The organism is Acidobacteriota bacterium (assembly GCA_026393675.1).
GTDB lineage: Bacteria > Acidobacteriota > Vicinamibacteria > Vicinamibacterales > JAKQTR01 > JBAXOX01.
The window spans coordinates 1-57,671 of the sequence record JAPKZQ010000005.1; the positions used below are offsets into that span (position 1 = coordinate 1).

Genomic DNA, 57,671 nt, shown 5'->3' on the forward strand with positions numbered 1-57,671 from the left:
CATACAGGTCCCGCTTCTGCTGGAGGTCTCACGACCTCACGCAGGGGACCGCGCTACCCTACTGCTCAGCGGTTCATAGGGGTGGGCTCCTTTCATCCCACGAGGAACACGCCGCTTCACGGCGCACCAAAACGCGCCTTACCGGGAAGTGTCGCCGCGGCGGGGAAAGGGGTCGGACCTGTTTTCGTTGCCGGTCCCGCGAAAATAGGTCCGACCCTTTTTCCCCCCTGTCTTGGCCCTCACGGCTCGTTTTGCAGACTAACGCCCTTCGACTTCGCTCAGGACTTCGCTGTCGGCTTGGTTCGAGGGGCCGCTCCGGAAACCGTCCTCCTGCAGAGATCACCGCGCCCCACTGTAACGTGCGGGCGTGTCAGTCGACCGTCTACTGACTACCGACTATTGACTTCTTGTATCGTCATTCCGGCGAACGCCGGAATCCAGGTTGGGCGCAATCAATCGCGTCTCTACAAGACGGACGGGTTCGGGGGCCTGCCTCTACGACGGACATGTTCGGGTGTAGGGGCAACCCCCTGTGGTTGCCCCGATGTCTGGGCGGGCACAGGGGCCCGCCCCTACTTCTGCGCAGCGCCGAGCACGAAGTTCTCGATCCTCAGCGGCCGCGTCACCGTCCCGAGCACCTTGGTGTCCATGCGGACCAGTTCCGCGTTCTTCAACCATTCGTCGTCCATCCCGGCCGCGCCAGCGGGAATGTCACGTGCGCTGAAGAACAGTTGATGGACTTGCGTCGTGGCGTGCGACATGCCGAAGTACATCGCGTATGCGGCGGATCGGAAACCGCTCAGGGTCCCGAACAGCGCAACCCGGCTCGTTGCGTTTCGCAGAATGAAATCCTGTCGATCGTTGGTATATCGGTACCCGCTGAAATCCTCCAGGTATGTCTGGCGCATGACCACCGTGATGCCTGACGGCGTTCGGCTTACCGATTCAATTGAAGCGACTCCCCGTTGCGAAATCGATATCCTGCTGCCAGCTTTGAGGGGTGCGGCGGCCCCGGCACTGTACCGGTAGGCCAGCATCGTCACGGTCGCGTTAACCCTCGCCGATTGACCGCGGTACCGCTGGAATTGCGCATCCGGAATCTCGAGAACCGCCAGACGATACGGCGTCCATTTGAACGTTGACGGAACGACAAGTTCCGGGTTGCCAAGCGCCTGACGGATGCTCTTATAGGGCTGATCGTCAGCTGTGAGTGGCCTCCGCGCGCTGGAGGGCGGCGACTGGGCCCCAGGCCATCGTCGGGCCCACGTGGCGACCGAATGGTCCTGGAATTCAAGGTCCGACCGAACCTCCACTGGCCTGAACCACATCGCCTCTGGCTCGCCCGACGTAACGACTTCGAACGACACCTGACGCACAAGCGTCATCTTGCCAATCCCGACGACGGCAGCGACGATGAATTGCACCATGTCTCTTGTGACGATGGCCAGCCCCAGTGCCATCAAGGCGATCACCGCCTGCTCGTAACTCGCATTCGAACCGCCGATGCTGGCAGCTCCGAGCTCCAGGCCAAGCAGATACAGCACCACGGTCGCCACAACGCCCGGCAGCACAACAAGCCACAGCAAAGCCGATATCAGCTTGCTGGCGAGAAGCGCGAGCCTGGAGATGGGCCGGGTTCGCCAGAACGTCGTCGTGCCAACGGTCGGATCGGCGTGAACGAGCATCGCGACGATCACGACGGTGGCGACCCAGCGGACCGCGGCCAGGCCGAACGTGACACTTAGACGACCAATCTCGGGAAGGCCGATGTTATCGATGGGACCCAGGTAGAAGATCGTGCCATCGACGAGGAGGAGTACTCCCCACACCGCGAGCGGCACGCGCAGCGCGAGCGCATCAAACCACGCGAGGTGGAGGACTCGCCTCATAGCACACCGCCTGGACGGGATTCGGGGTTAGGGATCAGGGGTTGGGGATTAGGGGTTCGGAAAGGCCGTGTGGCGTGTGATTTCCTGGGATCGCCGGGCTCCAGCCCGGCCCGCGTCGTAGCCACGCTGGAGCGTGGCGATCCCAGGGGATTTGTCTGGCGGCTTCGGCGTGGCAGGCGGGACTTGGGGTTTCGGTTCGGGATTCGGGTTCGGATTCGGAATCCGGCGTTCGGCGCTCCCGCCGAGGATGAAATTGTCAATCGTCAACGGGCGCGTCAGCACCCCGAGCGGCCTGGGCTCGACGAGCACGAGTTCGGCGCCGTCCAGCCACGCCGCGTCCACACTGAAGCGCTGCGCGAATTCGGATGGAACCTGCACCTTCAGCACACCGTGCGTCGTCGTCACCCCAGTGGGCGCAATGCCGGTTGTGGCAGTGAATCCCTTGACGTCGCTCCATGCGACCAGCACGACTGTGTGCCATGCGCGGAGTGTGAGGTACTGATAGGCGGCCGCCGCCAGGCCGCCGGTAATCACGGCGACGGCATAAACGGTCGGTTGGCCGCCCCGCAGGGTGTCGCCAACCGATGGCCATGCCAGCGTCAGCACGGGCAGGAGCAGGAGGTTGAACACCGACACCAGCGTCACGCCTGCAATCCCGGCCACGACGACCTGGCCGATGTTGGCGGTGACGAGGGCCGCCATGACACCCATGGCCAGGATCACGGCCTGCTCGAGGCCGATCAACCCGCCACCCGCGAGGGCATCAAGCGGGCTCATGCCAAGCCAGAACAGCACGGCCGCCATGACGACGACTGGGGCCACAACGAGCCAGAGGACCGCCGAGAGCAGTTTGGCCGTGAACCGCAGGCCGCGCGGGATCGGACACGTCATCCAGAACGCCGTGGTGCCGACCAGCGAATCCGACTGCACCAGCAGCGCCGCCACCACGGTGGTCCAGCCGAAACGCACAAGCTCGATCCCAAAGTCGTAACTGACGCGGGTGGAGGACCTGCCGAAACCCTCGGGGCCGGCGACGAAGAGCGCCGCCTGCGCCAGCAGCACCAGTCCCCACACGGCCAGCAACTCGCGCTGGGCCCGGAGGTCGGCCCCCATCACGTTGCGGATGAGCCTCCACGCGTTTACACGCGCTTCTCCGGCTGGCGAAACGACCGGGCCAGCGTGATGAAGATCTGTCGAAGCGACATCGGGGATGCGGTGATATCCAGCGCGGCGGGCAGCACGGCGCGTACTTTGGGCCCGATGTCAGCATCGGCGAATGCGCTCTCGACGAACCGGATGGTGCGGCCGGCGGTGGGACAGATGCTGGGTTTCGATGGCATACTGCATGGCGACTCCGACTTACCGGGCCGGCCGGTTCAGGCGATTCCAGTGCTCGATGACCGCGTCCACCACGTCCTGCACGTCGAGCCCCAGATGGCGGGCGTCCACGGCGAGCCGCTCGACGTCCTCGCGAAGAAGCAAACGCCGCTCCTCCGAAGACGAGGCGCCGCGCTCGGCGACAAACGTGCCGATGCCGGGCCGGACATCGAGCATGGTGTCGCCGACCAGCGTGGCCACCACCTTGTGCGCGGTGTTCGGGTTGATACGCAGTTCCCTGCTGAGGGTGCGAACCGACGGGAACTCGTCGCCAGGTTTCAAGCGGCCCGACACGATGGCCCGCTTGACGGCAAAGACGACCTGTTCGTGAACCGAGAGGCCGGGACGCAGGGTGACAGTGAACGGCAACACGATGGTGTACTAGATACACTAGTACAGCTAGGACAGTCAAGGGGATTCAGGATTAGGGCTTGGGGATTCGGCGTCCCGGATTCGGGGTTCGGAAAGGTAACGCGGCGATTCGCGGAGCGGCCCCTCGAACCAAGCCGACAGCGTCAGTTCGGCAAAACGTGCCGATAGGGCCAGGACGGGTTGCGCGAATAGCGCGATCGTCAGGACGGCGACGCGCCCCGGTAAGGCATGTTTTGCCGGCTTGCGTGAGCGGGGACGCGAAGCGAAACGCCACGTCACCGCTCACCGGCCCGCGTGATACACCACCGCCGGCGTTCAGTCTCGGGAGCTGTTGAGAGGATCGTATGAACCACAAAGTGCGCACGCTGGTTGGAATCATTGTTGTTGGACTGGTGTTTGCGGCTGCGGCCCTGGCCCAGACCGGGCCGACGGTCGACCAATTGATCAATCTCAAGCGCGCAGGCTCGCCCACCATCTCGCCGGATGGCACACTCGTGGCCTACACCGTGCGCGAGCCCGACTGGGACGCCAACACGTACAAGACCGAAATCTGGCTCGTCGACGTCGCAACTGCGAAGGCGCGTCAGTTGACCAACAGCAAGAAGTCCAGCGGCGCGCCAGAGTGGTCGCCTGATGGGAAGAAACTCGCATTCACGTCCGATCGGTCCGACAAACAGCAGATCTGGCTCATCAGCCCGGAGGCCGGCGAGGCCGAGGCGCTGACGTCCGAAGAGGACGGCGTGGGTGGCAGCTTCGCCTGGTCGCCCGACGGCAAGCAGATCGCCTACACGAAAGCTGATCCGAAGTCTGATGCCCTCAAGGACCGCGACAAGAAGTACGGCGAGTTCGAGATCGTGGACCTCGATCAACGCCTGTCGCATCTCTGGGTGATTGACCTCGACACGAAGAAGACGCGGCGCCTCACCCAGGGCGCCTTCACCGTCGGCAGCTTTTCCTGGTCGCCCGACGGCAAGGACATCGCCTTCGATCACACCATCAATCCAGACCCGTCAAGCGGCGGCACCGCGGACATCTCGATTGTGACCGTGGCCGACGCGAAGATCCGGCCGCTCGTGACGCAGGCGGGCCCGGACAATCGGCCGGTCTGGTCGCCCGATGGCAAGCAGATCGCGTTCGCGACCTCGATGGCCAACCCGTTCAACTACTTCACGAACAGTCACGTCGCCGTGATACCGGCCGCGGGCGGCGCCATTCAGGATCTGACGAAGGCCTTTGACGAGAGCATCGGCCCGAGCGCATGGAAGAAGGACGGGATCTACTTCACGGCGTCCCAGCACACCTGGGCCTACCTCTATCGCCTCGATCCGGCCACGCAGAAGACCACGAAGCTCACGCCTGGCACGGAGTGGATCGTTTCGAGCGTTACCTTCACGCCAGACCTCGTGACGGTCTCTTTCATGGGTTCCGGGCCGAAGCAATTCCCGGAAGTCTTCGTGGCGCCGCTCGCGACGATGGCGCCGAAGAAACTGACGGACATGGCGGCGCAGGTCGCGTCATGGCCGCAGCCCACGCATGAGGTCATCACATGGAAGAGCCAGGATGGCGCCGTCATCGAAGGCGTGCTCCACAAACCAGCCAACGTCCAGGCCGGCAAGCGCTATCCCCTGCTGGTGGTCATACATGGCGGCCCAACCGGCACCTCGCGCCCGGTGCCATTTGGTTCGACGACGACGTATCCGATTGATATCTGGCTGAACAAGGGCGCGATCGTGCTGGAGCCGAACTACCGCGGCAGCGCGGGGTACGGCGAAGCGTTCCGGTCGCTGAATGTGCGCAACCTCGGGATTGGCGACGCATGGGACGTCATCTCCGGCATCGACTATCTCGTGGCGGCGGGCCTGGCCGACAACGACAAGGTCGGCACGATGGGCTGGAGCCAGGGCGGCTACATCTCGGCGTTTCTGACGACGCACGACAGCGGACGGTTCAAGGCGGTATCGGTGGGCGCGGGGATCTCGGATTGGATGACGTACTACGTCAACACCGACATCCACCCGTTCACGCGGCAGTACCTCAAGGCCACGCCCTGGGACGATCCGAAGATCTACGCGGACACGTCGCCCATCACGTACATCAAGAAAGCCAAGGCGCCGACGCTCATTCAACACGGCGAACTCGACAAGCGCGTGCCGATTCCCAACGCCTACGAGCTCTACCGGGGTCTTCTCGACCAGGGCGTTCCGGCGAAGCTCATCGTCTACAAGGGTTTCGGCCACGGGCTGACAAAACCCAAGGCGCACCGCGCCGCCATGGAGCACAACATCGAGTGGTTCGGCCGGTACATCTGGGGCGAGAAGAAGGACGCGGCACCAGGCGCCACTCCCGCCGCCGCGCAGAAAGCGGCGAAGGTCCAGGACTTTCCGGGCGTCACCAACTTCGCACCCGTCGACGACACCTTCGCGTGCGGCGGAGCCATGAAGCCCGAAGCGGCCGACGAGCTGAAGAAGCGCGGTTACAAGGCCGTCGTCAACTTCCGGCCGATAGACGAGGAGGGTGCCAACGTCGCGCAGGAGAAGGACGCCGTCGAGAAGGCCGGCCTGAAGTTCATCCACGTGCCCTTCCGGCGAACGGATGCGAACATCCAACCGGCTGTCGAGGCGTTTCTGGCGGCCGTGAAAGATCCGGCGAACCGGCCGATGCTGTTTCACTGCTCGGGTGGAGTCCGGGCCTCCGCGATGTGGTTCTTCAAGCGCGTGCTCGCCGACGGCTGGACCATCGAGAAAGCGCTGCCTGAGGCCGAATCGATCGGCCTCACGTCGGCAGCCGTCAAGCAGTGGGCAGTGGACTACGTCAAAGCCGCGCTGGCAAAATGAGACTGACTTACTGGGGACTATCGGGCCCTCGCCTCCGTTGTCGGCGACTAGGCTAGACACTTGGGGGCCAGGCCCCTTTTCTCACTCCATTCTCATTTTCGTCCGTCAAACGAAAGCGACTGCACGAGCGTGTCGAGTTCGCTCTGCAGCGCTTTCCGTTTGGCCTCGCGATCAGCGATTTCGCGTTTGATCAGATCGAGCCGTGTTTCCTGCTCGTCCAACTGCCGCGTATACCGCGTGACCAGGTTCTTCTCTTCCGCGCTGCCCTTGAGCGCCTTCAGGTTCTCGCGCAGCCGCTCCTGATCTTTGAAGATTTGGCCTGTCTCGCTGTTGCGTGCATTGATCTCGGAGGCCACTGCCGCGATCTCGCCCTTCTTGGCCATCACGGCCCGTAACGCCTGCTCCGCCTCAGACGTGAGCGTGCGCTGGCTGACAAACTGGGTGAGTTGATCGTCGGTGACGGCCGACACCTGATAGGTCAATTCCACTGGGCGCACTTCTTCGACCGCGAGCGTCGCCGTGGATTTCGCCGCGAGCGGCACCCGGAACCGATAGACGCTGGGTGCGGTTTCGTCCGGCTTCGTCGTGCTGACCAGCTTCCAACCGGCCCGGTTCGGATGTTCGATCACGAGCATCCGGGCTTTCGCGTCCTGGTTGCGCACGGTGTAGGTGCGCTTGTCGCGGTACTCGCGCTGGAAGATCATGACGCCCTTCGCAATGCGTACGCTGCTGACGCGCTCGGGCCCGGCAGGATCCTGTTTCCAGTCGACGAGCAGGGCGAGGTCGGCTGCGTATGACAACAGACGCTTCTCGCCCGGCTTGACGGCATCCATCAACCCCTCGCCGGTGAAGGTGGCGTCCTCAAGGACCGAGAAGCTCCCCCCGTCCAGCGTGTAGGGCGTCGAGTTCGTCACCCACAGGGCACTGCGAGGCCGCTGCGACGTGGATGCGTTCCACACCGACACGCGTTCGGCCTCGACCTGCGCCGATACGATCGGGACCAGCGCCGACTGGTTCTTGCGGATTGTCACGGGTTCCTTGAGTCGGTATTCGAACAGATCGCCCAGTTCACGACCCTGCACGCCGCTTCCAACGATTTCGGCATTCGCGTAGAACGTGTCCACCACGACCGACTCGGCCACTCCACCGACGACCCCACCCACGACGCCACCCACGACCCCACCACCGCCGCCGCCCGCGCCCCCGCCTGCACCGCGCATCGCACGGGACACCGGCATTGGCGATGACGGCGCCATCATCGGAGCCGCGTCGGTCTTCGCGTCTGGTGACAGCGCTGCATCGTGCGTCTGTGGCGTCAACTGCGCGGCCGACGGCAGCGGGATCACTGGTCTCCGCCCGTAGAACGGCTGCGACAACGGCTGGATGAACGACTGCGGCGAGCCCGCAACCAGCGAGAGTTCGACGTTGGTCCAATCCTCGCCAATCGTGTTGTCGACAATCGCCCAGCCTTGGAGCAGCGGCTTGTCGCCGGCCTTCGAGGGGAGCACGAGGCGATACGTGCTCTTCCAGATCGGCACCTCGCTGATGTAGCTCACGTACAGTTGCCGCTCACCCACGCCAGAGGTCGCAATCGACATCCTCCGCAGGTCTTTCTGCCGCGTGGACGACACGATGTCGAGGTACCGGCGGATATCGCCCCGCAGGTCGCCCTCGAGCACCCGCACCGAGAGTCGCGATGTGACGTCAAAGCTCTTGATCTCTCCGGTGTCGGTCACAATCGCCAATTCGCGCGCGTCGACCTGCTTGTCGCCCTCGCCACGTGTTCGCTGCTCGACCGCCAGGATGCGGCCCGTCACCGAGCCAGCAGCACCCAGCACTTCGACTTTCGCCCCGCGCAGCGCGGAGAGCACCGCGAGAAGCGTAGTCTCCTCACCGAGCGGGAGCGACAACGCACCCAGTTTCCGGTTGGCCGGGTCATTGGTGTTGAAGCTGACGCCGGTGACTCTCCCGTTGCCAAGATCGACAGTCGTGAGCGACATGAGGACGTCGTTCAACTGACCGCTCGTGAAATCGATGGTCACCTGCTCGGTGCCGCGCACGCGGCCGAGGTGTTCGAAAAACCCGACACCGTTCTTGTAAAGCACCACGCGTTTGATGGGCAGCCTTGCCGACGCGCTGTCGAGCATGCCCGTCAGCACGGGCCCGCCGACCAGCGGCGCCGCAGCCGGGGGCGGACTCTTCGGCGGGGCGGTCTGGGCCTGCTGCGCCAGGCCGGGGATCTGGGTCAGAAGGGCAACGACACACGTGACGGGCAGCAACAATCGCATGAATCCCTCCAAGCGTATTAGACACCGCTGAGGAAAAGGGGTCGGACCTAATCTCAATCACTCCGTGCTCGTCATGCCACGTGGCAGATCTTGAAAATGGGTCCGACCCCATTTTCTGCTAGAACTCGACCCGCAGACCTCCAACGTATGTCCGGCCCCACTGGTAGGTCGGCTTCGGACCGCGGAGCGTCCGGCTCCACTGATAGACGAGCAGGTTGTCGCGGTTGTAGAGGTTGTCGACCTCGAAGTAGAGGATCGTCGATGCCCGTCCGCGCGCGAAGGTCTTGTCGACGCGAACATCCAGACGATGGTACGGCGGGTACTCGACGGCATTGATCTGCGTGAGATCAAAAACGGCTCTACCCACCTTGATCGAGGCCTTCGGATCAAACGGCGTGTACGGATGGCCGCTCACGTAGCGCCACCTCAGGCTGGCAGCCCAGTTACCCGGATACGTGTAAATCAGCTCCAGCCGGGCCTGATTGCGAAGCTCGTGCTGGGCTCGCCGCCAGACGTTGTCGAGCCCCATCTGGGACACGCGCCAGTACGAGTAGTTGGCGACAGCCTGGAGGTGGCTGCCGAGGCTCGCCGACACCACGGTATCGACGCCTCGCGCATGGACCCTGCCGCCGCTCGTCAACTGTCCGACAAATGGCGATTCGAAATCCGCAGCCGCGTCAACCAGCACATGTCCGGGCGCCAGACTGTCAATCGGGTAGTTGCGGTATTGCTTGTCGAATCCCTCGATACCGAGATGAATCCCCTGACGCACTTCGAGATCAACGCCCCCGCCACCCTGGATCGATCCGATGGGCACGAGCGACACGTTTTGCGGAGCGCTCGCCATCCAGATATAGGGCACGGCCTGCCGATACACGCCCCAGTAGCCGACAAGCCTCGCCCGGCTGCCGAGCAGGTAGTCGGCCTTGACGCGGGGGCTTCCCGTCGTGATCATCGACGCGCCCCACCTGTCGATGCGCACACCTGCCGACACCCGGCCCCGACCGACGAGCGGCAGCGTCGACTCGACGTACCCGGCGACATCGGCGAACGAATGCCGGCTCTTCGCCGAAATGTTCTCCTTGGCTGGTGAATAGGGCGTCCAGACCCCGTACGCGAGCAGCTCATAGTCAAACGTGAAGGCCTTGACGGCCACGCCCGCCAGCACGTCGCCAAACCACGTGTGTCGCCGCCGAAGGTCGGCTCTGAACCTGATGTCGACATCACGCCCGCGATCGAGTCCATCGACCACGGTCCCATTCCAGGACGTCGCGTCGAGCTCGCTTGTGCCAATACTCGCAACCACGGTCGACGCGGTCGTGGCCGACCAGGTCGAGTCGAATCTCACACCTGCCAGACCCACCCACTCCGAACCGTTGATCCGGTCGGTGCCCCCGTTGTAGTCCTCGATGTCGACCGAGTCGTTGGCTCCGATGCCGAGGAACTTGACCGTGTGCCTGTCGCCGACCCTGCGTTCAACGCGCACCAGCGCGTCGGCGTACTTCGGGACGACCTGCGATCCCTGCTCGTGAAACGTCAGCTCAAGCAGGCTGCGCCGCGCGGAAACGACCCACGACCCCTTGTTGTCGCCGAACGGCCGCTCGATCTCCCCCATCGCCCCGCCAACGCCAAAGCCAAACATGCCGTGCGTGCGGTCGGGCCTGGCTGGCCGCAGCGAGATGTCGGCGACCGATGACATCCGTTCGCCGAACGAGGCGGAAAACCCGCCAGCCTCGATCGTGCCGACATCAATGAGCCACGGCGGAATCATCGACAGGCCGCCGCCGGTGCCGCCCTGCGCGCCGAAGTGATTCGGATTCGGCACGTCGAACCCGTCGATGCGCGTCTGGTTTTCGATCGCGCCTCCCCCGCGCACGAGCAGGTCGTTGCGGTTGTCCTGCGAAGCCGCCACACCCGGCTGCGACTGAAAGGCGCGGAACACATCCTCGAGGGCGCCAGGCGCGGTCGCAATCGCCGCCCCGGTCAGCACTGGTGCGGCAGGATTGGTGATGGGTGTCGCATCGGGCAACCGTGGAGCGGCGCCCCTGGCCTCGGCCCGCATCGCCAACCGATACGCGACCTCAACGGTGACCGCGCACGGCGTTCCCGCGAGTTCAACGCGGAGCGGTGGCGATTCGGCGAAGCCTGGCGCCGAGGCGGCCAGCAGGTACGAGCCCTGCGCGAGGTTCAGGAGTTCAAAGCGACCATCAGGACTGGTCGTCGTCGACGAAACGACCTTGTCGTCTTGTCGCACCACGACCTGGACGCCCGCCACACCAGCGCGCGAGGCTGGATCGACGACCGTGCCGGACATGCGGCACGGACCCGCGGTCTGTGAACCCGCATGTAGCAGGAGAGTGAAACCGAGAATACCAATCGCGCTTGCTGGCATTATCGGAGCGTCTTCCTTGACCGCATGGTCGCCAGCGTGAGCACAATCAACCCCCACGCCAGCATCATCAGCGCGTCCGGCCAGAACGATTCCAGGCCGACACCCTTCAGAAAGATTCCGCGGACGATGACCAGGAAGTACCTGAGCGGGATCAGATAGGTGAGCGGCTGGATGATCTCGGGCATGTTCTCGATCGGGAAGATGAACCCGGACAGATAGATCATCGGAACCATGAAGAAGAACACGGCCGTCATCATGGCCTGTTGCTGCGTACTCGAAATGGTCGAGACAAACAGCCCGAGGCTCAGCGTGCACAAGAGGTAGACCAGCGACAACCCGAACAGCAGCGGAAAACTGCCGCGCAGCGGAATCTGAAACCACAGCACGGCCACGCCCACGACCAGAAACACCTGGATCACGCCAATCAGCCCGAATGGCAGCAGTTTGCCAACCGTCAACTCCCACCGGCGAAGCGGTGTGACGTTGAGTTGCTCCAGCGTGCCGAACTCCTTCTCGCGCACAATGGCCACCGCGCCAAGCACGGCGGTCGTGATCATCAACAGCAACGCCAGCACGCCCGGCACCATGAAGTGCTGACTGAGCAGTTGCGGATTGAACCAGACACGCGTGCGCGCCTCCAGTCGGCCGATAGGCCGCACTTGCCCCCCAGCGCCCAATCGCGCCAGCGCGACATCGACGGCCTTCTCCGCGATCAGGCTGGTGGCGTAGGCCAACCCGACCGTTGTCGAATTCGAATCGGTCCCATCGGCAATCACCTGGACGGTCACTGGCGTGCCGTCGGCAATGGCCCGCCCATAACCGGCCGGGATCGACACGGCCATCCATGCCGTCCGGTGCTGCAACGCGTCTTCCACATCCTCGTTTCTTGATGTCACGCCAACAATGCTGAAATACGGCGATCCCTCGAAGCGGCCAATCAGATCACGGCTCGCCGTCGATCGATCGGCGTCGACAACGATCGCGGGCACGTTCTTGACGTCGGTCGTGGCGGCATATCCGAGAATCCCAAGCTGGATCACCGGCGCGAAGAGCAGCACGCGCAGCATGCGCGGATTGCGCCTGAGTTCCTGGAATTCCTTGCGGACGAGAAAGCCAAGTCGTCGCATCTCAGGCTTTCTCCTTTGCGAGTCGCACCGAGGCGAGCCCGAGCACGCACACGGCATAGACGCCGAGCGCGGCGAGTTCCAGGCTGACGACGTGCGCGTCGACACCCTTCAACACGACCGCGCGCAACGCGGCCAGGAAGTACCGGGCTGGCACGACTACGGTGATCGCGCGAATCGGCGCCGGCATGCTCGCGATCGGAAAGATGAACCCGGACAGGATGAGGGTGGGCAGCAGCGAGATCAGGAGGCTCACCTGAAACGCAAGCGACTGGGAATCGACCAGCGTCGACACCAGCAGGCCCGTGCCGAGCGCGCCAGCAAGGAAGAGCGAGACCGTGAAGAACAGGAGCAGCCAGGATCCGCGCATCGGCAGCCCGAAGAGCAGCATCGCCGCGACAATGATGAAGAACGCCGACACCAGCGAGATCACGAAGTACGGAATCGTCTTGCCGACCACGTACGACACCGTGTTGATCGGGGCCATCCGCACCTGTTCCCACGTTCCCCGTTCTTTTTCGCGCACAATCGACATCGACGTCGACACGACGCTGCTGATCATCACGATAAAACCGATCAGGCCGGGTACCAGGAACAGCGTGCTGGTGAGTTCGGGGTTGTACCAGATGCGCGGCTCGGCGGAAATCGGCGGCGGCATCTGGGCCCCGGTGACCAGTTCCAGCTGCAGTTGCGCGGAGACGCCGCGGACAATCGCCTGCGCGTACCCGAACACGGTGATCGCCGTGTTCGCGTTGTCGCCATTGATCAGCACCTGCACCTGCGCGACGCGGCCGCTTCGCAGATCGCGACTCATGCCCTCCGGAATGACCAGCGCCGCCCTGATCTCGCCGCGGTCCATGAGCCGCTCGATGTCGGTCATCGACGTGACGGTGGCCACGATGTCGAAATACGTCGAGTTCGTAAACGAGGAGATCAGTTCGCGACTGTCGTGGTTGTGCTCGCGATCCATGACGGCGAGCCGCACGTGGCGGATGTCCCAGTTGAGCGCGTAGCCATAGAGCCCGAGGAAGAACGCGGGAACAAACAGCAGGATTATCAGCGTGCGCCCGTCGCGCACGATCTGCCAGAACTCCTTGCGGCCAACGGCCAGGGCCTTTCTCATGTCGAGGCCCCTCCGGCGCGTTCAACCACGTCCATGAACACGTCCTCGAGCGACGGCTGCACGAACTCAACCGACTCGGTCTTCAACCCCCGTTCAGCAAGTCGCTGCTGCAACGGCCCGGTGTCCCGTTCGCCCGGTTTGAGCCACACGTGGAGCGCCGTGCCGAACAGGCTCGTCTTCTCCACCGACGGCACATCGTCCAGCGCGCGCAGCGCCTCCATCGGCGAAGGCGTGCGCACTTCGACCACCGCCCGGTCGGAGAAGACGCTTTTCAGTTCGTGGACCGTGCCGAGCGCCGCAATGCGGCCGGCCTGCATCAACGCCAGGCGGTGGCAGTGTTCGGCCTCGTCCAGGTAGTGCGTGGTGACAAACACCGTGACGCCACCCTGCGACAGCTGATTGATGAGCGCCCAGAACTGGCGACGGGAAACCGGATCGACACCGCCCGTGGGTTCGTCGAGAAACAGGATGGGAGGCTCGTGGAGAATCGCGCAACCCAGCGCGAGACGCTGCCGCCATCCGCCGGCCAAATCCCGGGTCAACGTCCGTTCGCGTCCGCGCAGGCCAGCCATCTCCAGCACGAAGTCCCGGCGCGAGACGATGGCCTCGTCGTCGAGGCCGTAGAGGCCACCGAAAAACGTGATGTTCTCCTCGACGGTCAACAATTCGTAGAGGGAGAACCGCTGCGACATGTACCCGATCCGGCGCTTGACGCCCTCGGGGTCTCGGCCAACGTCAATGCCGCCGACGAGCGCCGTGCCGGAGGTCGGCTTGAGCAGGCCGCACAGCATGCGGATCGTGGTCGACTTGCCCGCGCCGTTGCTGCCGAGGAACCCGAAGATCTCACCCTGCTCGACATCGAACGACACGTGGTCCACGGCCACGAAGTCGCCGAAGCGCCGTGTGAGTTCACGAACCGTGACAGCCGGCATCCAGTGGTCTCCTGCGATCGGTGTCGTCTTCGGGACGTCAGCGGCCGAGCACGCGGTCGAGCCGCGCCTGGGCCAATTTGATCGTCGCGAGAGTGCGCGTGCGGCCTAGCTGCGCGCCAACGAGCGCCTGCTGCGCGTCGAGCACATCCGTACTTGACGCCAGGCCCGCCTTGAAGCGTTCAGCGACGACGCGCCTGGCCTCGGCGGCGCTCGCCACTTCGGCGGTGGCCGCCGCAATGGCGGCAACGGCCGAGGTCAGGTCGAGTTGCCGCTGCCGCACGTCGAATTCGAGAACGGTGTCGAATTCGGCCAGTCGCTGTTGGGCCGCACGCTCGCTCGCGCTCGCCTGCGCCACATCGGCTTTGACGCGTCCGCCATCCCACAACTGCCACGCGACGTTGACGCCAACGTCCCACGACTCGTTCCATGCGCCCGCACGCGGAAAGATCCTCGGGTTGGGGCGGGCGTAGTCGACGCCGCCACCCACCGACACCACGGGCTTCGACCCGGCCGCCGCTGCCGCCCGTTGCTGGCCGACACCGTCGACGCGAAGCTGCAGGGCCTGGCGCTCGGAACGATTCTTTCGTGCCTCGGCCAGAAGCTCATCGAATGTGGGGGCATCGGGCCGCGGTCCGTCCAGCGCGGCGGCCAGATCAATGCGAACGGCTCGCCCAAGGCCCGTCGCGCGTCGCAGGTCGGCCTCGGCCACGTCGCGAATGTTTCTGGCTTCGATCAACAGCACCTGTTGGCGCGAGCGATTCGCTTCCGCTGTCAGCACGTCATTGGGCGCCACAAGCCCCACGGCGAGCATGTTGCGCACATCCTGGAGGTGCGCCTCAACCAGCTTCAGCGCGTCTTCGACGACCGTGACGGACTCAGTCGCGGTCACGAGGCTCCAGAACGCGCGCGCCGCGTCGAGCCGGATGTCGGCTCGCACCGTCGCCACATCCTTTCCGGCGGCGTTCTGCTCGGCCTGCGCCGCACGATCGAGCGCCTCCAGACGCCCGGACGTGTAGACGGGCCACTGCACATCGAGGCGCGAACGCCAGTTGTCGGGCAGATCGGGATAGATCACCCGCGGCGGCATGCCGGGAATCTGAATGGCAAACTCGTCGACATGATTGGTCCGCGTATAGCCGCCAAGCAGGCTGACGATGGGCCTGTCGGCGGAATCGCGCAGGTCGGTACTCGCCTTTGCGGCGTCTTCGCGCGCTTCGAACTCACTGATGCGGTGGCTGGCCTTGAGCGCGAGGTCGATCGCCTCGACTACCGACAGACGAACTGGCGTCGACCCTTGCGGCGGCGTGGATGTCTGCGCCGAACTGGGCGCGGCGCCTGCCAGCACCATGGCGGCCAGTGTGCCCGTGACACAGACGATCCAACCTGTTCTGTTTCTCATGACAATCCTGCGTTATCGCGTAGGTGTAACACGGTCGATAAACACATCCTCGAGACTGGTCGGCACCACGCGGAGACTGGTCACCTCGACGCCAGCCTGTCGCAGCGCCTCGGCGATTCGCGTGACCGCCGACTCTCCCTGTCCTTGCTCCAACCGCGCGTGGAGCCGCTCGCCAAACGTCTGCACGTCCTGCACGCTCGCATCCTGCCGCACGACGGCCAGGGCCGCTTCCTGCGGTTCGGCAATCACCTCCACGATCTCGCCCGGGAACGTCGCGCGGATCGCCGACGGATGGTCGAGCGCCAGGACGAGTCCCTCGCTCATCAGCGCCACGCGCGAACAGCGTTCCGCCTCGTCTAGATAAGGCGTCGCCATGAAGATGGTGATGCCCTGCGACAGGAACTCCGAGAGCAGGCGCCAGAATTCACGGCGCGAGACCGGATCGACTCCGGTCGTCGGTTCGTCGAGCAGGACGACGGCGGGCTCGTGCACGAGCGTGCAGGCCAGCGCAAGCTTCTGCCTCATGCCGCCCGACAACGCTGCGGCGAGCCGGCCTCGGAACTTCGTCAACTGCATCATGTCGAGCAGCCGGTTGCGCCGCGCCTGGTACCCCTTGACGCCGTGGATCTCGGCGAAAAACGAGATGTTCTCGTCGATGGTGAGGTCGCCGTAGAGGCTGAACTTCTGGGAGAAGTAGCCAACCGTGCGCGTGATCGCATGGTGCTCAGTGACCGGATCCTTGCCAAGCACCCTGATGGTGCCGCCGTCGGCACCCAGAAGGCCGCACAGCAGTCGGATCGTCGTGGTCTTGCCGGCGCCGTCCGGACCGATCAGCCCGAACATCTCGCCCTTCCTGACATCGAACGACACGCCGCGCACGGCCTCGGTCTGGCCAAAGCGCTTCGTCACGTGTTCGAGCGTGATGGCAGCGTCGTTCATGGATGTGTGAGATGGCCGCCGTTACTTCGTCAACCGAATCTCCGCCTCGACAGGCATGCCTTGCTTCAGCACGCCCTTGCGGTTGTCCACGCTCACTTTCAGCCGGAAGACCAGCTTCGACCGCTCCGCGGCGGTCTGGACATTACGCGGCGTGAATTCCGCCTTGGAGGAGATGAAGGTGATCTTGCCTTCGATGCCCTGCCCCCCGGCATCCGTGAAGAGCGTTACCGTCTGGCCAAGCGACACGTTCGGCACCAGCGGTTCGTCCAGATAGACATTGGCCCACACGTTGTCGAGATCCGCAATCACGAGCAGCGGCACCCGCGGAGCGTGCAGTTCGCCCTGATCGACCAGTTTCTGGGTCACCAGACCGGTGATCGGAGCCAGCACGGTCGCGTCCTTGATGCCTTTCGTGATGATCGCAATCTGCGCGTCAATTGATGCGAGGCGGGCTCGGGCCGCCTCGATCTCTTCGGGGCGGGCGCCGGCCTTGAGCCGGTTGAGCGCCTCGGCGGCCGCTCGCATCCGCTGCTGGGCGCCAGAGACGCGTTTGCCAGCGACATCTTTCCTGGTCGCCGCATCGTCGCGTTGCTTCTCGACGCCCGAGTTGGCGGCCATGAGCGCTTCGAAGCGCTTGAGATCCCGCTCGGCAGCAGTGAGATCTTCGTTGGCGGCGGCCAGGTCGGCTTCGGCGGCCGCACGCATCGCCTCGGCCTGCAGGATGTCCTCGACGCGCGAGCCAGCCAGCAGCAGGCGAAGCTGGGCGTCGGCGCCCTCACGATCCGCCTGCGCGCGCTTGAGGGTCAGCACCGCATCGGCCGTGTCGATCTGGGCCACGACGGCGCCCGCGGTCACGCGGTCTCCTTCGGCCACCTTCAGGTCGAGCAGGCGGCCGCCGACTTCCGCGGACACCTGTACCTCAGTGGCCTCCACGTAACCCGACACCCGGACGAGGTCGGCCGGAGCCTTCTTCGTACACGCGGAGCCGGTCAGCAGGACGACCATGACGGCGGCCCCGACGATGGTGTAGCGCAGGATCTGGCGGTGCATGAATGGCGTCATAGACGATCTCCGTCTTGATATTCTGTCCCTATGCGAATCCTCATCGCCGGCGGATCGGGCTTCCTCGGCACCCACCTCACGACCGCCCTCACCGCGGCCGGCCACGATGTCAGTATTCTCTCACGTCAAGCGGATCTGGAGTCCGCCAGCCGCACAAGAGGATCGCGGACGATCGTCTGGATACCCGACGGATCCACGGGCCCGTGGGCCGAGACCTGCGGCCCCATCGACGCCATCATCAACCTCGCCGGCGCCTCGATTGGCGAAGGCCGATGGTCCCCGGCGCGCAAGACGGCGCTCGTCGCCAGCCGCGTCAACGCCACGCGAAGCCTCGTGCGCTTTGTCGAACAGGTATCGCCCCGGCCATCGCTGCTGATCAATGCGTCCGCGATTGGCTTCTACGGCGATCGAGGCAACGACGTCCTGACCGAAGATGCCACTGCCGGTTCGGATTTCCTCGCGACGCTTTGTCGCGACTGGGAAACGGAAGCGCGCCGGGCGCAGAGCGTCGAGACGCGAGTTGTCCTGGTGCGCACCGGCCTCGTCCTCGACCCTCGTGGCGGAGCGCTGGCCCGGATGCTGTTGCCGTTCAAGTTGTTCGCGGGCGGGTCGTTCGGCTCGGGCCGCCAGTTTGTGTCGTGGATTCACCGCGATGACTGGGTGGCCCTGGTGCTGTGGTTGCTCGCCGCACAGGACGTCGCCGGGCCGGTCAACGCGACAGCGCCAGGTCCCGTCACCAATACGGAGTTTGCTGGCGCGCTCGGTCGCGCGCTGCGCCGGCCGTCGTGGCTGCCGGTTCCGGCGTTTGCGCTGAAGGTGGCGCTCGGCGAAATGGCCAGTCCACTGCTCCTGTTCAGCCAACGCGTGATGCCGGATCGCGCCAGCCGCGCGGGGTTCTCGTTCAGGTATGCCACGTTGGAGCGCGCGTTCTCGAACCTGATTACTTGACGATCTTGATTTCGGTGTCGGTTTTCACCTGGAAGCGCCGGAACTTCGAATACGTGGCGCGCGCGTCAATGGTGACCGCGCTGCCGCCGGTGAGGTTCGGGTTCCGGGAGAAGACCTCCGTCATCTCGACCGGCACCCACAAGCCCAACGTCGCATCCCGCCCGTACTTGACGACAAACTCGATGTTGCTGACGTCATCAGGAAATGTGAACTGCATCCGTGAGCCGGTGATCGCGCCGCTTGCGGGATCGATCAGGAACCACCCGCGGCCGTCGATGTCCTTGGCATTGTTGTAGCTCACCAGCGTGGGCCGCCCGATTTCTTCGTAATCGATCCGCGTGGACACGACGCCGCCAACCTCCTTGGTCCCGCCAAGCTTGAAGCGAAAGCGCGAGAGGTTTTTGTACTCCAGAAACTCCAATGCGAAGAGGGGCACATTGATATTCCGCTCGACCGGGCCGATGTTGTACCGGGCGCTTTCGCTCTTGATCGCCATCAATTGGGCCTGGGATTCGATGCTTGGATCGAGAAAGAGCCGCTTCAGGCGATCGTCGCGGTCGCGCACGGCCTCCCCGTTCACCTCGAACACGTCCCGAAACGACGTCCACCCGCTGGCGCCGTCCCGCCGGACCAGCAGGAGATCGGACCGGATCTGCTGGCGCTGGCCCCTGGTCGACTGAACGTAGTTTTCTTCGGCCACCAGCAGCGAATACTCGCGCTGGTACCCGGCGATATAGTCGGAGGCCCGGGCCACCAGGCGCTGCAACTCCAGGTCGCGCGGCGACGGCGAAGCGGTCCTGGGCGCAGGTCCGGTGGGCGGTGCAGAGACATCTACGATCGAAACGCCGCGGGCTCCAGTTGTTGGCTCGGCGGCCCCGCTCCCGCGTGGCGCCGACGCAGCAGGCGGAACCAGGTCGTCGACATCCTGTCGCGGAACCAGCCAGCCTGGGGCACGAATGGTCAGTAGCTGGCGCGGTGCCTCGACGCGCAGCGTGTGGCGCGCGCCATCGGTATCAGTCGGCCCCGGTTCGATCCCCAGCACGTAACACGCCGAGAGTTCCGGCATGACACCCTCGAGGCTCTTGTCCGCGTTCTTGCCGAGCATCGTGAAGGTGCCGCCTGTCGCCTTGGCCAGCCGCTCCAGAGCCCCGACATCAAGCGGGTTGGCCACATCGTCGCGTGCACCGGGCAGGCCAACGGCGTAGATCGTCGCGTGCGCCGCTATGGCCGCACGCGCGACATCATCGACCCTCGCCACCGCGACCTGGGGGAATCCCGCCGAGAAGATCGCGAGGATCTTGCGGCCGCGCGACTCCCGCATCGCGTTCAGTACAGCCTGGAGGTTCGGAAGAAACCCGGGCTGCGAGACGGCGGTCTCGTCGCCCACGCGACCTGGAGCCTGCGCTTCGGTCGGCTGACGCTCGGTCATGGCTGCCCGGTCAGGATCGCTGGTGACACGATTCGGGTCGGTTCCAAGCGATTGTTGCTGAGCAGGGAGTTGGTCAGCGCCCACTCCAACCGACTGCGTGGCTTGCCCGACAATCTGGCGCAGGGAACCCCGCACCTCCGGCCGCTCGGTTGTCAGCGCCAACCGTGCGTCGCGCATGACCGGGATGCGGAGAACCCCGACACGATCGTCAAGGCCCAGTCGATCGATGAGCGCAATGGCCGCCTGTTGCACCATGCGTTCGTCTCCGCGCTGAATCGAGTATTCGTCGACCACCACCAGGACGTTGCGGGCAGGTTCGGCAGCGAAGCTGAGCGTCTCGGTGCGGCCAGGCAGGCGCTGCGCGGCCTCGTCTGACGCGCCGGGGCCTCGGCTCACATAGCGCACCCACAAGACAGGCCGCGGCTTGCCGTCGACGGTGACGGTGAAGTTGGCTGGTGTCAAGGTGTCGGCAGTTCTGCCGTCCCGATCCAGCACGACGATCTCAACCGGGATGGCCCGGGCCTGCCCGGCCGGCGCAGGACTCTGCGCCGACGGGACGGCGCGCAGAAACGCAGACAGAATCGCGACCACCGCGAGGGTCACGACGATCCCGAAATGCCGGTGGCGGCGCTGTCGGAACATCACAGGTCTGGCCTTGCCGGGGCGCTACTGGAAGTACTTCTTGAGCATCGCGTTCCAGGCCGGGACCGGCTCCACGGTGCTGCCGATGCCTTCGTACACAATCTGGCTGGTGGAGAGCCGCCGGCCGTAAAAGTCCCTGTTCGCGTCGCCATCGGATGTGATGGCCGATCCCTTCAGTGTCGCGCCCGCGAACAAGCCGCGAGTACGCGAGTAACTGAGAATCTGCGCGCGCAACTGGATGTCGGTCGAGGCCTCGGCATCGCGGCCGACCGGACCAGCCGCCACGGCGGCATCCGCGCCAATCTTGAACTGGTTGCTGATGAGATTCTCGATACCGCGCTGATTCAATACGATGAGCACGATGTCGACCTCTTCCACACCAATCTGCGCCCCGAAACTGCCCCCCGTGAGCGTCATAAACGCGGGCGGCGACCACGTGTTGGTCTTGGGATCGCGGACGCTCAGGATGCCGTGGCCACGATGGACGCCCGCCACGAATCCGCCCTTGATCGTCCCGGGAAAGACGGCCACAGCTTCGGCCTTCTTGAGGTAGGTGTTCGGCACCGCCTTGTCGGGCGCCTGCATGATCTCTTCGAACACCGTGATGCTGTGCAGGATGCGATCCGCCTGATCCTTTTGCGCAATCGTGCGGACCGGCCACAGGACCACTGCGACCAACACCGCACACGCCGCGATTCGCCATTTCATAAACCCCTCCAGTTGTTCCGATCAATACGCCACGAGCCGTTTGAGCGCCTCAGTGATCTTGTCCGCGTTGGGCAGGTTGTGCTGCTCGAGCACGCTGGAGAACGGGCAGTGCGCGTCCGGATACGTCACGCGCATCACCGGAGCGTCGAGCGTGTCGAACCGTTCTTCCATGATGGCCGCCGAAATCTCCGCGCCCATGCCGAGCGTCTTCACGTCCTCGTGCACAACCAGCAGGCGGTTGGTCTTCTCGAGCGAGGCAAACACCGCGTCCTTGTCCCAGGGCGCGAGGCTTCTCAGATCGATCACTTCTGTTTCGACGCCATCGCCGGCCATGCGGTTTGCCGCGTCGAGCGCCGGGAGCACCATGGCCCCGTACGTGACGAGCGTGGCATGGCGCCCTTCGCGACGGACGGCGGCCTTCCCGATCGGCACGATTTCGTCGCCCTCGGGCACGGGCCCTTTGGCGCGACGGTACAGGTACTTGTGTTCCAGGTAGATCACGGGGTTGTCGTCCCGGATGGCTGCCTTGAGCAGTCCCTTCGCGTCCCACGCGGTGGACGGCGCGACGACCTTGAGCCCCGGGCGGTGGACAAACCACGACTCGGGGTTCTGTGAATGATAGAGTCCCCCCGCCACGTTGCCCCCGACCGGCGTGCGCACCACGATCGGACATGTCGCGCGTCCGCCGTACCGGTAGCGGAGCGTGGCGGCCTGGTTCACGATTTGATCGAAGCCGCAGGTAATGAAGTCGCCAAACTGCATCTCGGCTACCGGCCGGTAGCCGCGCAGGGACGCACCGACACTGACGCCGATGATGCACGACTCGGAAATCGGCGTGTCGAGGCAGCGGTACTCGCCAAACTCGTCGTAGAGCCCCTTGGTGATGCCGAAGGCCCCACCATAGACGCCCACGTCTTCGCCGAGTACGAACACCTTGTCGTCGCGGCGCATCTCTTCAAAGAGCGCCTCGCGGATGGCTTCCAGGTAGGTGACTTCGCGGGACATCGGTCAGTATTCAGATGGAGGCCGGATCTTCAGACCCGGCAACGTCGTAGGGGCGCGATTCATCGCGCCCGGCCTGGATTCCGGCGTTCGCCGGAATGACGAGGCAAGAAGCGAGAAGGCGATCGCTGACATACGCCTACGCATACAGGTCCGTCACCGCGTCTTCCGGCGACGGCTCCGGGCTGTTCTCCGCAAACGCCACAGCAGCATCAATCTCGCCCCGGATGCGTTCTTCGATTCCCAGGAGGACGACGTCGTTCAGCACGCTTTGATTCCGGAGATACGCCGTAAAGGTCGGCAGCGGGTCGCGACTCTTCCACATCGCTTCCTCGTCGGCCGTCCGGTAGAACGGCTTATCGTGTTCCGAGTGGCCGTGCCAGCGATACGTCTTGCACTCGATGAGCGTGGGGCCCTCTCCAGCCCGGGCGCGCGCGATGGCGCCTAGCGTCGCCTGGTACACGGCCAGCACGTCGTTGCCGTTGATGGCCACGCCGTCAAATCCGTAGCCCTCGGCGCGATCGGCCACATCCTCGATGGCCATCGCTTTCTCGATCGGCGTCGAGTACGAGTAGATGTTGTTCTCGCAGATGAACACCAGCGGCAGCTTGTGAACGCCGGCAAAGTTCATCGCCTCGTGTACATCACCCGTGTTCGACGCGCCTTCGCCGAAATACGCCAGGACGACGTTGTCGCGTTGCTCGAGCTTGAAGGTCAACGCCAGTCCGGCCGCCACCGGGGTGTTCGCGCCGAGCATGCTGGTGTTCCCGAAGATGCCCAGTTCCGGCACGCCGCTGTGCAGCGCCGAATCGCGGCCCTTCGACAAACCGGTCGCCTTGGCATACATCTGCGCCATCATGACGCCCGCCGAGACGCCCTTCATCAGGAACGTCCCCAGATCGCGATGGAGGGGGCAGATGTAATCGTCTGTTCGCAGTCCGTAGCAGGTGCCGACGACGATCGCTTCCTGGCCAATGCCGGAGTAGACGCCGCTGCGCACGCGCCCCTGCCGGACCAGGATGCTCAGGCGCTCGTCGAACGATCGGATGAGCTTCAGCCAGTACAACATCTCGAGCAACTGCTCGGACGACAACTTGAACTTATGTCGTTTGATCGATGGCATACGAGGCCTGAAGGCAGTGTAGCACCAACGGTCGCGCGTCAGCGGAGGCAGTGTTCCGAGTCCGAAGAGCGTTGACAATAGTCCGGAGCGCGGCGCCAGGATCGCTAGGCGCGACGACCGAGACAATCGGGAATATTCGAGGGAGGAGCAACGCCGCGAGGCCGGGGCCCCCGACGCGGCACCCGCGTTGGGGTGGCAGCCGGGATGCCCCGCCCGGAATATGTCGAGGATCTTCGGAGTCGGAACGCTAAGTCCGTCCCAACAGAAAGCTCGCCGCGAGCCGCATGCCCACGCGAGGGAAGCGGACCAGAAACTGGCGTCGCGCCTCTTGGTAGGTCAGTTCACCGACCGCATAGGAGACAAGTAATCGGTTGACGTCCGGGAAGATGCGCACCGCCCGCACCAGCCGGTCGACACGCGACAGGTCGGCAAAGAGGTATCGACTGAGAAAACGCGAATCACGCAATTCGACGCCGATCTCCCGACGCCAGTACCGTTGGTACCGGCGGGTCGACGGTCCGTCGAGAATCGCGCGACCGGCGAGATCGCCAGACACCATCGCGAAGAAGATGCCCTCGGCGGAGAACCCGTTGACGAACCCGCCGGCATCGCCCGCCAGATAGACGCCCCGCCGCGCGGTCACCGGCAACGGCCCCCCGAGCGGGATCTGATACGCCAAGAACCGCGCCCGATCCGACGCGCCGACCAACAAGCCTCGCTGCCTCGCCTTCGCAATAAATGACGTGTGCACCTGGTAGGGCGGCTGGGCGATGTCGGTCTTGAACGACGACAGCAAGTACCCCACGCCGACGTTGACCCAGCTCGCTTTCGGAAAGATGTACCCGTACCCGTGACCGGCACCAGGCGCAAACGACACCCACAACGTCTGCTCATCGGTCGCGCGCAACTGGTCGGCCGGCGTCTCCTCCATCAGGTCGAGGGCCACACTCGATGACGGCCATCCCGAGTTGAATCCAAGGCGCCTCGAGACGACGCTGTAGACGCCATCGGCAGCCACCACCAGCGGGGCGTCGAACGAATGGCCCTCGCGCGTTTCGAGGTGGACCATCCCGCCCCGGTGCTCCGCCCTGGTGATCTCGGCACCTTCAACCAGTTCGGCGCCGGCTTCCTGCGCCAATTGCAGCAGCAGATGATCGAACTCGATGCGGCGGATCATCATCACAGTCGGACGGCCACCATCGACGGTGACCGCCTGTCCGCCGGGTCCCTCCATGTAGAGCCGCGTCACCGCGTGGGTCGCGATGCGAGGGAGCACGGATTCGAGATACGGGAACCTGACGAGCACGCGCCAGGTCAAGCCTCCGCCGCACGGCTTGGAGCGCGGAAACGTGGCGCGGTCGAGGATGAGGACGCGTGCGCCGCCGAGCGCCAGCGTGCGGGCGGCCGTCGATCCAGCCGGCCCGGCGCCGACAACAATGACGTCAGGGGTGCGTGAACCGCCAGCAGCGCGACGAGAAGAGAATCCGGTGTTGGACGTTATCTTCTTTCGGGTGTTTGGCTAGCCCAGGATGCGCGCGAAGCCGAACAATTCGTCGCCCTTCTCGGCCTGGCCCAGAAAGTGGCGCAGCAGCACGCGGGCGGCAAGGTAGGACGCCGCGCTCCCGTTGTGGCCGGTGCCCATCGCAAACAGGTGGTGTGGGTAGTTGCGATGCGGTCCTGCACACAGAAGCCCGTCGGTTGTCGTCGACACCGGCACATCCCAGCCGTATTCGGGCTGGATGCCCGAGATGGCCGGGTACAGCCTGGACAACTCGTACATGAGTTGGCCGATGCGTTGTACCAACACCTTATCGCGTGAGCGGGGCGCGACGCGCGGCTGGTCGGCTCCAACAAACAGCACCCGCTCATCGCTGGTCCGGCGCAGCGCGTGGCGCGGCTCGTCCTGGTCCAGGACGAGTGCGCGTGACCGTCCAAATCCACGGCGCACAAACGAGGGAACCGGCGCGGTGAGGACGCAGTAGGCATCCATCTCTTTGAAGTGGCGGCGCAACGGCGTGAATGGCGCCGGCGGATGATCGCTCGCCACGATAAGCGTTTCGGCCTTCACGAGGCCGCCATCCATGAGGAGTTCGACACCGCGGGATCGGGACCGTACCTTGGTAATCGGTGTGCGCTCGAAGATCGCCGCTTTGCGCCCTGCGGCTGCCGCGGCCAGACCAATCGCGACGCGGTACGGATCCACGTAGCCATCGCCCGCGGACCTGATGCCGCCGGTCGTCTCCAGGCCGGTCTCCAGCCGCACGCGCGCCGGCGTCAGCCATGTGCCGTCGACACCGCTGTCGCGGAGCGCCTGCATCTCGCGGCGCAGCGCCTTTTCGTCGGCCCCGTCCATGCCTATCCGGAGCGCGGCATCCGTCACCAGTTCCCCGCGGATACGCAGCCGTCGAATCGTTGCCGCAAAGTCGAGACCCGCACGCCGGAACGTCTGCCAGATATGGCGCGTGGCACGCAGGCCGTACCGCTCCTCGAGCGACCGGAATGGCACGGAGGGTTCGAGCCGCAGGAGCCCGGGATGGCGCGCCGTACCGCCCTGCGCGATACGGTCGGCTTCGAACAACGCCACGCGGAGGCCGGCCGCGGCAAACACATACGCTGCCGCGCAACCCATGAGGCCGCCGCCCAGAATGGCGACCTGCGTGGCAAGTTCGCCACGATGCCTTGGGTACACGGGCTGGCGCGATTTCGGAAACCGGTCCAGCCAGTACGAAACGCCGTAGCGGGTTTTCATGACAGAAGGGTCTCGTATCCCGAGCGACGCGATCTTACACCGTCTTGGTAACCTTGTTCAGACCCCGCGGGTGATCGGGATCAAGACCACGGATGCGGCTCAAGTGAAACGCCAGCAATTGCCCCGGCACGATCGCCGCGATGGGAGACACCCACTCGGGCATGTCGGCCGGGAGCGCGATCGGCGCCGCCGCCAGGTCGAGTGACGAACGGAGATTCGACAGCACGACGGGACGCGCACCGCGCCCGCTGATGTCGGCAAGCAACCCGTCCACTTCCTCGCTCACCGCGCCGGCAACGTTGACAACAATGGCCGCAAACCCGGTTTCGATGAGCGCAATCGGCCCGTGCTGGAAATCGGCCGACGAATAGGGTTCCACGGCCACGTGCGCCAGTTCCTTGGCCTTAAGGGCCAGCTCGAACGCGGTCGCGAAGTTGAATCCCCGGCCCAGGACCACGCCATGCCCGGCGCCGCGCAGCGTCTCGGCTGCCGCAACCACAATCCCGTCATCAACGCCCGCCGCGATCGCCACGAACTCCGGGACCCGTGCCAGTTCGCGCCGTCTGGCCCCGTCCTGCGCGAGTTCGGTCGACAGCATCGCCAGCGCCGTGAGTTGCGCGGTGTAGGTCTTGGTCGCCGCAATGCTCTGCTCACGTCCCGCGCGAAGCTCAATCACGTGGTGTGCCGCCTTCGCCAGCGGCGAATCGGCGACATTGGTGATGGCCAACGTCTGGCAGCCCTGGCGGCGCCCTTCCAAAACGACAGCAACCAGATCGGGGGATTCGCCAGACTGCGAGACGCCTATGACGAGCGCACCATCCATCTGTGGAGCCGCGTGATACCGGGTAAACAGTGACGGCGTCGCCAACGACACAACGAGACGGTTGCAGGCGCCGAACACATACTGCGCGTACCGGGCGGCGTTGTCGGACGACCCGCGCGCCGCAATCACGATGTGCCGCACAGGGTGCGCACGGAGGCTCTCGGCCACCCGCTCAACCTCGGACGCGCCATCCCGCAGGAGGCGACGTAGCACCTCTGGCTGTTCGGCGATTTCAGCGCGCAGCACGGAGTCGGTCAACCGGGTACCTCTGTCGCGATCGGAGTCAGTCATCGCTGGCGCGGCACAATCAGCAGCGCGTCGCTGACCTTCCTCGGCCCGGGTCTATCCGATGGGTGATTCACAATGGTCCCAGCCACCACCATCGTCGTCGAACCGCCGCCATCGAGATTCAGTGCGTTCTCCAGTTTCAGACCCGTCGCGAGTTTCTGCAGTTCGCTGAAGGTCATCCCCACGCTGATGTCCGAATTGCGGCCATCAACCGTCACCAGCCAGATGGTGCCGCCCCGACTGGTACCGATCATCGTCCTCGGATGCCGCTCCGTATTGAAACCGGCGCGCAGTTGCTCATCCGTCCAGTCGGTGAGCACCTGGCCGTTGCGGATCAGGAGCCCCGCTCCGCCCACGGTGTCGTTGGCGAGCGCCCAGTCGGCGACTGGTGTGCCCAGCCGAGTCTTGAATTGCGTGTCGAGCGACACGACCTGATCGCGATCGAGCGTCTCGAGGCCGGTCGGCAGCACCGTGCCTCCAAACGACAGCACCGCGCCGTCTTTGAGAATCGGCGTCTTGCCGGCGTTTGGCCGCCGCTCGGTCACGTGAAGCGGTGACCCGGCCAGTTGCCACTCGACCCCGGTATCGGCGGTGTCACTGTCGGGGCCAAACCGGGGCGTGTACAGCATGAGTTTGCTGCGCGCCCTCGTCGTGTCGACACCGTCAATGGGCACGGCCACCGTCTCGGTGCCCAGGCGGTAGGTGAGCGTCACCGACGCACCGACACGATCAAACAGCAGCCGCAGCGGTTTCCCGGGCGCGCGGACAATCCCGACGGCGCCTCGCGTGAGCGCGGCATCGCTCACCAGTTCGTGATCGATCTCGAGCACGCCAGCCGGATCGCCGTTCTTGATCACGAAGAACCCGGCATTGATGGCGGCGATGGCCTTGTGCCGGGCCGCGATGTCGGGAACCGTTTCGAGGCTCATCGGGCGATCCCGGGCCAACGCGCACCGCAGGTCGACTCTCGACGGATCAACGCGAAGAATCTGGATGGCGACGACGCCGGCGGGATCGAGCAGGCCAGGGTCGTTCAGCTTGTAGAGTTGGACGCCGTCGGCGACCTTCTCGGGCTTGCCGAGGCTGAGCGTCGTCTCGCGTTCGCAGGCCGGGAAGCCGGCTGCCACCGCGACGAGCAGCAGCAGTACCGCCGACCACCGCCTAGACGCCGAGACGCGTGTGCCGCAGATCATGTCCACCCGCGCCTATTATGGCCTCAACGCGGGATGGATGGACCAGGCGTCAAAACTTCCACATCTTTCGTCATTCCGGCGAACGCCGGAATCCAGGCATCAGAATTTCCACATCACATTGATGATCGGGACTGGATAGACTCCGTGGTCCGAATCGATTAAGAGGCCGAGGGCGAAATCCGCGGCAACCCGTTTGCCACTGACGCGCACGCCGCCAGTCGCCAGACCAACGCCGGAGGTACCGAAGACCCAGTTCTCGCTGATGAACCGCACCCGGTCCGAGACGCGTTTCTCCACACCGAACATCACCATGGCGGGAAAACTGTCGTTTCTGACCAGGGGCGCGAACACCGCGAGGCTCACGGCGGCATCAGGGCCGCCTGTAGTGACAACTCCGTAAGCGAAGCCGCCGATACCGTGATGGATGGCCACGCCAGCCATGATGCCGGCGGCTACCGACGTCCGATCGCCACGGTACACTTCGAATTTCGGCGTCAGCCAGAAAACCGGTTCACTCTCCGCCAACATCGGCCACGGCAGGCCTCCGCCAAGCGAGAAGCGATCGGTCACGCCGACCTGCGTGACGGGAAGCAAGACTTCCCAGACGCCGACGTAGCCCTTGCCCGGCGGCAACGACCGCGCGGTCGGGCCAAAGAACAGCCTGGTCTCGCTGACATCGCTTGTCTGGGCCCACGCGAAGCCGGGCATCCATGCGAATGCCAGCGCAAGGACGAGGATGAGAACCAGGTGATGCGGCGTGTAGTGGCGGCTGGAATTCTGATACATGGCGCTGCCTCCTGTCTGCTGTGGGTCGACAGGCGTAATGTGCGTCTTTCCGTGGCCGATGTCCTGAACGAACCATGATGAAACGCTGAATCGTCGTAATCAGCGGTTCTTCACCGGGCGCGGTCGGCCAGGCGGGCAAGGAGGATCGCGAATTCGGGTTGGGTCTGCAACGACTTGAAGATCGGTTCGATTGGAATGGTCCAGCCCGGAAAACCGGCCGGCGCCTCGGTCAGCAGGCGATCGAGAAGGGCCACCGCATCGGTCGGCCGGCCGCGGACGACAGCGACCATCGCCGTCCACAGAACAGCTTCGAGATGCCGGCCGGTTCGGTCGAGTTCGGCAATCGACGTCTCGGCGCAGCCAAGCGCAGTGTGCGCGTCGGACTTGTGACCGGCGCCCAACCAGCAGGCGGCCACGCCGATGTGCGAACGGGCGTGTGCCGGATAAAGCGCCAACGCCTGCTCGAAGGCCTTCACGCCGGCGGCGAACTGGCGCGTGGCCAGCAACGCGAAGCCCCGCCCATCGTGGGCGTTCATGCGGAATTCTGCACCATAGACCCGAAAACACGAGGCGGCGGCCGTATCGATTTCCAGCTGGAACTCCCTGAGCGCCTGTTCCGCATCGCCCTGGGCAAGCGAGACCAATCCCAGCAGCCAATGCAGCCCGCTCGCCGGGTACCGCCACGTCCGCCCGCCCTGTCGATCCTGCAACTCGATCCCCCGGCGCAGCACGTCGGCGGCAAGCGCGGGCTGCTGGCGCGCGATGTGCACCATCGCGATCTCAAAATAGGCAAACGCCAGGTCGCCGTAAATGGCTATCGCGCGGTGCAACGCGTCGAGGCGCTCGCTGCCCCACGCGGCGTGCCCGAGGCGAAACAGATGACGCCAGTCGTGCGGTTCGAGGGCGACGGCGCGCCGTCCGGCGGCGACAGCTTCGGCGAGGCGCCCCGCGCTCATGAGGAGAAACGCGAGCGTCGCGTGACCTTCGGCGAGCGTGTCGTCCAGATCCACGGTTTGTCGGGCGTAGCCGATGGCCGTCGCCAGTCGTTCCGCATCGGCGCTGTTGCTGGCGCGCGTGGCCTCGTACAACTGGAAATGCGCGTTGGCCAGCCCGGCGTACGCCAGCGCGTAGCGCGGGTCGAGACGCACGGCACGCTCGAATCCCTCGACGGCCTGGGTGGCCTGCGCCGGATCAAGGCTGTCAAGTTTCACGCGCGCCTCGGACGCCGCTCGGAACGCCTCCAGGTTGGATGTCTCCCGTACGCCCACGCGGGTCGTACGGCCGTGCGCGCTCTCAACACCAAGCGCGGCCGAAAACTGGCGCACGATGCGATCCTGCAGATCGAACACCTCTTCCATCCGCCCATCGACCTTGGCATCGGCGAGCGTCGCACCGGACGGCACGTCAACGATGCGCGCCGTCACACGGATGCGTTCACCGGCGCGCTGGTAGCTCCCCACGACAACAAGATGAACACCGAGCGCCCGGGCAACAGCTGTCGTCGATCCGTCGGTCCGCCGGGCAGCCTCGCCGACCCGCACGCGATCCACGACGCGTAGCACGCGAAAACCCGTCAGGTCGTTGGTCACCGTCTCGGCGATGCCGGTCGCCAGCCACGCCAGATCCTGATCGCCGCTGAGGTTGGTGAAATCCAGCACGGCGACCGACCGCACCATCCCCACCTCGGACGTGACCAACGTGCCGACAGCAGATGCGGCCTCGCCCGACTCCGTCGCTGGCAGCGCTTCGACCGGCGCAATGAACCGATACCCGCGCCTCGCAACCGTCTGGATGTACGTCGGTGAGGAGGGATCGTCGCCAAGCGCCTGCCGCAAGTCTGAAATCGCCTGGGTGAGCGCGTTCTCCGTCACCGATACGTCAGGCCAGATGGCATCGAACAGTTCCTCCTTGGTCACGAGCACGGTTGGTCGCGACACGAAATACAGGAGGACGTCCACCAGTTTGGGCGACAGGGGCATCGGTTGCCCGTCGCGCAGCACCCGATAGGCGGACCGCTCGACAACGAATGGGCCGAACCGGAAGCGGGTGGCGGTTGTGGACACGTGGGTCGGATTGTACACTCGCGCGGCGATCTTCCGAACGCGGGCCCGGAAATACCCGCTCGCCCGGGGTGTCCGGATCACCTGGTGAGGAACTCGATACTCTTGATCACGTCGCCTTCGACGATGAGATCGACCACATCCATGCCCCTGACGATCTCGCCGAAGACCGGGTACTGATGATCGAGCCGGGGACTGTCGACTGTGTTGATGTAGAACTGCGCATCGCCCGTATCACGCCCGCGCGTCGACACGCCGATGGTCCCTCGTGTGTTCGAGCGCAGACCGGTCTCGTCGCGCATCAAGGGACCATCGCCGACGACTTCGTTCGCGCCGGGGCTCCCGCCCTGGATGACGAAGTTCGGCACGATGCGATGAAACGTCAGGCCATCTTCGGATCGAAGTCCGACAGGGAGGGTCTCAGTGCCTCGGCATGCGCCAGTTCGGCGACTTCGCGCAGGCGCTCGAGGATGGCCACCCTCGCGTACTCGAGTACTCCAGCATCTGCGTCTTGAAGTCCAGCGGATACGAAACAGAGACATCGACGATCGCGCCGTCGGGTCCCCGCACCGGTTCAAGACGGGGCATCACGAAACCGGTGTAGGAAGGCAGATCCACGCGCTCCACACGGGCGAGAATCTCGTCGCGAAGCGCCGCGTCAAAGTGCACGGCGTACGATTCGACCAGCGCCCGCGCCGCCCGATGATCACCCTGGCTCTTGATGCGCTGCACGTCCGACAGCAGGACGCCAACACCGTTGTGAAAGGCATCGACGTCGATCACGACATAAAACGTTCGGCCGTCGCGCCGCCGCTCCTGAACGGCGGTGGTGTTGGCCATCAGCCACCGCACCACCAGTTGCCGGTTGCGCATGTGGTCTTCTTCGATCTGTGTGCCCTCACGCACGCGCCGCAGCTGCACGAGGGCGTTGCGCGCGTAGGCCTCATACTCGGCACGCACGATGTCGGCCTGGTGCTCCGCCGGGAGCAGCCCAAGTTCCGTCAGGCGTGGATGCGGTAGAAAGTACAAGGCCACCAGATCGGCGCGTGTCTCTTCAATGGTCGAGTAGTACTGCCGCAATGCCTCCTGCGGCGACACCTGGAGGCGATCGTCGCTCACGCCCGATGCATGCCCAATCACTTCGTGCATGTTCGTCGTCAGCTCGGACGCCAGGCTGCCCCAGCGCCGCGCTCGCTCGGCTTCGTCGTCGGTCCACGAGAACTCCGTGTAGTACGCATCGGGCATCGAGCGGTCGTAGGCCTCCATCACGTTGGTGAGCGAGACCGACTTGCTGCCGTATGTGGTTCGAGTCCGCTCGTCGTTCGGCAGGTTGATGCCAATTGGGGTAACAGGGCCGGAATCCCCGGCTTCGACCACCACGTCAATCGCATTGGCCGAGATGCCCGTCACGCCCTGTTTCCGGTAGCGCGGTTCCCAGGGCATGTGATCTTCGAACCACTGGGCGTTGCGCGCAATCGAGCGGATGGCCTCGGTCTTTCCCTTGTTGACGTAGAACACCAGCGACTCCCACGCACCCTTGGTGCCGCGGGCGTCGAGGTAGACCTCGACGAAGCCATTGATGGTGTCGACCGGCGAGTCCTTGTCGCGCACCCAACTGATGTCGTACGCCTCACGGTCGGCGTATTCGCCAGTGCGGTAGAACCGGATGAGGGCGCGCAGCGCCTCGGCCATGAGGTCCGGGGCGAACGGCACGGCATCTTCGAGGTGGGAGACGATGGCTTCGATCGATCGGCTGTAGAGTCCGCCGACGCGATACACCTCCTCGACGATCTGCCCGTCCCGCTTCGAGAGCCTCGAGTTGATCGGATATCGCTCCTGAAATCCTTCGAGATCCGCCAGCGTCACCCCGTCGTACAGGTTGTTCGCGCTCGCCGTGAGGATGTCGCGCCCGCCGCCCGGGTTCTTGCTCGTGACAGTGGCATCCACGTCAGGATCAAAGAAGCATGGGCCAAGCCTCGTCATCAGCCCGTCGAGTGACTCACCCGCCTGCAGCGGAAACACAGCTCCGGCCTCGGCCGCCTTGTACAGCGCCGCCTGAAACGCGCCCGGCGCGCAGCCCAGCACGAATTTGCGCGCGGTGAGGTTGTTGTGCGGTCCACTGTTGAGCCAGAACAGCTTGAGATAGCGCTCGACGGCTGCCAGCGTCCCGGGCTCGACACCCGTCGGGTGCGTGATGAGTTGCTCGAGAATCGCCCGCATCTCGAGGCTGCGCCCGTAACGCTGGTCGTAGTAGATGTCTCGTCCAGCAATGGCCGCGAGATACAAATGATAGACGAGAGTCTTCTCGCGCGGCGTCAACGCCGCGAAACCGTCCGCGTACAGTTGAACGACGGCGGCCTCGCCGACACGCTCGAGCAGGTACGGCCGATCAGGCGCTCCCGCTAGATCGCCACCTGTTCCCGGTACTCCGGCACGTGCGTCGTCCATCCCAACTCCTTCTCGATTCGTGTCCGGAGCGCCTCTTGAGCCGGCGGCTCGCCGTGGACCAGGTAGGTGATCGCCGGCGGGCGGGAGAATCCGCCCAGCCACCTCATGATCTCGTTCTGATCCGCGTGAGCCGACATCGAGTCGATGCGCTCGATCCGCGCGCCGACCGGCACAAACTCGCCGTGAATCTTCACGGTCTTCGCGCCCTCGATCATCTGGCGTCCGCGAGTGCCGGCAGCCTGATATCCGACAAAGAGCACCGTGTGCCGCGGGTTGGGCAGCGCCGCCTTCAGGTAGTGCAGAATGCGCCCACCGGAGGCCATGCCGCTCGACGAAATCACGATGCAGGGCGCCGGCGATGCCTGTATCTGTCGCGACTGCACGATCGACGACACCGCCGTGAACCGCTGCGTCGTGAACGCGGACACCTGGCCCCGTCCTGTTTGCATGTCCGGATCGAGATCGCGGGTGTGGTTGGCGTAGTGTCGAAGCGCTTCGACCGCCATCGGACTGTCCAGGTACACCGGCACGACCGGGATGCGCCGGGCGGCTTCGAGCCGCTTCAGCCAGTAGATCACTTCTTCGACGCGGCCCACCGCGAATGCCGGGATGATGACCTTGCCGCCACCCGCGATGGTGGCCGCGATGATCCCGGCCAGTCGCTCCCCGTTGTCGTCCTGTTCGTGGAGGCGATCGCCGTAGGTGGATTCAATCAGGAGGACATCGGCCGTCTCAACGCGGCTTGGATCCGGCAGCACCGGGCGATCGTAGCGGCCCAGGTCGCCGCCGAAGAGAATCTGCCGGCCTCCGTCTCCGCCGAGCGTCATCCGGACAAACGACGATCCGAGCAGATGCCCCGCGTCGGTGAAGGCAATGGTGACATCGCCGCTGGCCGACACGGAACGGTCGTAGCCAACCGGCTGCAGCAGCGTCAACGCGCGCTGGGCATCTTCCTCGGTGAACAGTGGCAACGCCGGTGCGTGCTTGGTGTAGCCGCCGCGGTTCGCCTCGCGCGCGTCTTCTTCGGCCAGCCGGCCGGCGTCGGGCAGCATGATGCGGCACAAATCCGCCGTGCTCGGTGTGCAGAACACGCGGCCTCGAAAGCCATCCTTCGCCAGGCGAGGCAGGTAGCCCGTATGGTCGATGTGCGCGTGCGTGAGCACGACGGCATCGATCGTTTTCGGATCAACAGGAAGCGCCTGCCAGTTGCGTTCGCGGAGCTCCTTCAGCCCCTGGAACATGCCGCAGTCGACCAGCACGCGGCGTGTGCCAGAGTCGACCAGGTACTTGGATCCCGTCACCGTGCGCGTCGCGCCCAGAAATGTCAGTGTGCTCGTCATGCAAACAGACCCACCTGTCCACCTGTGTGCCAGAACAGTACTGTCTGGTTCGCGGAGAAGACTCCCCGGCGAACGTAGGAAAGAAGGCCAGCCATCGCTTTCGCCGTGTACGTGTGGTCCAGAAAGATCGCTTCGCAGCGCGCGAGCAGACTGACGGCCGCGTGCGTGTCTGCGGTCGGCACGCCGTACCCGTCCCCAACAAACGTGTCGTCCACCTCGACCGGACACGCATTGGCGAGAGCCGCCCCGTCGATCCCGAGCAGATCGCCCATTCCCGTCATCACGGTGCGGACGGTATCCTGGATTGACGCCGCCGGATCGTCGGCGCTGATGCCGACGACGCGTGTCGTCAGTTCGTAGATCGCGCAGCCAGCCACCATGCCGGATTGCGTGCCCCCCGACGAGGTTGAGTGGACGATCACATCAGGCACAACACCTTGTGAGATAAGTTCGCCGATGCCGCGCGCGAAGCCCAGCGCGCCAAGGGGCGTCGACGCGCCCAGCGGGATTTCGTACGGATGACGGCCCTGCCGTCGCAGTTGCTCGGTAATCGCTGTCATCGCAGGCGCGCGCTCCTCCCGCGTGGCCACGTAGTGCACCTCGGCGCCAAGCAGATCGTCGAGAAGCGCATTCGCGGTCAGCCGATCTGGCCGCGCGCCATTGGCGACGAGCACGCACTTCAGGCCCATGCGCGCCGCCGTCGCGGCCACCACACGCGCGGAATTCGACTGGACGCCACCGACGCTTAGCAGCGTGTCGGCACCCTCGGCGATGGCACGTGCGGCGACGAGCGCAATCTTCCGGACCTTGTTCCCCCCGAACCCGAACGGGATGGCATCGTCGCGCTTGATGAGCAGGCGGGGACCGCCGCCAAGCGACTGACGGAGTCGCGACAATTCCTGGACAGGTGATGGCGCGGGCCAGAGATCGAGCGCCGGAATAGCGAGCAGGCGTTCCCGCGCGGATGCGGTCCACAGCATTCGCGTATTGTATCCTCGCCGCAGAGGGGACGACTCCGAGAGTGGTTAGCGGGTAATCGGCCCGCTGCCGCAAATCGCGCCGAAGAACACCCTGGTGCCATTTCTTGAGAGTGCGTTGTCCTGGGATCGCCGGGCTCTAGCCCGGCCTGATGTCCTGACAGCGAGCCCCGCCTGGGATCGCCGGGCTCCAGCCCGGCTCCGGATCTGGCCACGCTGGAGCGTGGCGATCCCAGGCCCGCTCAGAACGTGAACCGCGCACCCACCTGGAACTTGCGTGGCTGTGAGGCGGCGAGCGGCCGGCCGAAAAACGGCGACGTCATCACAAAGCTGTAGGCCGTGTAGTTGGTGCGATTGAGCAGGTTCTGGCCGGACATGTAGAACTCAATCCGGTAGCGCTTGTCGCCAGCGGCACCGCCAAAACCAGGCGCCAACCCGCCGCCGCCCCCGGCATTGATGACGACCTGCCCGCCTCCCGGGCCGCCGGCCTGCTTGGGTGTCCCGAATCCAAACCCGTACGACACGCGACCGCCCAGATCGAAGGTCGCCGCCCCTCGCGCCGCATTGCGCGACACGCCCACGGGGCGGTCGTTGAAGACGCCGTCGCCGTTGTCGTCCCGGCCCGTCGTGATGTTGAAGGGCATTCCCGACTGGCCTCGCAGGTTGATGCCGACGGTGACGTTGGTCATGGGCGAGATGTTGAACGACGCGCCAACCCGGTGGCGGATGTCCCCGCCGCCCGGGCCCCACTCGGATTCCAGGTTGTCGCCGCTTGGGGGAATCGAGAACGCCCCGATCGTGTTGTTGTCGCTCTTGCTCCACGTGTAGTTGAGCATGAGGAACATCCTCTTCTTGTCCATCCGCACGAGGTTGTAGAACATGCTCACGGCCTGCGACCGTGACCCAGCGTCACTCACCAACTCAATCCTGTTTGCGAACGCGGGGTCCGGACGGATGTCTAACACCGGGGCGTTCAGGTTCCGGCCGCGCAGCAGGCCCAATCCCCATCCGCGCGTGTAGCTGACGCTCAAGCGACCGTTTGTCGAGACGGTCCGATCCACGCCCAGGCTGATCCGATTGGCGGCTGGCAGCGTCAGGGAGTCGGACCACAGGTATTGATTGGATGGCGACGTCGTACCACCAGCGCCTGGATCCGGATACGACGGATTGAAGATGTTCGTCTCGCGCTGGCGAAACCCGTCGACCAGCAGCGTCTGTTTGTAGAGATCGCCGGCAAGCCAGTCGTAGAAGTAGCCGTAGCTTCCGCGAATCGTCATCCGGCCGTCCTTGAACGGCGACCACGCCATCGACATCCGTGGCGAGAGATTCCAGTGGTCTGAGACCTGGCTCTGCACGCCGTACCGCACGCCGCCCGACAGCAGCATGCTGCGGGTAATGCGGTAGTCGTCCTGGACGTAGACAGCCGCCCGGTAGGTCGAATAGCTGATGTTCGGATCGCCAATTCGGCGCGAGTAGCTCATCGGGGTGCCCGCCTGATACTGGGCCAGGCTCGCAAAAGTGTACGTGCCGAGGTAGTTTGTCGTGTCGTCTGAACGGTATCGTCCGCCTTCGAGCAGGAGTCCCGTCCGCCACGAGTTCGCCCCCCGCACGTAGTCGAGGTCGCTCGCCAGTTCAAACTCCGTGGCATGCTGCCCGCCTCGCTGCTGGGCGCCTCCGCTGGTGAACGCGTCCTGCACGCGAATGGTCGGCAGCTCCACCGCTGACTGGCTGCTGTTGCTCGTCGTCCTCAACTGGAAACGCGATTCCGTGAACAGGCGGCGGCCCAGCGGGCCGTTTTCCGACATGCGCAGCGTGTTGTTGGCCGAGGAACTGTCGTACGCCCGGTCGAAAAGGTTGAAGCCACCGACGCCCAGGTCGTGCGACGAGTTGGAATCGCGGTCGAAGCTCAGGCGAAGGGCATGATCCCTGGTCACCGCGTGATCAAGACGCGCGCTGAAGTTGTACGAGTCTCGCGGCTGGCGAAGCGTATTGGTGACCGTCGAGCCGTCTGGCAACACGGCCAGCAGGTTGGGCGAGGTGTATTGCGACGTGCTACCTCCATTGATGGAGAACGACGTCTTGTTCGGCGTGATCGTGCCCGACAGGCCGAGACCGTACTGCCGCAACTGTTCTTGCGGCTTGACGGATGTGAAGGGATTCCTCGCGTTGAGGACATCGTCCATCAGGTGCCCATCCACGCTTCCCCTGAGCGGGCCGTTGCCCGGCATCGTCATGATGTCGATGAACATCATGCCGCTCATGCCGCCGTGGTTCTGGGCGGCGAACATGTCGAGGCGCGGCAGACGAATCGAACGAATCTGCGACTTGGGCGGCAGGCGCCCCCCGGTGAACCCGTCAACGCGGATGACGGACCCGGGCGGAGACATCGCCTGGAGCACCTCCGCCATCTCGTCCGGATCGTCCGGCAAGGCGGCGATCTGTTCGCGCGTGAGCACCGTGCTGAAGGCGCTGCCACCAGGGTCCAGGGCCAATGACTGACGGTCGCGGCTCACCGTGATTTCCTGATCCAGTTTCTTGATGCGCAGGGTGATGCGGCGTCGCGTCTCAGTGCCGCGCACGCGGACATCCCGGACATCGATCGGATCAAAGCCGTCGAATTCCGCGTGGACCGTGTAGCGGCCCTCGAGCAGGTCGTCGAAGACCGCGACGCCGACGCCGCTTGTCGACACCGGCGGAACCGCGGCCGACTCAGTGGCGCTCTCGCTACCCGTGACGGTCACCGCGGCCCGGGGAATGACCGCCCCCGACTGGTCCGCCACGGTGATGACGAGGCGCCCTCGCCGCACCGGCGATTGCGCATCGGCGCCACCCGCCAGGAAGCCGGCGGCCACTGACACCACGAAGCACGAAATCAGCATCCGGCGCGGCGTACGTAATGTCATGTCTCTCAGCACCATCTATGCGCCTCACCCTGGCGGAGGACGCGCACTCAGCCGTGGATCCCTGCGCGTCTTACTTGGTGACCGCGAATTTGCTCGCGTCGATCTTCGGATTGAGCTTGATCGTGTCGAACAGCATTTCCTCGGTGGGCTTGCCGTCAATCGATCGCTGAATCTTGAATGGCAGCTTGACGCCGCCCACCGATTTATATTCGCTGTAGTAGACGCGGAATTCGACGGTGCGCCGCTTGGCCTCGGCCTCCTTGCGGCGTTGCTCGAAGTCCTTCTGCATCTTTTCCATGTCCTCTTTCGACATGTTCGGGGCGCCACCCGCGCCGGTCGTGGGCGCCGCCGCGGTGAAGGTGCTACCTCCGCCTACGGCTCCGCCGCCGCCGATCTGCTGTACCACCCGCGTGCCGCCTGCGCCGCCGGGCCCGCTCGTGGTCTGGATGACCAGCGGTTCCTTGTCCATCCAGCTCACCATCAGCGGCATGTGCGTTTGAGCATCGAGGAACAAGGTCACGGCGAATTCGCCCTGCCCCTTCACGTTGATCACGTCCGCCTTGCCGTCAGCCGATTCGGCCTGCCCGCCGTACGTGAACTCAAGCGGGAAGGCGTCAAGCGATGACGCGAACATCCCGAGCGTCAGTCGGGTGAATTCCTTCTTGTTCGACAAGAGCCGCAAACGATCCGCCTCGATACGCTGCTCGGGCGTCATCTTGGCCGGGTCCATCACCGTGCCGCCGGGTCCCGCGATCCGGATCACGATGTTGCCGCCCTGGAGGTTTGGCGGACGGTCGATTTCCTCTATCACCTGGCCGCCGTTGAAGCCGGAGTTCCTGAACACGCTCATGTTGCCCATCGACACCATCACGCTGCGCATGAGGTACTTGTCGGGCAGCTCCATGGCCATCTCGAACTCGGACTCCGTAGTGTTGCCACCGGGACCGGTTCGTAGCGTCCGGCCAACGCCGGTGATGGTCTTGACCGTCGCGATCTTGTCGCCCCCTAACGCCGCGTGCGCGTCGGCCAGTACCTGGTTCACGTCTTTGCCCTGCCCGGCTACCAGCGCTTCAATCGCGATCACCGCCATCGCCGCCGACATGACATTGCGTCTCATGCGTTCCTCCTGAGTGTTTCGACTCGCAGTGACGGTCGCGTGTTCTTGAGCGGTGATCCGATTATGAGGCTCGATCAGCACTCAGTCCTGAGGGAATCAGTTCGTCGCCGAACTCATGAATCGACGGACCGATCAGAATCCGACCGTGCTACCTGTATTGGACGATTCGATGATGGCGCGTGGCCTGCCCGAAGTGGTTAAGCCTGAGCAAAGAATTTGTTAAGGACGTAAAAAGCGCGTCCGTCCCCCGTCAGAGCTGGTCTCACGGCCCAATCCTGCATGGTACACTCGCCGCCATGCGGGTGCGCAACGTGTCGTTCCGCCTCGTGCTTCCGGGCGTGCTCGTCGGGCTGGTGGTGCTGCTCGCGGTGCTGCAGTACCAGTGGCTCGGCAAGGTCTCGGAGGCCGAGCGCGCGCAGATGCTGCGCTCGCTGACCCAGCGCGCCCGCGAGTTCGCAGACGAGTTTGACGCGGAGATGATGCAGGCGTACCGGGCGCACCAGGTGTCGCGCGACGCCGTCCTGACGAATCGGTTCGACGGACTGGTCGAGTCCGTCGCTCGCTGGCAGGGCACGGCGAAGTATCCGCAGGTGGTCAAAGCCGTCTACCTGGCGGAGCGCGCGGGCAATACCTATACGCTGCGCGCCATGAGCCGGGACCATCGGTCCTTCGACACCCCGCCGTTGCCCGCGTGGCCTGCGCATCTCGAGCCCGTCCGCACGCAACTGGGAAGCGTCGTTGCCACCGACGCCAGGACTGCCGGCAAGCCCCAGATCATCTCGATTACCCTGATGCCGGCGTTGCCCGATGTGCCGGCGCTCGTGGTTCCGGCGTCGAACCAGACTATGCCGTCTGGCCCGATCGCGGCCGACTCGGTAAGGCCGCCGGCTGCCAACCCCACAATGTGGATGCACGTGCTCGACGCCTGTCTCATCGTGGATCTCGACGCCGACTACCTGAAGACAGTAGTGCTCCCGGAGTTGGCGGCACGGCATTTTCCCGACCTCGGCGCAAACGGATATCGGCTGGCCGTCGTGTCGTCGAGCGGTGCGCCGCTGTTTGTTCGTGATGTGCCGGATGGGCAGTCGCTCAATCCCGACCGGGCCGATGTCACGCAGTCCTTCTTTTCGGTGCGCCCGGACATGAGTCTCGTTGGTCCGCCCGGTTCCAATACGCTGGTCGTGCGCTCGCTCGTGGCGCCATCGGCCGGCGCCACGACGCGTTCGCTGGGCGCGTCACCTGTCGACAACGGTCGCTTGTCTGTGCTGGTGGAACAACGATCCGCCGGGACGAGGGGAGCGCCAGGTCCGGCGTCGATGTCAGGCACCTTCAAGTTCCTGTTGCCAGCTTGGCGCGTGGTTCTGCAGCATCAGTCTGGTTCGCTCGACGCGGCAGTCTCCCAGGTGCGTCACCGTAATCTCCTGTTGAGTTTCGGCATTCTCGGCGTCCTGACCGCGGGCGTCGTGATCGTCATCGTCAATGCACGAAGAACCGAACAACTGGCTGCCCGGCGGATGGATTTTGTCGCCACCGTGTCTCACGAGTTGCGGACGCCGCTCGCGGTGATCCGGTCGGCGGCGCAGAACCTCTCGGCTGGGGTCGTCTCCGACCCGGCGCACGCCAGGCGCTACGGCGAATTGATCGACGGCGAAGGTCGCCGCCTCACCGACATGGTGGAGCAGGTGATGGCGCTGGCGGGCCTCGAGAGTGGCAGGCCGCTGCAGGGGACGCGACCGGTGGATGTGCCGGCGCTCGTCAGCGACGTCATGATCTCCTGCGCGTCACTGTGCGATGCCGCGGGCATCACCGTTGAGGTCAATGCGGGACGTGACGCTGATATTCCCCCGGTGATGGCCGACGAGGCCGCGCTTCGGCGTGCGCTGCAGAATCTGGTCACCAACGCGGTCAAGCACGGCGCCGACGGCCGCTGGATTGGCGTCACGGTCAGCGCGCCAGTCGTTCGCGGGGGCAGGGAGGTTCAGATCGTGATCGGCGATCGCGGGCGCGGCATTGATGCCGCCGATCTCGCGCACGTGTTCGAGCCGTTCCACCGCGGCCGCCATGCGGCCGAGCAGCAAGTCCACGGCAACGGGCTCGGCCTTCACCTCGTCAAGCTCATCGCCTCGGCGCACGGCGGACGCGTGAGCGTGCAGTCGACGCCTGGCCACGGGGCCACCTTCACGCTGCACCTGCCGGCCGCGCCGTCTGACACCCGTGCGACGACGTAAGGGCGGAAGGCGGGTCCTTGTGGAGCGAACACCATGAAGCGCGTCCTGCTCATCGAAGACGAACCCGGCCTGGTGATGACACTCACCGACAGGCTGTGCAGTGAGGGCTACGACGTGGCCTCGGCCACTGACGGTTCCACCGGGCTCGTCCGGGCGAGCAACGAGCCGTGGGACGTCATCCTGCTCGACGTCATGCTTCCGGGCAAGAGCGGCTTTGATCTGTGCCGCGACCTCCGCCAGAAAGGTGTCGCGACCCCGATCATCATGCTGACCGCCCGCGGACAGATTGTCGACCGAGTGCTCGGCCTGAAACTTGGCGCCGACGACTATCTCACCAAGCCGTTCGACATGATGGAGTTGCTGGCGCGCATTGAGGTGCAGGTGCGCCGCACGGCAGCATCGCCAGCGGGCGTTCATCAGTACCGGTTTGGCGAGATCCTGGTGGACGCGCGGAAAGCGGAGGTCACCAGGGCCGGCGCGCCCGTGGATGTCCCGGCCAGGGAATTCCTGCTGCTCAAGTACTTCATCGAACACCGCGGCGAGACACTCTCGCGCGAGCGACTGCTGAACGATGTGTGGGGATACCATTCGATGCCGTCCACACGTACGGTCGACGTGCACGTGGCCTGGCTCCGTCAGAAGATCGAACCGAACCCCAAACTCCCGCAGTACATCCTCACGATCCACGGCCTCGGCTACAAATTCGCCGGCTAACTCCGGAACACCTCCCGCATCGATTCGAGTGCGCCCCCGAGTTCGGCGCGGCTGCGGGCGAAGCAGAAACGCACGTGGTTCTCGCCGGCGGGACCGAAATCAACGCCCGGCACACAGCCAATCCGGCCGCGTCCGATCAGATGCTCAACCATCGCCCACGAGCGCGACGAGGACGTGGCCGTGGCTGGCGGTTGCCACGCGTCCGCGATGCGGAGAAACGCATAGAACGCGCCGGGCGGAGGCGGGGCAACGAGCGCGCCCTGCGAAACCTCCGCCGCACCCGCGCAAAACAGGTCGCGCCGCCACTGAAGCTCCGCGCGAAACTGGGCGACCACCTCTTGCGATCCTTCAAGCGCGCCGATTCCACCAAACTGCACGACCGACGACACGTTGTTTGTCGTGAGGCCGATGAGCTTACGAACCCGATCCTGCACCGTCGGGTCGTTGGCGACGAGGTAGCCGAGCCGGAGACCGGTGATCGCGTAGGTCTTGCTGAAGGTGAAGACCGACACCGTCCGCTCGTGCATGTCGGGCAGCGATGCAAGGCTCACGTGCGCGTGGCCGTCGAAGACGACGTCCTCGTACGCCTCGTCTGCAATGACCCAGAGGTTGTGTAACGCCGCGATCTCGGCCACTCGCGTAAGGTCGGATCGCGTCAGCATGCCGCCTGTCGGATTGTGTGGCGAGTTGATGTAGAGGCCCCTGGTTTTGGAAGTCACCCGCGACGCCAGCTCGTCGAGGTCGAACCGCCAGCCGAGCGATTCCCGCAGTGGCACGCGGACCGGGACCGCATGCGCGGCCACGAGCGCGCTGAACATCTGCGGCCAGATCGGATCTGGAACCAGCACCTCGTCTCCGGGCTCAACCAGCGCCTGGCACGCCAGATAGAGCGCGTGGACACCGCCGTTGGTCATCATCACTTCGTCTGGACTCGCCACCGGAATCCGGTTTTTCGTGCGCAGCTTCTCCGCCAGCAGTTGCTGCAGCCGAGGCAGACCAGCCGTCTGGAGATAGTGCGTCTGGTTGGCGTCAACGGCGGCTTTGAGTGCCGCCTTGAGCGAATCGGGCGCGTCGAAGCTCACATCGCCCTGGTCCAGCCGGAAGGGCTTGTCGACCGAGTACATCAGGTCTCGGACGCGAATGATGCCGGAGGTGGGAACCGAATCGAGAAACACACCCATGAAGCTCTCCTGGGACAGACAGAAGCAAGAAGCAAGAAGCAAGAAGCAAGAATCTCGTCATTCCGGCGAAAGCCGGAATCCAGCCAGTGTTCCTCTCTGGATGCCGGATACCACCCCAGCGCGGGTGCCGCGCTGGGGGCCCCGGCGTACGCCGGCATGACGCCTCTATTTCAAGTGCCGCCCACCGTCGACGCGGATCACTTCTCCTGTGATGAAATCCGTTTCAATCAGGAACAGCACCGCTTTCGCCACTTCCCCCGCCCCGCCCCATCGGCCGAGCGGCGTGGCTTGCACGACGGCGTTGAGTTCATCGTCATCCATCCCGGGTGGCGCCAGGATCGGTCCGGGTGCGATGGCGTTCACGAGAATCTGATGCTCGGCCAATTCGAGCGCCAGCGCCTCGGTGAGCGCGATCACCCCTCCCTTGGCCACGTAGTACGCCAGGTACCCTTTGTAGCGGGTTCGGCCGCTGGCTGGCAACCAATCGGCGAAGTTCACAATACGGCCACCGCCCACCTTCCGCATGTGCGGCACCGCCGCCGAGGCACAGAGAAACGCCGCCCTCAGGTCGACCGCCAGTCCGCGGTCCCACTGGGCGTCGGTCAACTCGTCGAACGGGGTGGATGTGTAGATCGACGCCATGTTGACCAGCACATTGAGCCGCCCAAGTTGCTTCATCGTCTCGGCCACCAACGCGCGGCAGTCGTCCGCCTTGGCAAGGTCGGCCTTGATGCAGGCGGCCCGCCGGCCAGCATCACGAACGGCCGCAGCCGCCTGCTCGGCTTCTTCGCGCGACTGGTTGTAGCTCAGCGCGACATCCGCGCCGCGCTCGGCGAGTGCCTTCGCCAGCACGGCACCAATCCGCTTTGGGCCCGTGATGAGCACACCCAGACCATTCAGCTGCATCCTCGTATTGTACCGCCGGCACCGCCCTTCGTCGCGGCCGACTCCTGAAGGCGGGCTGGCTTCTCTCGAAGCGGCCCCTCGAACCAAGCCGACAGCGCTAGTCTGCAAAACGTGCCGCTAGGGCCAAGACATGCTGCGCGAATAGCGCGACCGTCAGGTCCGCGAGTCGTCCCGGTAAGGCATGTTTTGCCGGCTTGCGTGAGCGGGGACGCGTAGAGAGAAGCTAACCCGCCGGAGTGAATTACGTTCTACCCTACGAGCTCCACGCCGGTGAATGGGTCGACGGCAGCCGCAAGAGCGCGGTCCCGCGTGACCAGGTCGGCGCCAAGGAACCCGGCAAGCCACAGGTAGCTCGCATCGTACGGTGAAAGACCGGTCGCATTCGACAGGACGACGACATCCATCGGATTTGGGTCCATCAATGTGATGCCGTATCTGGGATCGAGCGCCCGATCAAGCGCCTCCAGAATCTCGCGCGTCTGACTTGGATGCGCTCGACATCTCTTGTGGGCCACGTTGGCCATTTCGTACCGGAGCAATGTGGGTGCGTACAGCTCGACACCCTCGATCCGTGGGCTCCACTCGTCCGCCCCAGGCTCCGCGAACGTGATTGCCGCGAGCACCGATGTGTCGACGACCACGCGTCTCATCGGCTTCGGCTGTCTCGGTCTTCGCGGACGATCTGAGTCGAATCGTCCGCAGTACTTAAGCCGCTCGCGCGGGCGGCCTGCCAGAGTGCCATCGCCCTGAATGGCCGGATCCGCGTGTGCGTCTCGATCATCGCCATCAACTCACCCTGTAGCGACCGATGGTTCCACCTGGCGCGATCTCGCAACGCCTCGGCCAGTTCGTCCGGCACTTCCTTGATCGAGAGATTCACGGGCATCTGTTATGCCTCCATAATGGAGCCATTATAGATTCATTATGGAGATGATGTCAATGTCTCAGGTTTGGGCCACCAGCATGCGTGATGGTCCCCAGGACCCAGTGCCTTGAGTCAACGTTTTGGCTCAACCGGACGAAGTCCCACGCGGTGGCGAGCGCGGATGCCCGGCCGACCGCGTGTGGCATACTTGAAGGCCGTCGGCCGTCGGCCGTCGGCTGTCGGTCGTCGGCGGGAGACTGGAACGCATGCAGACGATGAACGCAGAAAGACGGGCGGCCATCCCGGTCGCCAACCGGGTCGAAGGGTTCACCTACGCGATCCGCAACATCGTGGCCGAGGCCAGGAAGGTCGAGGCCACGGGGCGAACGGTCAAGTACCTGAACATCGGCGATCCCATCCCGTTTGGCTTCAAGACGCCAGCCCACCTGATCGAGGCGGTGATCAAGGCCCTGCGCGATGGCCACAACGGCTATGGCCCATCCCCTGGCATCCAACCGGCACGCGACGCGGTAGCCGCCGACTTTTCGGCTCGCGGCGTCCCGATGACACCCGATCGCGTGGTGCTGACGTCGGGCACATCGGAAGGCATCGAAATCGCGTTGAACGCGCTCGTCAACCCGGGCGACGAAGTGCTCATCCCGATGCCGACCTATCCGCTCTACACGGCCGTGACGGCCAAGATCGCGGCGCGGACGATCTACTACCGGGCCGATCCGAATCGCGGCTGGCTGCCGGACGTCGAGGAAATCAAGTCGCTCATTACCGCACGGACCCGCGCGCTGGTCGTCATCGATCCCAACAATCCCACCGGCGCCATCTATCCCGACGCGATCCGACGCGAACTGCTGGCACTGGCCGATGAGCATGGCTTCGTGCTGCTGGCCGATGAGGTCTACGCGGATCTCTCGTATGGCACACCCGCGCCACCGATGGCCAGCCTCGCGACCGATGCGCCCGTGATTTCGTTTGGCAGCCTGTCGAAGGCCTACCTGGCGCCGGGATGGAGAGCTGGGTGGATGGCAGTGGGCACGAACCCGCGCCTCGAGGGGGTGCTCGCGGGCGTTCGCAAGTTGGCCGACGGACGGCTGTGCGCGACCGTCCCGATGCAGTACGCCATCACGGCCGCGCTCACCGGCGATCGGTCGCATCAGGTGTCGTTCAGGGCCGCGCTTCGCGAACGGGCCGACCTGACGGTCGCTCGCCTCAACGCGATTCCCGGGATGCGGTGCGTCGCGCCAAAAGGCGCGTTCTACGTCATGCCGCAAGTGAGGTTGCCGGCCGGCCGCACCGACGAGGATTACGTGCTGGCGTTGTTGCGGGAAGCCGGCGTGCTTTGCGTGCACGGTTCCGGCTTCGGCACGCCGCCCGACCAGGGATTCTTCCGCGTCGTCTTCCTCGCCTCACCTGCTGAACTGGGCCAGATCTACGACACGATGGCGCAGTTCACCAGGGAGTACCTCGCGCGAGGCTAGATTTGGTCCCTCCGCTCATGCGCCGCGCGCTGTCGATCGAAACGGGCCGGGGCGCGACGTTCTGGTACGCGCTCGCCGCCATCGCGATGACGTGGCCGCTTATCACCGGCCTCGGGCGCGACATCCCGTGGGATCTCGGTGATTCGGTGCTTAACTGCTGGATCCTGCAGTGGGGCACCGACCACGCGATGCGTTTTCTCGGCGGCGATGTCGGCGCCTTCAGGGGCTACTTCAACGCCAACATCTTCTATCCGGAACCGTTGACGCTCGCGTACTCCGAGCACTTGACGGCACAGCTCATCCAGGTGCTTCCCGTCTACGCCGTCACCGGAAACATCATCCTCTGCTACAACCTGCTCTTCCTGTCGACCTTTGTGCTGTCCGGCCTCGGCGCGTACCTGCTGGTGCGCGATCTCACCGGCAGCGCCAGGGCAGGTTTCGTGGCCGGGTTGTTCTATGCCTTCGCGCCATACCGCATCGGCCAGTTCTCGCACGTGCAGGTGCTCTCGTCACAGTGGATGCCGTTTGCGCTCTACCTCTTTCGCCGGTACTTCGAGACGCGGCGCCTTCGCGCGCTTGCCGGGGCCGTGGTGGTGCTGGTCGCGCAGAACTGGTCGTGCGGTTACTTCCTGCTCTACTTTTCGCCGTTTGCTGCCGCATACGTGCTTTACGAACTGGTCGAACGGGGTGCGTGGCGCCAGTTCAGGATCTGGGTTGAACTGGCGGGCGCAGCCGCGCTTGTGGTCGCCCTGAGCGTGCCACTCCTGCTTCCGTACCTCGCACTGCGCGCCCACGGTTTTGGCCCGAGGCCGTTTGATGAGGTGATGCGGTACTCGGCCGACGTGTACAGCTACCTCACGGCGCACGGGGCGCAGCGTGTGTGGGGCGCGATCGCCCGCGCGTTCCCAAAGGCCGAGGGTGATCTGTTTCCGTCACTCACGCCGGTGCTGCTCGCGCTGGTCGGCCTGGTCGCCCACGCCGGGCGCGTCTGGAGAGCCTCGTGCATTGAGCTGCGCCAGCAGCACGACGCGTCCTGGGCTCGCTGGCGGAGGCCGATCGTCCTGGCCGCCTTCGTGGTGCTGGTCTCCCAACTGGCTGCGGCGCTCATCATCGTCGCCAACGGCGGCTTCGACTGGCAGGTGGCTGGCACAGTCTTTCGCGTACACAATCTGGCGCGCTCGCTGCGGCTAGCCGCGATGGCCGGCGCCGTGCTGCTCATTTTGTCGCCCCGCGCAAGGAACTTCGCGCGCGGCATTCCCCGATCGGCTGTCGTGTTCAGCCTGGTGGCGCTGATAGTCGCATTCCTGCTGTCGCTCGGCCCGATCATCTTCTCGAAGGGTGTGCGAATTGCCGGCGACGGCCCCTACTGGTGGCTCTACCTGAACGTGCCTGGGTACGACGGACTGCGGGTGCCAGCGCGCCTGGCGATGATTGTCGCGTTGTTTCTCGCTGTGCTTGGCGGATACGGCTGCGCGGCGGTCGAAGCCATGCTCGAACGGGCTTCGCAGCGGCGAACACCCCTGTCTGCACCGCGTCGCGCCTGGTGGCCTGGCGTCGCCGTCCTCGCCATTGGCGTGGTCTTCCTGGCCGAGGCGACCTCGGCGCCTATCGAACTGAACGGAACCTGGAAGACCAGTGGCCTTGAACTCCCGCCGGCGCACCTGCTCACCGGCGACGCGCTGCCGAACGTCTATCGCGCCATCCGGTCGCTGCCCGCCAACGCAGCGCTCGTCGAATTTCCGTTTGGTGACGAACAGCACGACATGCGCTACATGGTCGCGTCGGCGGAGCATTGGCGGCCACTCGTGAACGGGTACAGCGGCGGGGCCCCAGTATCCTACTCTCTCAACAAGTCGGCTCTCTCGACGGTGCTTGCGCAGCCGGATCGCGCCTGGAAGGTCCTGTCGACTACGGGCGCCACCCACGCCATCGTTCACGAGAAGATCTACATGAATGGCATTGGACCGAGGGTGTCTGAGTGGCTTCTGTCTCACGGAGCAAGGCAGATCGGATGGTTTGGACCGGACCGCCTCTTCGAACTTCCTCACTCATAGTTGCCTGGTTTTGCGCATCCCTTCACAAGTTGTAGAGCCCCGGTTGGTCCGATCGGTCGAAACGCCCACAAAACGGCCCGGATTGGAACACTTCCCACTCTGACGCGAGTGTGATCGCATTTTGCAGTATCGACGGCTGCGCCCATCTGTCGGAGCGCGGTCTTCCCGAGGAGGATGTCGTGCGTTGGTTGCGGCTAACACTAGGTCTCACGCGATCGTCGTTTGGTGACGCCGTCATCCTGCTCTTCCTGTTTGCACAGGCAGCCGACGGGATGTGTACCTATGTCGGCGTCTCGACGTTGGGCGCGCATCTCGAAGCCAACCCGTTGCTGCTCGTGCTCATCACAACATTCGGTCCCGGCACCGCGGTCATCAGCGCCAAGGTGTTCGCTGCCATCCTCGGCATGTCTCTGCACCGCCTGGGCGTGCATGGCATTCTCGCGGGGTTGACCGGCATCTACCTGCTTGCCGCCCTGCTGCCCTGGGTCAGCATCTTCCTGATGTATTGATCTGATGACAAGCGGTTTCAGAACCCGTTCTCGCGGCCTTGGCACGCCGTAGCCGCAGGCGAAGGCGGCGAGATCTTGCGGCCAGGCCTCTCTCTCCACGTCCCCGACTCCCTCAGTCTGCCCCCGGGATCGCCACGCTCCAGCGTGGCCGGGCTGGAGCCCGGCGTTCCCAGGAAATTGCCCGCCCCAAGGCACTCCCTAATCCCGTCTAGTAATTTCGGTTGTAGAGCGCCAGGATCTCGTCCGGTCCCACCTTCTCCTCCAGCGTCGTCGCCCACGCCCCGAGCCATCTCGAGTTGGGCCGCAGTTTCGCCACGCGATGGATGTTCAGCAGGTGATCCACCGAGATATTGTCGGTGGTCATGTTGCCGGCACCGGCTCCACATCCAAGCGACAGTGACGGTCGAAGGCTGTTGAAGATGCCACCGATTGCGCCTTGCGTAGACGGCGTGTTGACGAGAATCCGGGCCGCGTCCATCTTGGCGAAGTCGTCGATCACGGACTGGTCATTCGCGTAGACGCCAACCGTGTGGCCGATCCCGCCCCGGTGGTTCACGGCCCGGCACACCGCGAGCGCCTCCTCGTACGAATCGCACCGGTAGTACGAGAGCACCGGCATCAGGATCTCGTGGGACAACGGATGCTCGGGGCCGACGCCGTCTGGCTCGGCAATCAGCAGTCGCGTCCCCTTCGGCACCGCAAATCCGGCTCGTTCCGCGAGTGTCGCCGCAGGCTGCCCAACCGCTTCGGACCGCATCCGCATGTTGTCCATGTCGAAACACACCGATCCGAGCGCGACTGCCTGATCGCGCGTGCAGAGATAGGCGCCGCGTTGCTCGAGCAGCGGCTGCAGCCGCTCCGCCACGTCGCGTTCGACCACCAGCGCCTGCTCGCTTGCGCAGACCGTGCCGTTGTCGAACGTCTTCGAGTGCACGATCGATCGCGCCGCCAGCGGGAGATCCGCGGTGGCGTGCACATAGACCGGAACATTGCCAGGGCCAACGCCAAGCGTCGGTGTCCCCGAACGCTGCGCCAGGTCCACGATTGAACTGGTGCCCGTCGCCAGAATCATCGCCAGCGCGGGATGCTTCATCACGTGATCGAGATGATCTGTCTGACCGCGCGTCATCACCTGGATCGCATGCGCCGGGGCTCCAGCCGTTTCGGCAGCCTTGGCCAGAATGCGAACGGTCTCCTTCACGCACTTCCTCGCGCCCCGGTGAGCACTGAAGATGACGGGGTTTCGCGTCTTCATGCAGATGAGCGTCTTGAAGATCGCCGTTGATGTGGGATTGGTGATCGGGACGGTCGCGAGAATCGGCCCCTTCGGCTGCGCAATCTGGATGATGCCCCGCACCGGATCGGCGTGGATCTCGCCGACGGTCTTCGCGTCGCGGATGTCGTCGTACACAAGCAGGCTCGCCCATGCGTTCTTGACGACCTTGTGCTCGTAGAGACCCATGCCCGTCTCGGCGCACGCCAGCCGCGCCAGGTGCATGCGGGCGGTGTAGGCCGCTTCGTAGACTGCCCGGACGATGCGATCAACTCGAGCCTGATCGTACTCCTTGAACAGCCGCGCCGCTTCGCGCGCCCGGCCGACCAGTTCATCGGCGTAGTGGGAGGCCGAATCAGTTGTGCCCATGGTGCAGGATTATTGCACCATCGCCTTGGCTAGCTGCCGAACTTTTCGATGATGCCCTTCTTGTCGAGCCCGAGAATCCCGTGTTTCGCGCCCACTTTCTTGAACGACTCCAGCGCACAGGCCAGCATGGGGATGTCATGGTCCGCCGACAGTTGCGTGCGAATGCGCGCCTGGCCGGCCGGCACCACCGGGAAGAAGAACCCGACGACGTAGATGCCCTCGTAGTAGAGGTCTCGTGCGACATCCTGCGCAAGCTTCGCGTTGAACAGCATCACCGGCACGATCGGGCTGTCACCATCCTTGATGACGAAGCCGGCTTCTTTCAGGCCCTTTCGCCAGAAGATCGCGTTCTGTTCGAGCGTGTCGCGGCGTTCGGTGCTCGCGCTGAGGAGCTCGAGCACCTTGATGGTTGAGGCCGCAATCGGTGGCGGCACGGCGTTGCTGAACAGGTACGGCCTCGCGCGCTGGCGACACAGTTCGACGATTTCCTTGCGCCCCGACACGCAGCCGCCGCTCGCCCCGCCCAGCGCCTTGCCGAGCGTGGTCGTCAGGATGTCGATCTTGCCCATCACGCCGAAGTGCTCGTGCACGCCGCGCCCGGTCTTGCCGATGAAGCCGCTGGCGTGGCTATCGTCGAGAAAAACCAGCGCGTGGTACTGCTCGGCCAACCGGCAGATCTGATCCATTGGCGCGAGATCGCCGTCCATGCTGAAGACGCCATCGGTGATGATGACCCGCACACGCTTGTCCTGGTGCTCCTGCAGTTTCTGCTCCAGGTGCGCCATGTCGCAGTGCTTGTAAGTGTCGTGCATCGCCTTGCAGAGGCGGATGCCATCGACGATGCTCGCGTGGACCAGGCGATCCGAGATCATCACGTCTTCGGGGCCGAGAATGGCCTCGAACACGCCGGCGTTGGCATCAAGACAACTGGCGAACAGGATCGTGTCCTCAGTGCCGAGGAATTCCGTCAGCTTGCTCTCCAGGATCCGGTGCACGTCCTGCGTGCCGCAGATGAAGCGGACGCTCGACATGCCGTAGCCGCGCTCGTCGAGCGCCCGGTGCGCCGCGGCGACCACATCCGGGTGGCTCGACAGCCCGAGATAGTTGTTCGCACAGAGATTGATGACCTCGCGCAGCTCTGCGCCGCGTGGAAACTCGACGCTGATGTGCGCGGACTGCGGAGAATGGATCGCGCGTTCTTCCTTGAACAGGCCCTTCTCGCGAATCCCCGCCAGTTCATTCTGGAAGGCATCCTTGACTGCCGCCGGGTACGCCATGTCAGGCTCCCTTCTTCGCCAGGTGCCTGTTCACCAGCGCGATGATGCTCGTGACCGTATCGAACGCCTCCGGCGACGCCTCGGCATCCGGGATGCTGATGATGAACTTCTTTTCGAGAAACCGCTTCAGGCTCACCATGCTGAAGCTGTCGACGATGCCGCCGGAGATCAGGGGCGTGTTCTCGTTGAGATCGACGTCGTCGGCCTCGTCTTCGTCGAGGTATTCATTCCTGATGTAGTCCAGAATCATCTCTTTCACGGTTGGCTCCCTTGATACGAGAGGCGCGGGGCGCGAGGCGTGAGGCGTGAGGGAAGAACTCTGTCCGACCCCTAGCGCCTATCGCCACTCGCCTAACGCCTGGTCCCTGCACTAGTCATCATCCATCGTGCTGATGTCGCCGATCGGTTGTCCGAGTTCCTTGGCCTTCAGCACGCGCCGCAGGATCTTGCCGCTGCGCGTCTTGGGCACCTTCTCCACAAACTCTATCTCTTGCGGCATCGCCAGCGGCGACAACTTCTTCCGCACGTAGTTCATGATGTCGAGTTCGAGATCCGCGTTGGCCGTGAATCCCGGCCGCAGCGCCACGAACGCCTTGACCACCTCCATGTTGACCGGGTCGGGTTTGCCGATGGCCGCCGACTCGGCGACCGCCGGATGCTCCAGCAGCGCGCTCTCGATTTCGAACGGTCCCACCAGGTGGCCGCCAGTGTTGATCACATCATCATCGCGGCCGCAAAACCAGAAGTAGCCGTCCTTGTCGAGGCTGGCCTGATCGCCGCAGATGTACCAGCCGTTTAGAAACTTGCTGTAGTACGTGGCCGTGTTGTTCCAGTACGTGCGCATCAGGCTCGGCCAGGGTGGCCGGATGGCAATCAGGCCGACGCGGCCGGGCTCGGTGATCGGTTCGCCCGTCTTGGGCTCGACCACCGCCGCCGTCAGCGCCGGGAACGGCCGGCCCATGCTCCCCGGCTTCACCGGCATGCCGGGCAGGTTGGTCACCACGATAGAGCCGGTTTCGGTCTGCCAGAACGTGTCGTGGAACCACAGCCCGAACGCCTCGTGGCCCCAGCGCACGGCCTCCGGGTTCAGCGGTTCGCCCACGCTGCACATGTGGCGGAGGCTGGTGAGGTTGCGGCGGCGGACCGGCTCGAATCCGTCCCTCATCAGCATGCGGATGGCGGTCGGCGCGGTGTACCACACGGTGATGTGGTGGCGTTCAATGGTGGCGTACCAGCGGTCGCTCGAGAACCCCGCGTCGAGCACGACCTGTGTGGCGCCCATCACCCATGGTCCGATGATGCCGTAGCTGGTACCCGTCACCCAGCCAGGGTCGGCGGTGCACCAGTAGATGTCGTCGTCTCTGACATCGAGCACGACCTTCGTTGTCAGATACTGCGCGAAGACGCTGCCATGCACGTGCATCGCACCCTTGGGCGCGCCCGTGGTGCCGCTCGTATAGTGCAGCACGCTTGGCGTCTCGGCGTACGTGGGCGCGATCGCGAACTCGTCGGCCCGATGGTCCATCATCCGGTAGTCGATCTCGCCGTCCCTGAGCTTGCGTCCGTCTTCGTCGTGATCGATGACGATGATGGCCTTCAAGTCGGGCAGGCGGTCCTTGGCTTTGCGGACTTTGCCGACGTGACGCTTCTGCGTGATGATCGCGGTGGCCTTGCTATCGAGCATCCGGGCGACGAGCGCGTCTTCGCCAAACGCGGAGAAGAGCGGCTCGACGACGGCACCCGTCTTGAGGACACCGAGAAACCCGATGTAGAGCTCGGGAATCTTGTCGAGAAACAGGCAGACGCGGTCGAGTTGACGAATCGACACGGTACCGCGCAGGAACTGGGCCCACCCGTTGCTCAACTGCTGCAGGTCACGGAACGTGAAGCGCCGGAGCGTTCCGTCGTGACCCTCGTGAATCAACGCCAGTTTTTCGCCGCGGCCGGCTTCGACATGACGATCGACGCACAGGTACCCGATGTTCACCTTGCCGCCCTCGGCGTAGCCGAGTTCTTTGCGGGCGACATCCCACGTCGTCTCGCGACGTAATTGCTCGTAATCAACGGCCATCAGAATTTCTCCTTGGCACGCCAAAGCCCTTCGACAAGCTCAGGGCGAAGGCGGCCGTGTGCAGGCGTAGGGCGTCGGCCGACGCCCGCTGACCACCACCAACGCCACCACCTGCGCTCGCGTACTGGCCAGCGACAAATGTATCTCATCAACACCAAGTCTGTGCGCCACCTCTGCTGTCTCGCCGCCGAGCGTGATTGTGTATCTGCCTTCCTCGCGGCCGACCTCGAGGTCGTGCCACGACATGGATCCCACTTTGCCCGTACCAAGGGCCTTGAAGCAGGCTTCCTTCGCAGCAAACCCTGCGGCATATCCCATCACGGGTCGCCGAAGCGCCTGGCTGTGGGCCATCTCGGATGGCGTCAACACGTCGTCGAAGCTGTCGCCGTCGCGTCGCACACGCTCGCGCTCGAATCGGGCGACCTCAACGAGGTCGATGCCACAGCCGAGAATCATGGGAATTCCGTCGCGTCTCGCAGTCGTTCGGGGGGACTGACCGGTCGGGGGAAACACGGAGGAAGAACGCGCAAAGTGTACCACAGAAAAACGGAGGATAATACGCTCACGATGGCCGAGGAGTTTGAACAACTCTCGCTCCACAGCGATATCGAGATCGCCCGCGACGTCCGGTTCGCCGACGACCTGACGGTGTTGCTCGCGAGAAGGCCGTGACGCGTCGCGTCGTTCTACTACTCGTCGTGTGTCTCACGGTCGTCCAGGCCGCCGGAGCCGCCGCGCAGAAAACCGCGTCGGCCCAGGATGGCGTCACGTTGCTTCTGCTCAAGCTCGAAAAGATCATCACGGCTAGCCAGCCCGACGCGTATTTTGATCTGCTCTCGGCCCGAGCCAGCCCCGATCGGGCCGCACAGGCGGCGCAATTTCTGATCGGCCCGGGCATTGGGCGCGCCGTCGTTCGCGAGCGGGACCGAGCGCCGCTCGATGGCACCCTGCCGGGCGACGGCTACCGCCTCATGCTCGAGATCTTCACCGAGCGCGGGATTCGCGCGCGCATCACCACCTGGCAACTGGATGTCCGGCGCGTGGCGGGCACGCCGGATCAGGACGAATGGCGAATCAGCGATCAGACGCTTTTGACCACACTGGACGGATTGTTCCGGCTCGCACTCAATCCCTCGAAGCAGTATCGGGTGCGCAACCTCACCCTGCGGTCCGACGATCTCGACATCAATCTGGCGGACGGCCACTTGTTCGTCGCCGAGACCACCGAGGGCCCGACCGCCGTTGTGCTGATGCCGTCGCGCGGCGGGACGTTCGTCTTCAAGCCGACGCCGGAGACTGAACGCGGCCAGGTGAGGATCTACTGCGGATCGGAGACCCTGCAAGATCAATACAACGCCGCTTTCGTGCGCGTTCATCCGGGCGATTTCGGGACGCGGTTTCCGGCAGCCACGCTGACGGCCGAACCGGTCGACCGGGGACTCTTCCGGCGAGCGGTGACCATCTTCCGTGACGATCTGAGCAAGTCGTTCGGTCTGGATCTGGCGGACTTGAGCCGCGACATATGGTCGTTCACGCCGCTGCCTGGCGACTTGCTGGCCGAGATCCACACGAAGAAGTTCCGGATACTGACCTACACCAGAGTCGCCAACGAACCCGAAGATATCTCGTTGTTCGATCGTGTGCGCCGGCGGAACATCAGTGTCTATCCGTCGGCATCCCGCATCGCGTCGGAGGGTCGGTTTTTCGACGAGGACACGCACGCCGCATTCATCGTGGAGCGCACGGAACTGAACCTGACGATCGATCCGGATCGGTACTGGCTCGAAGGGGTGGCCCGCATCCGGCTGCGTGTGAAAGACCCCGCGCTGAACACGCTGACGCTGCGGTTGGCCGAATCCCTCACCATCAACGGGATCTTCAGTCCGGAGTTTGGACGGCTCCTGTCGCTCCGCGTCCGCAATCAGGCCAACCTGGTCGTCACCTTGCCTGCCTTTGCCGTCAGAGGCACGGAGATCACGCTTCTGATCAGCTACTCGGGACGGCTCGTTCCGCCGCCGCCCGATCGCGAAGGCTTCGGACCGCAGTTTCCTCAGGACCCGCTTGGCGGGCTCGACGAGATCCGCTTCACCGGTGAGCCGAGCGTGCTCTACTCGACCAACAGCGCGTGGTACCCGCAGGGCGCCGCCACGGCGTACGGATCGGCTCGCATGAGACTGACCGTGCCCGAACGGTTCCAGGTACTGGCCAGTGGCACCCTCCAGCCCGGATTCCCGAAGGCTGCCCCTGCCATCAACGGGAAGATTTCCGCCGTCCAGTACGACTTCGACGCGACGCAACCGGTCCGATATCTTGCGTGTGTCATCAGCCGCTTCCAGCATGTCGCGTCAACCACGATCCCGACCAAGTACGAGGGCTCAGGCGATGTCGGCAGCGTCACGCTGAGCGTGGAGGCCAACCCCCGCGAATTTGGCAAGGGAAGCGAAACGCTGCCGATCGCCGAGAA

The 57,671-nt window shown here is 64.6% G+C and carries 45 protein-coding genes and 1 pseudogene (1 of these 46 running past the window's edge); 9 read left to right on the forward strand and 37 right to left on the reverse strand.

Annotated elements, in window-relative coordinates; genetic code table 11:
* Positions 1-572: 572 nt before the first annotated feature.
* From NT151_02355 to NT151_02370, 4 genes are read right to left on the reverse strand one after another with little or no spacing between them, the layout of a single operon-like run.
* Positions 573-1,889: a hypothetical protein gene (locus NT151_02355; protein MCX6537769.1), complete on the reverse strand. Its 1,317-nt coding sequence runs from the start codon at positions 1,887-1,889 to the stop codon at positions 573-575.
* A gap of 48 nt (positions 1,890-1,937) precedes the next feature.
* Positions 1,938-3,005: a hypothetical protein gene (locus NT151_02360; protein ID MCX6537770.1), complete on the reverse strand. Its 1,068-nt coding sequence runs from the start codon at positions 3,003-3,005 to the stop codon at positions 1,938-1,940.
* A gap of 23 nt (positions 3,006-3,028) precedes the next feature.
* Positions 3,029-3,229: a hypothetical protein gene (locus NT151_02365; GenBank protein MCX6537771.1), complete on the reverse strand. Its 201-nt coding sequence runs from the start codon at positions 3,227-3,229 to the stop codon at positions 3,029-3,031.
* 19 nt (positions 3,230-3,248) lie between these two features.
* Entirely contained in the window at positions 3,249-3,638 is a 390-nt protein-coding gene (locus tag NT151_02370; GenBank protein ID MCX6537772.1) for a GntR family transcriptional regulator, read from the reverse strand.
* A 344-nt stretch (positions 3,639-3,982) separates the two neighbouring features.
* Here NT151_02370 and NT151_02375 point away from each other — a divergent pair.
* A pseudogene (locus NT151_02375) lies at positions 3,983-5,956 on the forward strand (S9 family peptidase).
* Positions 5,942-6,472 (forward strand): sulfur transferase domain-containing protein, encoded by a 531-nt coding sequence (locus tag NT151_02380; protein ID MCX6537773.1) that lies wholly within the window; start codon positions 5,942-5,944, stop codon positions 6,470-6,472. The pseudogene NT151_02375 and the gene NT151_02380 overlap by 15 nt, the downstream one beginning before the upstream one ends.
* Before the next feature lie 92 nt (positions 6,473-6,564).
* Here NT151_02380 and NT151_02385 read toward each other — a convergent pair whose 3' ends face one another.
* The 8 genes from NT151_02385 to NT151_02420 all read right to left on the reverse strand — a co-directional run bounded on the left by NT151_02385 (position 6,565) and on the right by NT151_02420 (position 17,731).
* Complete coding sequence (locus tag NT151_02385) at positions 6,565-8,760, reverse strand: hypothetical protein (protein ID MCX6537774.1); 2,196 nt, start codon at positions 8,758-8,760, stop codon at positions 6,565-6,567.
* A 118-nt stretch (positions 8,761-8,878) separates the two neighbouring features.
* Positions 8,879-11,074 (reverse strand): TonB-dependent receptor, encoded by a 2,196-nt coding sequence (locus NT151_02390; protein MCX6537775.1) that lies wholly within the window; start codon positions 11,072-11,074, stop codon positions 8,879-8,881.
* Positions 11,075-11,151: 77 nt separating this feature from the next.
* Positions 11,152-12,279 (reverse strand): ABC transporter permease, encoded by a 1,128-nt coding sequence (locus NT151_02395; GenBank protein MCX6537776.1) that lies wholly within the window; start codon positions 12,277-12,279, stop codon positions 11,152-11,154.
* A 1-nt stretch (position 12,280) separates the two neighbouring features.
* Positions 12,281-13,399, reverse strand: a complete 1,119-nt coding sequence (locus NT151_02400) for an ABC transporter permease (GenBank protein MCX6537777.1) — start codon at positions 13,397-13,399, stop codon at positions 12,281-12,283.
* Positions 13,396-14,331 (reverse strand): ABC transporter ATP-binding protein, encoded by a 936-nt coding sequence (locus NT151_02405; GenBank protein ID MCX6537778.1) that lies wholly within the window; start codon positions 14,329-14,331, stop codon positions 13,396-13,398. The genes NT151_02400 and NT151_02405 overlap by 4 nt, the downstream gene beginning before the upstream one ends.
* Before the next feature lie 37 nt (positions 14,332-14,368).
* Positions 14,369-15,730: a TolC family protein gene (locus NT151_02410; GenBank protein MCX6537779.1), complete on the reverse strand. Its 1,362-nt coding sequence runs from the start codon at positions 15,728-15,730 to the stop codon at positions 14,369-14,371.
* Positions 15,731-15,742: 12 nt separating this feature from the next.
* A complete protein-coding gene (locus NT151_02415) occupies positions 15,743-16,669 on the reverse strand; it encodes an ABC transporter ATP-binding protein (GenBank protein MCX6537780.1) in 927 nt (308 codons plus the stop codon).
* Between the two features lie 21 nt (positions 16,670-16,690).
* The gene (locus NT151_02420; GenBank protein MCX6537781.1) at positions 16,691-17,731 is read right to left on the reverse strand and encodes an efflux RND transporter periplasmic adaptor subunit; all 1,041 of its coding nucleotides are present in this window, start codon (positions 17,729-17,731) and stop codon (positions 16,691-16,693) included.
* A gap of 30 nt (positions 17,732-17,761) precedes the next feature.
* Here NT151_02420 and NT151_02425 point away from each other — a divergent pair, with 30 nt between their 5' ends.
* On the forward strand, positions 17,762-18,679 hold the full coding sequence (locus NT151_02425; GenBank protein MCX6537782.1) for a TIGR01777 family oxidoreductase: 918 nt from the start codon (positions 17,762-17,764) through the stop codon (positions 18,677-18,679).
* Here NT151_02425 and NT151_02430 read toward each other — a convergent pair.
* The 16 genes from NT151_02430 to NT151_02505 form a co-directional block, all read right to left on the reverse strand.
* Complete coding sequence (locus tag NT151_02430; protein MCX6537783.1) at positions 18,672-20,750, reverse strand: VWA domain-containing protein; 2,079 nt, start codon at positions 20,748-20,750, stop codon at positions 18,672-18,674. The two genes, NT151_02425 and NT151_02430, sit on opposite strands and share 8 nt — an antisense overlap.
* Before the next feature lie 24 nt (positions 20,751-20,774).
* Entirely contained in the window at positions 20,775-21,458 is a 684-nt protein-coding gene (locus tag NT151_02435; protein ID MCX6537784.1) for a lipid-binding SYLF domain-containing protein, read from the reverse strand.
* A 21-nt stretch (positions 21,459-21,479) separates the two neighbouring features.
* Positions 21,480-22,463: an alpha-ketoacid dehydrogenase subunit beta gene (locus tag NT151_02440; GenBank protein MCX6537785.1), complete on the reverse strand. Its 984-nt coding sequence runs from the start codon at positions 22,461-22,463 to the stop codon at positions 21,480-21,482.
* A gap of 136 nt (positions 22,464-22,599) precedes the next feature.
* A complete protein-coding gene (locus NT151_02445) occupies positions 22,600-23,583 on the reverse strand; it encodes a thiamine pyrophosphate-dependent dehydrogenase E1 component subunit alpha (GenBank protein ID MCX6537786.1) in 984 nt (327 codons plus the stop codon).
* Between the two features lie 247 nt (positions 23,584-23,830).
* Positions 23,831-25,021, reverse strand: coding sequence for a geranylgeranyl reductase family protein (locus tag NT151_02450; protein ID MCX6537787.1), 1,191 nt, complete (start codon positions 25,019-25,021; stop codon positions 23,831-23,833).
* An 81-nt stretch (positions 25,022-25,102) separates the two neighbouring features.
* Positions 25,103-26,332, reverse strand: coding sequence for an FAD-binding oxidoreductase (locus tag NT151_02455; GenBank protein ID MCX6537788.1), 1,230 nt, complete (start codon positions 26,330-26,332; stop codon positions 25,103-25,105).
* Positions 26,333-26,366: 34 nt separating this feature from the next.
* The gene (locus tag NT151_02460; GenBank protein ID MCX6537789.1) at positions 26,367-27,446 is read right to left on the reverse strand and encodes an SIS domain-containing protein; all 1,080 of its coding nucleotides are present in this window, start codon (positions 27,444-27,446) and stop codon (positions 26,367-26,369) included.
* The gene (locus NT151_02465; GenBank protein ID MCX6537790.1) at positions 27,443-28,636 is read right to left on the reverse strand and encodes a phosphodiester glycosidase family protein; all 1,194 of its coding nucleotides are present in this window, start codon (positions 28,634-28,636) and stop codon (positions 27,443-27,445) included. The genes NT151_02460 and NT151_02465 overlap by 4 nt, the downstream gene beginning before the upstream one ends.
* Before the next feature lie 99 nt (positions 28,637-28,735).
* Complete coding sequence (locus tag NT151_02470; protein MCX6537791.1) at positions 28,736-29,422, reverse strand: hypothetical protein; 687 nt, start codon at positions 29,420-29,422, stop codon at positions 28,736-28,738.
* A gap of 110 nt (positions 29,423-29,532) precedes the next feature.
* A complete protein-coding gene (locus tag NT151_02475) occupies positions 29,533-31,566 on the reverse strand; it encodes a winged helix-turn-helix domain-containing protein (GenBank protein ID MCX6537792.1) in 2,034 nt (677 codons plus the stop codon).
* Positions 31,563-32,018 (reverse strand): peptidylprolyl isomerase, encoded by a 456-nt coding sequence (locus NT151_02480; GenBank protein ID MCX6537793.1) that lies wholly within the window; start codon positions 32,016-32,018, stop codon positions 31,563-31,565. Before NT151_02480 ends, NT151_02475 begins: the two co-directional genes overlap by 4 nt.
* Positions 31,903-33,930, reverse strand: a complete 2,028-nt coding sequence (locus tag NT151_02485; protein MCX6537794.1) for a peptidase M49 — start codon at positions 33,928-33,930, stop codon at positions 31,903-31,905. The genes NT151_02480 and NT151_02485 overlap by 116 nt, the downstream gene beginning before the upstream one ends.
* Entirely contained in the window at positions 33,885-35,270 is a 1,386-nt protein-coding gene (locus tag NT151_02490) for an MBL fold metallo-hydrolase (GenBank protein ID MCX6537795.1), read from the reverse strand. The genes NT151_02485 and NT151_02490 overlap by 46 nt, the downstream gene beginning before the upstream one ends.
* Entirely contained in the window at positions 35,267-36,250 is a 984-nt protein-coding gene (locus NT151_02495; protein MCX6537796.1) for a pyridoxal-phosphate dependent enzyme, read from the reverse strand. The genes NT151_02490 and NT151_02495 overlap by 4 nt, the downstream gene beginning before the upstream one ends.
* 239 nt (positions 36,251-36,489) lie before the next feature.
* Positions 36,490-39,150: a carboxypeptidase regulatory-like domain-containing protein gene (locus NT151_02500; protein MCX6537797.1), complete on the reverse strand. Its 2,661-nt coding sequence runs from the start codon at positions 39,148-39,150 to the stop codon at positions 36,490-36,492.
* 70 nt (positions 39,151-39,220) lie between these two features.
* Complete coding sequence (locus NT151_02505) at positions 39,221-40,267, reverse strand: hypothetical protein (protein ID MCX6537798.1); 1,047 nt, start codon at positions 40,265-40,267, stop codon at positions 39,221-39,223.
* 296 nt (positions 40,268-40,563) lie between these two features.
* Here NT151_02505 and NT151_02510 point away from each other — a divergent pair, with 296 nt between their 5' ends.
* Positions 40,564-42,495: a HAMP domain-containing sensor histidine kinase gene (locus NT151_02510; protein MCX6537799.1), complete on the forward strand. Its 1,932-nt coding sequence runs from the start codon at positions 40,564-40,566 to the stop codon at positions 42,493-42,495.
* A gap of 33 nt (positions 42,496-42,528) precedes the next feature.
* On the forward strand, positions 42,529-43,209 hold the full coding sequence (locus NT151_02515) for a response regulator transcription factor (GenBank protein MCX6537800.1): 681 nt from the start codon (positions 42,529-42,531) through the stop codon (positions 43,207-43,209).
* Here the strand turns inward: NT151_02515 and NT151_02520 are convergent.
* From NT151_02520 to NT151_02535, 4 genes are all read right to left on the reverse strand, one after another.
* Entirely contained in the window at positions 43,206-44,390 is a 1,185-nt protein-coding gene (locus NT151_02520) for a pyridoxal phosphate-dependent aminotransferase (GenBank protein ID MCX6537801.1), read from the reverse strand. The two genes, NT151_02515 and NT151_02520, sit on opposite strands and share 4 nt — an antisense overlap.
* A 165-nt stretch (positions 44,391-44,555) precedes the next feature.
* Positions 44,556-45,296 carry an SDR family NAD(P)-dependent oxidoreductase gene (locus tag NT151_02525; protein MCX6537802.1) on the reverse strand — a complete coding sequence of 247 codons (741 nt, stop codon included), beginning with the start codon at positions 45,294-45,296 and terminating at the stop codon, positions 44,556-44,558.
* Positions 45,297-45,544: 248 nt separating this feature from the next.
* Complete coding sequence (locus NT151_02530) at positions 45,545-45,946, reverse strand: type II toxin-antitoxin system VapC family toxin (protein MCX6537803.1); 402 nt, start codon at positions 45,944-45,946, stop codon at positions 45,545-45,547.
* Complete coding sequence (locus tag NT151_02535) at positions 45,943-46,182, reverse strand: Arc family DNA-binding protein (GenBank protein MCX6537804.1); 240 nt, start codon at positions 46,180-46,182, stop codon at positions 45,943-45,945. Before NT151_02535 ends, NT151_02530 begins: the two co-directional genes overlap by 4 nt.
* Before the next feature lie 245 nt (positions 46,183-46,427).
* Here NT151_02535 and NT151_02540 point away from each other — a divergent pair, with 245 nt between their 5' ends.
* The 3 genes from NT151_02540 (at position 46,428) to NT151_02550 (ending at position 50,217) form a co-directional block, all read left to right on the forward strand.
* Entirely contained in the window at positions 46,428-47,654 is a 1,227-nt protein-coding gene (locus tag NT151_02540; GenBank protein MCX6537805.1) for an aminotransferase class I/II-fold pyridoxal phosphate-dependent enzyme, read from the forward strand.
* A gap of 17 nt (positions 47,655-47,671) precedes the next feature.
* Positions 47,672-49,708 (forward strand): hypothetical protein, encoded by a 2,037-nt coding sequence (locus NT151_02545; protein ID MCX6537806.1) that lies wholly within the window; start codon positions 47,672-47,674, stop codon positions 49,706-49,708.
* 188 nt (positions 49,709-49,896) lie between these two features.
* The gene (locus tag NT151_02550) at positions 49,897-50,217 is read left to right on the forward strand and encodes a hypothetical protein (protein MCX6537807.1); all 321 of its coding nucleotides are present in this window, start codon (positions 49,897-49,899) and stop codon (positions 50,215-50,217) included.
* A 208-nt stretch (positions 50,218-50,425) separates the two neighbouring features.
* Here the strand turns inward: NT151_02550 and NT151_02555 are convergent, their stop codons facing one another.
* From NT151_02555 to acpS, 5 genes are all read right to left on the reverse strand, one after another.
* Complete coding sequence (locus NT151_02555) at positions 50,426-51,859, reverse strand: aldehyde dehydrogenase family protein (GenBank protein ID MCX6537808.1); 1,434 nt, start codon at positions 51,857-51,859, stop codon at positions 50,426-50,428.
* 29 nt (positions 51,860-51,888) lie between these two features.
* Complete coding sequence (kbl, locus tag NT151_02560) at positions 51,889-53,136, reverse strand: glycine C-acetyltransferase (protein MCX6537809.1); 1,248 nt, start codon at positions 53,134-53,136, stop codon at positions 51,889-51,891.
* Between the two features lies 1 nt (position 53,137).
* Positions 53,138-53,395, reverse strand: a complete 258-nt coding sequence (locus tag NT151_02565) for an acyl carrier protein (protein MCX6537810.1) — start codon at positions 53,393-53,395, stop codon at positions 53,138-53,140.
* A 111-nt stretch (positions 53,396-53,506) separates the two neighbouring features.
* Positions 53,507-55,207 (reverse strand): acetate--CoA ligase, encoded by a 1,701-nt coding sequence (gene acsA / locus NT151_02570; GenBank protein ID MCX6537811.1) that lies wholly within the window; start codon positions 55,205-55,207, stop codon positions 53,507-53,509.
* A gap of 39 nt (positions 55,208-55,246) precedes the next feature.
* Positions 55,247-55,663: a holo-ACP synthase gene (gene acpS / locus NT151_02575; GenBank protein MCX6537812.1), complete on the reverse strand. Its 417-nt coding sequence runs from the start codon at positions 55,661-55,663 to the stop codon at positions 55,247-55,249.
* 212 nt (positions 55,664-55,875) lie between these two features.
* Between acpS and NT151_02580 the strand changes: the two genes are divergently transcribed.
* Positions 55,876-57,671, forward strand: the 5' portion of a protein-coding gene (locus NT151_02580) for a M1 family aminopeptidase (protein MCX6537813.1). Its footprint extends 901 nt past the window's final position; only the first 1,796 of its 2,697 coding nucleotides appear in the window; the start codon lies at positions 55,876-55,878; its stop codon lies beyond the right edge, outside the window.

Excerpts from the sequence above, each read along its gene's own strand:
- NT151_02355 (MCX6537769.1), bottom strand. The coding sequence starts at position 1,889 with ATGAGGCGAGTCCTCCACCTCGCGTGGTTTGATGCGCTCGCGCTGCGC.
- NT151_02525 (MCX6537802.1), bottom strand. The coding sequence starts at position 45,296 with ATGCAGCTGAATGGTCTGGGTGTGCTCATCACGGGCCCAAAGCGGATT.
- NT151_02460 (MCX6537789.1), bottom strand. The coding sequence starts at position 27,446 with ATGACTGACTCCGATCGCGACAGAGGTACCCGGTTGACCGACTCCGTG.
- NT151_02410 (MCX6537779.1), bottom strand. The coding sequence starts at position 15,730 with ATGAGAAACAGAACAGGTTGGATCGTCTGTGTCACGGGCACACTGGCC.
- NT151_02425 (MCX6537782.1), top strand. The coding sequence starts at position 17,762 with ATGCGAATCCTCATCGCCGGCGGATCGGGCTTCCTCGGCACCCACCTC.
- NT151_02545 (MCX6537806.1), top strand. The coding sequence starts at position 47,672 with ATGCGCCGCGCGCTGTCGATCGAAACGGGCCGGGGCGCGACGTTCTGG.
- NT151_02495 (MCX6537796.1), bottom strand. The coding sequence starts at position 36,250 with ATGCTGTGGACCGCATCCGCGCGGGAACGCCTGCTCGCTATTCCGGCG.
- NT151_02400 (MCX6537777.1), bottom strand. The coding sequence starts at position 13,399 with ATGAGAAAGGCCCTGGCCGTTGGCCGCAAGGAGTTCTGGCAGATCGTG.
- NT151_02395 (MCX6537776.1), bottom strand. The coding sequence starts at position 12,279 with ATGCGACGACTTGGCTTTCTCGTCCGCAAGGAATTCCAGGAACTCAGG.
- NT151_02530 (MCX6537803.1), bottom strand. The coding sequence starts at position 45,946 with ATGAGACGCGTGGTCGTCGACACATCGGTGCTCGCGGCAATCACGTTC.
- kbl (MCX6537809.1), bottom strand. The coding sequence starts at position 53,136 with ATGGCGTACCCGGCGGCAGTCAAGGATGCCTTCCAGAATGAACTGGCG.
- NT151_02540 (MCX6537805.1), top strand. The coding sequence starts at position 46,428 with ATGCAGACGATGAACGCAGAAAGACGGGCGGCCATCCCGGTCGCCAAC.
- NT151_02500 (MCX6537797.1), bottom strand. The coding sequence starts at position 39,150 with ATGACATTACGTACGCCGCGCCGGATGCTGATTTCGTGCTTCGTGGTG.
- NT151_02390 (MCX6537775.1), bottom strand. The coding sequence starts at position 11,074 with ATGTCCGGCACGGTCGTCGATCCAGCCTCGCGCGCTGGTGTGGCGGGC.
- acsA (MCX6537811.1), bottom strand. The coding sequence starts at position 55,207 with ATGGCCGTTGATTACGAGCAATTACGTCGCGAGACGACGTGGGATGTC.
- acpS (MCX6537812.1), bottom strand. The coding sequence starts at position 55,663 with ATGATTCTCGGCTGTGGCATCGACCTCGTTGAGGTCGCCCGATTCGAG.
- NT151_02440 (MCX6537785.1), bottom strand. The coding sequence starts at position 22,463 with ATGTCCCGCGAAGTCACCTACCTGGAAGCCATCCGCGAGGCGCTCTTT.
- NT151_02470 (MCX6537791.1), bottom strand. The coding sequence starts at position 29,422 with ATGTATCAGAATTCCAGCCGCCACTACACGCCGCATCACCTGGTTCTC.
- NT151_02505 (MCX6537798.1), bottom strand. The coding sequence starts at position 40,267 with ATGAGACGCAATGTCATGTCGGCGGCGATGGCGGTGATCGCGATTGAA.
- NT151_02365 (MCX6537771.1), bottom strand. The coding sequence starts at position 3,229 with ATGCCATCGAAACCCAGCATCTGTCCCACCGCCGGCCGCACCATCCGG.
- NT151_02405 (MCX6537778.1), bottom strand. The coding sequence starts at position 14,331 with ATGCCGGCTGTCACGGTTCGTGAACTCACACGGCGCTTCGGCGACTTC.
- NT151_02510 (MCX6537799.1), top strand. The coding sequence starts at position 40,564 with ATGCGGGTGCGCAACGTGTCGTTCCGCCTCGTGCTTCCGGGCGTGCTC.
- NT151_02555 (MCX6537808.1), bottom strand. The coding sequence starts at position 51,859 with ATGGGCACAACTGATTCGGCCTCCCACTACGCCGATGAACTGGTCGGC.
- NT151_02430 (MCX6537783.1), bottom strand. The coding sequence starts at position 20,750 with ATGTTCCGACAGCGCCGCCACCGGCATTTCGGGATCGTCGTGACCCTC.
- NT151_02435 (MCX6537784.1), bottom strand. The coding sequence starts at position 21,458 with ATGAAATGGCGAATCGCGGCGTGTGCGGTGTTGGTCGCAGTGGTCCTG.
- NT151_02465 (MCX6537790.1), bottom strand. The coding sequence starts at position 28,636 with ATGATCTGCGGCACACGCGTCTCGGCGTCTAGGCGGTGGTCGGCGGTA.
- NT151_02520 (MCX6537801.1), bottom strand. The coding sequence starts at position 44,390 with ATGGGTGTGTTTCTCGATTCGGTTCCCACCTCCGGCATCATTCGCGTC.
- NT151_02420 (MCX6537781.1), bottom strand. The coding sequence starts at position 17,731 with ATGACGCCATTCATGCACCGCCAGATCCTGCGCTACACCATCGTCGGG.
- NT151_02415 (MCX6537780.1), bottom strand. The coding sequence starts at position 16,669 with ATGAACGACGCTGCCATCACGCTCGAACACGTGACGAAGCGCTTTGGC.
- NT151_02385 (MCX6537774.1), bottom strand. The coding sequence starts at position 8,760 with ATGCGATTGTTGCTGCCCGTCACGTGTGTCGTTGCCCTTCTGACCCAG.
- NT151_02445 (MCX6537786.1), bottom strand. The coding sequence starts at position 23,583 with ATGCCATCGATCAAACGACATAAGTTCAAGTTGTCGTCCGAGCAGTTG.
- NT151_02490 (MCX6537795.1), bottom strand. The coding sequence starts at position 35,270 with ATGACGAGCACACTGACATTTCTGGGCGCGACGCGCACGGTGACGGGA.
- NT151_02515 (MCX6537800.1), top strand. The coding sequence starts at position 42,529 with ATGAAGCGCGTCCTGCTCATCGAAGACGAACCCGGCCTGGTGATGACA.
- NT151_02485 (MCX6537794.1), bottom strand. The coding sequence starts at position 33,930 with ATGGACGACGCACGTGCCGGAGTACCGGGAACAGGTGGCGATCTAGCG.
- NT151_02455 (MCX6537788.1), bottom strand. The coding sequence starts at position 26,332 with ATGAAAACCCGCTACGGCGTTTCGTACTGGCTGGACCGGTTTCCGAAA.
- NT151_02535 (MCX6537804.1), bottom strand. The coding sequence starts at position 46,182 with ATGCCCGTGAATCTCTCGATCAAGGAAGTGCCGGACGAACTGGCCGAG.